The 57,671-nt window shown below is 68.3% G+C and carries 42 protein-coding genes, 1 tRNA gene and 1 other RNA gene (1 of these 44 running past the window's edge); 24 read left to right on the forward strand and 20 right to left on the reverse strand.

Going from position 1 to position 57,671, the window contains the following annotated elements; translation table 11 throughout:
- Both ABZ004_RS01615 and ABZ004_RS01620 read left to right on the forward strand, forming a co-directional pair.
- Positions 1–311, forward strand: the 3' portion of a protein-coding gene (locus tag ABZ004_RS01615) for an SgcJ/EcaC family oxidoreductase (RefSeq protein ID WP_355677821.1). It extends 100 nt beyond the left edge of the window; 311 of the gene's 411 nt are visible here — the last part of the coding sequence; the start codon falls outside the window, past its left edge; it ends in the stop codon at positions 309–311.
- A 965-nt stretch (positions 312–1,276) separates the two neighbouring features.
- Complete coding sequence (locus ABZ004_RS01620) at positions 1,277–1,774, forward strand: DUF3145 domain-containing protein (protein ID WP_185444256.1); 498 nt, start codon at positions 1,277–1,279, stop codon at positions 1,772–1,774.
- A 225-nt stretch (positions 1,775–1,999) separates the two neighbouring features.
- Here ABZ004_RS01620 and ABZ004_RS01625 read toward each other — a convergent pair whose 3' ends face one another.
- The 6 genes from ABZ004_RS01625 to ABZ004_RS01650 form a co-directional block, all read right to left on the reverse strand.
- Entirely contained in the window at positions 2,000–3,424 is a 1,425-nt protein-coding gene (locus tag ABZ004_RS01625; RefSeq protein ID WP_355677822.1) for a carboxyl transferase domain-containing protein, read from the reverse strand.
- Positions 3,425–3,545: 121 nt separating this feature from the next.
- On the reverse strand, positions 3,546–4,781 hold the full coding sequence (locus ABZ004_RS01630; protein WP_355677823.1) for a beta-ketoacyl-[acyl-carrier-protein] synthase II: 1,236 nt from the start codon (positions 4,779–4,781) through the stop codon (positions 3,546–3,548).
- Between the two features lie 156 nt (positions 4,782–4,937).
- Complete coding sequence (locus tag ABZ004_RS01635) at positions 4,938–5,186, reverse strand: acyl carrier protein (protein ID WP_077017127.1); 249 nt, start codon at positions 5,184–5,186, stop codon at positions 4,938–4,940.
- Positions 5,187–5,271: 85 nt separating this feature from the next.
- Entirely contained in the window at positions 5,272–6,270 is a 999-nt protein-coding gene (locus tag ABZ004_RS01640; protein WP_355677824.1) for a beta-ketoacyl-ACP synthase III, read from the reverse strand.
- A 1-nt stretch (position 6,271) separates the two neighbouring features.
- Positions 6,272–7,462, reverse strand: a complete 1,191-nt coding sequence (locus ABZ004_RS01645) for an acyltransferase domain-containing protein (RefSeq protein ID WP_355677825.1) — start codon at positions 7,460–7,462, stop codon at positions 6,272–6,274.
- Positions 7,463–7,540: 78 nt separating this feature from the next.
- Complete coding sequence (locus tag ABZ004_RS01650) at positions 7,541–8,767, reverse strand: helix-turn-helix domain-containing protein (protein WP_355677826.1); 1,227 nt, start codon at positions 8,765–8,767, stop codon at positions 7,541–7,543.
- Positions 8,768–8,871: 104 nt separating this feature from the next.
- Here ABZ004_RS01650 and ABZ004_RS01655 point away from each other — a divergent pair, with 104 nt between their 5' ends.
- The 5 genes from ABZ004_RS01655 to ABZ004_RS01675 all read left to right on the forward strand — a co-directional run bounded on the left by ABZ004_RS01655 (position 8,872) and on the right by ABZ004_RS01675 (position 12,648).
- Positions 8,872–9,912, forward strand: a complete 1,041-nt coding sequence (locus tag ABZ004_RS01655; protein ID WP_355677827.1) for a PHP domain-containing protein — start codon at positions 8,872–8,874, stop codon at positions 9,910–9,912.
- Between the two features lie 69 nt (positions 9,913–9,981).
- The gene (locus ABZ004_RS01660) at positions 9,982–10,320 is read left to right on the forward strand and encodes a metalloregulator ArsR/SmtB family transcription factor (RefSeq protein WP_355677828.1); all 339 of its coding nucleotides are present in this window, start codon (positions 9,982–9,984) and stop codon (positions 10,318–10,320) included.
- Complete coding sequence (locus tag ABZ004_RS01665; RefSeq protein WP_355677829.1) at positions 10,317–11,117, forward strand: VOC family protein; 801 nt, start codon at positions 10,317–10,319, stop codon at positions 11,115–11,117. Before ABZ004_RS01660 ends, ABZ004_RS01665 begins: the two co-directional genes overlap by 4 nt.
- A gap of 65 nt (positions 11,118–11,182) precedes the next feature.
- Positions 11,183–11,644, forward strand: coding sequence for a nuclear transport factor 2 family protein (locus ABZ004_RS01670; RefSeq protein ID WP_355677830.1), 462 nt, complete (start codon positions 11,183–11,185; stop codon positions 11,642–11,644).
- Positions 11,641–12,648, forward strand: coding sequence for a pirin family protein (locus ABZ004_RS01675; protein ID WP_355677831.1), 1,008 nt, complete (start codon positions 11,641–11,643; stop codon positions 12,646–12,648). Before ABZ004_RS01670 ends, ABZ004_RS01675 begins: the two co-directional genes overlap by 4 nt.
- A gap of 5 nt (positions 12,649–12,653) precedes the next feature.
- Here the strand turns inward: ABZ004_RS01675 and ABZ004_RS01680 are convergent, their stop codons facing one another.
- Both ABZ004_RS01680 and ABZ004_RS01685 read right to left on the reverse strand, forming a co-directional pair.
- The gene (locus tag ABZ004_RS01680; protein ID WP_355677832.1) at positions 12,654–13,205 is read right to left on the reverse strand and encodes a hypothetical protein; all 552 of its coding nucleotides are present in this window, start codon (positions 13,203–13,205) and stop codon (positions 12,654–12,656) included.
- 70 nt (positions 13,206–13,275) lie between these two features.
- Positions 13,276–14,745 carry an oligopeptide:H+ symporter gene (locus tag ABZ004_RS01685; protein ID WP_355677833.1) on the reverse strand — a complete coding sequence of 490 codons (1,470 nt, stop codon included), beginning with the start codon at positions 14,743–14,745 and terminating at the stop codon, positions 13,276–13,278.
- Between the two features lie 303 nt (positions 14,746–15,048).
- On the opposite strand from ABZ004_RS01685, the gene ABZ004_RS01690 reads away from it, so the two are divergent.
- Positions 15,049–16,266 carry an acyl-CoA dehydrogenase family protein gene (locus ABZ004_RS01690; RefSeq protein WP_355677834.1) on the forward strand — a complete coding sequence of 406 codons (1,218 nt, stop codon included), beginning with the start codon at positions 15,049–15,051 and terminating at the stop codon, positions 16,264–16,266.
- 1 nt (position 16,267) lies between these two features.
- Entirely contained in the window at positions 16,268–17,371 is a 1,104-nt protein-coding gene (gene sfnG / locus ABZ004_RS01695; RefSeq protein WP_355677835.1) for a dimethylsulfone monooxygenase SfnG, read from the forward strand.
- 21 nt (positions 17,372–17,392) lie between these two features.
- Here the strand turns inward: sfnG and ABZ004_RS01700 are convergent, their stop codons facing one another.
- From ABZ004_RS01700 to aceE, 4 genes are all read right to left on the reverse strand, one after another.
- Positions 17,393–17,647, reverse strand: coding sequence for a hypothetical protein (locus ABZ004_RS01700; RefSeq protein ID WP_355677836.1), 255 nt, complete (start codon positions 17,645–17,647; stop codon positions 17,393–17,395).
- Between the two features lie 223 nt (positions 17,648–17,870).
- A complete protein-coding gene (locus ABZ004_RS01705) occupies positions 17,871–18,392 on the reverse strand; it encodes a GNAT family N-acetyltransferase (RefSeq protein WP_355677837.1) in 522 nt (173 codons plus the stop codon).
- A 51-nt stretch (positions 18,393–18,443) separates the two neighbouring features.
- Entirely contained in the window at positions 18,444–18,974 is a 531-nt protein-coding gene (locus tag ABZ004_RS01710) for a hypothetical protein (protein WP_355677838.1), read from the reverse strand.
- A 77-nt stretch (positions 18,975–19,051) separates the two neighbouring features.
- A complete protein-coding gene (gene aceE / locus ABZ004_RS01715) occupies positions 19,052–21,781 on the reverse strand; it encodes a pyruvate dehydrogenase (acetyl-transferring), homodimeric type (RefSeq protein WP_355677920.1) in 2,730 nt (909 codons plus the stop codon).
- Between the two features lie 296 nt (positions 21,782–22,077).
- On the opposite strand from aceE, the gene ABZ004_RS01720 reads away from it, so the two are divergent.
- From ABZ004_RS01720 to ABZ004_RS01735, 4 genes are all read left to right on the forward strand, one after another.
- On the forward strand, positions 22,078–22,524 hold the full coding sequence (locus ABZ004_RS01720) for a DUF3052 domain-containing protein (protein ID WP_355677839.1): 447 nt from the start codon (positions 22,078–22,080) through the stop codon (positions 22,522–22,524).
- Positions 22,525–22,531: 7 nt separating this feature from the next.
- Positions 22,532–23,035 carry a peroxiredoxin gene (locus ABZ004_RS01725; RefSeq protein WP_355677840.1) on the forward strand — a complete coding sequence of 168 codons (504 nt, stop codon included), beginning with the start codon at positions 22,532–22,534 and terminating at the stop codon, positions 23,033–23,035.
- 8 nt (positions 23,036–23,043) lie between these two features.
- A complete protein-coding gene (locus tag ABZ004_RS01730) occupies positions 23,044–25,389 on the forward strand; it encodes a hypothetical protein (protein WP_355677841.1) in 2,346 nt (781 codons plus the stop codon).
- Positions 25,390–25,452: 63 nt separating this feature from the next.
- Positions 25,453–26,067, forward strand: coding sequence for a class I SAM-dependent methyltransferase (locus ABZ004_RS01735; protein WP_355677842.1), 615 nt, complete (start codon positions 25,453–25,455; stop codon positions 26,065–26,067).
- A gap of 104 nt (positions 26,068–26,171) precedes the next feature.
- Here ABZ004_RS01735 and ABZ004_RS01740 read toward each other — a convergent pair.
- A tRNA-Val gene (locus ABZ004_RS01740) sits at positions 26,172–26,245 on the reverse strand.
- Positions 26,246–26,693: 448 nt separating this feature from the next.
- On the opposite strand from ABZ004_RS01740, the gene ABZ004_RS01745 reads away from it, so the two are divergent.
- Together ABZ004_RS01745 and ABZ004_RS01750 are read left to right on the forward strand one after the other, a co-directional pair.
- Entirely contained in the window at positions 26,694–26,885 is a 192-nt protein-coding gene (locus tag ABZ004_RS01745) for a hypothetical protein (RefSeq protein ID WP_355677843.1), read from the forward strand.
- On the forward strand, positions 26,879–37,855 hold the full coding sequence (locus ABZ004_RS01750) for an amino acid adenylation domain-containing protein (protein WP_355677844.1): 10,977 nt from the start codon (positions 26,879–26,881) through the stop codon (positions 37,853–37,855). The genes ABZ004_RS01745 and ABZ004_RS01750 overlap by 7 nt, the downstream gene beginning before the upstream one ends.
- A 267-nt stretch (positions 37,856–38,122) precedes the next feature.
- Here ABZ004_RS01750 and ABZ004_RS01755 read toward each other — a convergent pair whose 3' ends face one another.
- Together ABZ004_RS01755 and ABZ004_RS01760 are read right to left on the reverse strand one after the other, a co-directional pair.
- Positions 38,123–38,668 (reverse strand): hypothetical protein, encoded by a 546-nt coding sequence (locus ABZ004_RS01755; RefSeq protein ID WP_355677845.1) that lies wholly within the window; start codon positions 38,666–38,668, stop codon positions 38,123–38,125.
- A 344-nt stretch (positions 38,669–39,012) separates the two neighbouring features.
- The gene (locus ABZ004_RS01760; RefSeq protein WP_355677846.1) at positions 39,013–40,053 is read right to left on the reverse strand and encodes an ROK family protein; all 1,041 of its coding nucleotides are present in this window, start codon (positions 40,051–40,053) and stop codon (positions 39,013–39,015) included.
- 349 nt (positions 40,054–40,402) lie between these two features.
- On the opposite strand from ABZ004_RS01760, the gene nagZ reads away from it, so the two are divergent.
- Positions 40,403–41,893, forward strand: a complete 1,491-nt coding sequence (gene nagZ, locus ABZ004_RS01765) for a beta-N-acetylhexosaminidase (protein ID WP_355677847.1) — start codon at positions 40,403–40,405, stop codon at positions 41,891–41,893.
- 86 nt (positions 41,894–41,979) lie between these two features.
- Here the strand turns inward: nagZ and ABZ004_RS01770 are convergent, their stop codons facing one another.
- Positions 41,980–43,170 carry an ROK family transcriptional regulator gene (locus ABZ004_RS01770; protein WP_355677848.1) on the reverse strand — a complete coding sequence of 397 codons (1,191 nt, stop codon included), beginning with the start codon at positions 43,168–43,170 and terminating at the stop codon, positions 41,980–41,982.
- Between the two features lie 182 nt (positions 43,171–43,352).
- Between ABZ004_RS01770 and ABZ004_RS01775 the strand changes: the two genes are divergently transcribed.
- The 6 genes from ABZ004_RS01775 (at position 43,353) to ABZ004_RS01800 (ending at position 51,295) form a co-directional block, all read left to right on the forward strand.
- Positions 43,353–45,002 (forward strand): glycoside hydrolase family 13 protein, encoded by a 1,650-nt coding sequence (locus ABZ004_RS01775; protein ID WP_355677849.1) that lies wholly within the window; start codon positions 43,353–43,355, stop codon positions 45,000–45,002.
- Between the two features lie 128 nt (positions 45,003–45,130).
- Positions 45,131–46,264, forward strand: coding sequence for a Nif3-like dinuclear metal center hexameric protein (locus ABZ004_RS01780; RefSeq protein ID WP_355677850.1), 1,134 nt, complete (start codon positions 45,131–45,133; stop codon positions 46,262–46,264).
- Between the two features lie 58 nt (positions 46,265–46,322).
- Entirely contained in the window at positions 46,323–47,792 is a 1,470-nt protein-coding gene (locus ABZ004_RS01785) for a hypothetical protein (protein WP_355677851.1), read from the forward strand.
- 176 nt (positions 47,793–47,968) lie between these two features.
- The gene (locus tag ABZ004_RS01790; protein ID WP_355677852.1) at positions 47,969–48,682 is read left to right on the forward strand and encodes a C4-type zinc ribbon domain-containing protein; all 714 of its coding nucleotides are present in this window, start codon (positions 47,969–47,971) and stop codon (positions 48,680–48,682) included.
- Complete coding sequence (locus ABZ004_RS01795; protein WP_355677853.1) at positions 48,679–49,806, forward strand: bifunctional RNase H/acid phosphatase; 1,128 nt, start codon at positions 48,679–48,681, stop codon at positions 49,804–49,806. The genes ABZ004_RS01790 and ABZ004_RS01795 overlap by 4 nt, the downstream gene beginning before the upstream one ends.
- A 52-nt stretch (positions 49,807–49,858) precedes the next feature.
- Entirely contained in the window at positions 49,859–51,295 is a 1,437-nt protein-coding gene (locus ABZ004_RS01800) for an RNB domain-containing ribonuclease (RefSeq protein WP_355677854.1), read from the forward strand.
- Here the strand turns inward: ABZ004_RS01800 and ABZ004_RS01805 are convergent.
- The gene (locus tag ABZ004_RS01805; protein WP_355677855.1) at positions 51,284–51,856 is read right to left on the reverse strand and encodes a TetR/AcrR family transcriptional regulator; all 573 of its coding nucleotides are present in this window, start codon (positions 51,854–51,856) and stop codon (positions 51,284–51,286) included. The two genes, ABZ004_RS01800 and ABZ004_RS01805, sit on opposite strands and share 12 nt — an antisense overlap.
- A gap of 52 nt (positions 51,857–51,908) precedes the next feature.
- On the opposite strand from ABZ004_RS01805, the gene ABZ004_RS01810 reads away from it, so the two are divergent.
- Positions 51,909–52,394, forward strand: coding sequence for a GNAT family N-acetyltransferase (locus tag ABZ004_RS01810; RefSeq protein ID WP_355677856.1), 486 nt, complete (start codon positions 51,909–51,911; stop codon positions 52,392–52,394).
- A 13-nt stretch (positions 52,395–52,407) separates the two neighbouring features.
- On the opposite strand, the gene ABZ004_RS01815 is transcribed toward ABZ004_RS01810, so the two are convergent.
- Complete coding sequence (locus ABZ004_RS01815; RefSeq protein WP_355677857.1) at positions 52,408–54,015, reverse strand: TROVE domain-containing protein; 1,608 nt, start codon at positions 54,013–54,015, stop codon at positions 52,408–52,410.
- A gap of 215 nt (positions 54,016–54,230) precedes the next feature.
- Positions 54,231–55,091: a pyridoxal-phosphate dependent enzyme gene (locus ABZ004_RS01820; RefSeq protein ID WP_355677858.1), complete on the reverse strand. Its 861-nt coding sequence runs from the start codon at positions 55,089–55,091 to the stop codon at positions 54,231–54,233.
- Positions 55,092–55,325: 234 nt separating this feature from the next.
- Between ABZ004_RS01820 and ABZ004_RS01825 the strand changes: the two genes are divergently transcribed.
- On the forward strand, positions 55,326–57,230 hold the full coding sequence (locus tag ABZ004_RS01825) for a DUF222 domain-containing protein (protein ID WP_355677859.1): 1,905 nt from the start codon (positions 55,326–55,328) through the stop codon (positions 57,228–57,230).
- Here ABZ004_RS01825 and rnpB read toward each other — a convergent pair.
- Positions 57,231–57,656: RNase P RNA component class A (rnpB, locus tag ABZ004_RS01830), an RNA gene on the reverse strand.
- Positions 57,657–57,671: the final 15 nt, after the last annotated feature.

A 57,671-nucleotide genomic window follows, 5' to 3' on the forward strand; every position in this document is an offset into this window, starting at 1 on the left:
ACTACACCGAGGACGCGACCGCGATCCTGCCCGGCTCGCTCCGAGACAGCCGCGACGTGATCCGCGAGAGCATGGCAGCGGCGTTCGCAGGGCCACTCAAGGGCAGCTCGACGGTGAACAAGCAGCTCAGCATGCGCTTCGTCGGAACGGACGCCGCGATCGTCATCAGCGAATCCGGCATCCTGTTCGCCGGCCAGAGCGAGGTTCCGGACAGCGCCAAGGTGAACGCCACCTGGGTCTTCGAGAAGCGCGACGGCCGCTGGCTGATCGCCGCCTACCACAGCAGCCCGAAACTGCCGCCAACCCAGTGAACCGACAAGCCGCCGCCGTACCGTTCCGCAGAGCCCGTACGGCGGCACCTCGGGCGACCCGGGGTGCGGGCCGGTGGGTGAGGGAGCCCGGTGTTGGAGACCCTTGAAACCCACCGCATCGACCAGGGATAGATGCAGCTACGCGAATCCCGCCAGACGTGTGAGCCCAGGGCGTGTTGATCGCCAAGGTGGGGTCGGGTGGTGGTGGGAGCCCAGGGATCCTGATCGTCGGGGTTGGTCGGGCTCGGGGGTGCTGGTCGTCGAGGTGCGGCCGGGTCGGGGGCGGTTGAAGGGTGGGAAGCCGGTTGGAGTGGAGGGAGCTGTACCGACGGACATGAGGTGTCGGTGTCGGGCGGGTGGGGTGACGCTCAAGTGGGGCTGGGCGGGGCTGGTTTAGGGGGATACCTCATGTCGGTCGGTACGTCGACGTCGTCGGTTGTGCGCGAATCCGCCCCGTTCGCTGCGTCCCGGGCCGTCCTGGGCAGTCCGCAGGCAGTCTCGCCGCCGACTCGTCCGTCGGGGTTCAGGCCGGAGCTTGGGCTTACCGCCCCTGGCAGGGTTCCCCCATTGTTAGAGCAGTGGGGGGAGCACAACAGGAGGAGGTAAGCACGCTCTTGGTGCCTGAGCGACTCGAACGGACCCGCTTGTAGGCGCTCGGGCATACCTGCTGGGTAGGGGTCAGGCTGGCTTGACTGCTTTTGTGGCGAATTTTGTGGCGAAGCAGTGGGAGAGGTAGTCGGCGGAGGCGTTGGACTGGTGCGGTGCTTCTGTGAAGCGGCGGGCCGAGGAGGCCGGGGTTGCGGAGCGGGGGTTTCTGGGTTGCGACACGATGGTGATGTGGTTGACACGGCGAGGTTGCTGGTGTTGGAGGGGTCGGTGGTGCAAGATGTACCTGCTGTCGCCGGACTTTCGAGTCCGTGTTCGAGAACGCTGGGGAAGGCGCCCCTCGAACACAGGAGGTCCCGGTGGCGACAACTCGTGGCGTGCTTTACGTCCACACGGTGCCGTCAGCGTTGTGCCCACATGTCGAGTGGGCGGCGGGCGGCATCCTCGGTGTGCCCGTGAAACTTGACTGGACACCGCAGCCCGCGGCTCAGGGGAGCTACCGGGCCGAGCTGTCGTGGCAAGCCGAGGCCGGCACCGCGGCGAAGCTGGCGTCCGCGCTGCGCGGCTGGCAGAAGCTCCGGTTCGAGGTGACGGAGGAGCCGAGCAACGGTGTCGAGGGCGAGCGGTACTCGTTCACCCCGACCCTCGGTGTCTTCCACGCGACGACCGGCGTGCACGGCGACATCATGGTGCCCGAGGAGCGGCTGAAGGCAGCGATGCTGAAGGCCGCGAGTGGCGAGGCCGATCTGACCGAGGAGGTCGAGCGTTTGCTCGGCCGGCCGTGGGACGACGAGCTCGAACCTTTCCGGTACGCCGGTGACGGTGCACCCGTGCGCTGGCTCCATCAGGTCGTCTGAGCGTTTCCTGAGAACTTCAGAAGAAAGCCCGGGAAGGGAAGATTTCTTCGCACAAATCGACGATGCTAACTGTCAGACGGTGAGCCAAGGTAGGGGAATCAAGACCGTGGCCGCTGGGGCCACCGGGTGTCGGGACACCCCCGGTTGTCGATCAACAGCGGCCGCACCACGTGGAAAGGGCACGGACCTAGGGTCCGTGCCCTTTCTCTTTGTCTGTAAGGGGTTTTACAGCGGGATGTTCCCGTGCTGCCCACGCACCCGGCCGCCGGATTCTGCGGTGGCGATGGCGGCGGCGAGAGCTGAGCGGGTGACCGACGGTTCGACGACCTCGTCGACGACGCCGATCTGGCGGGCGCGTTCGATCCCGCCGGCGATCTTCTCGTGCTCGGCGGCCAGCTCGGCCTCGACCTGCGCACGAAGCTCGATCGGTACGTCGGCCAGCTTGCGCCGATGCAGGATCCGGATCGCCGCGATCGCACCCATCACCGCCACCTCGGCCCGCGGCCACGCGAACACCCGGGTGGCACCCAGCGACCGCGCGTTCATCGCGATGTACGCGCCGCCGTACGTCTTCCGGGTCACCAGCGTCACCCGCGGCACCACCGACTCGGCAAAAGCATGGAGCAGCTTGGCGCCGCGTCGTACGACGCCGTCCCACTCCTGCCCGACGCCTGGCAGATAGCCCGGTACGTCGACCAGCACGATCATCGGTACGCCGAACGCGTCACACATCCGCACGAAGCGGGACGCCTTCTCCGCCGACAGTGCGTCGAGACAGCCACCGAGCCGCAGCGGGTTGTTCGCGATCACCCCGACGGTCCGGCCACCGAGCCGGCCGAGCGTGGTGACGATGTTCGGCGCCCACCGCTGGTGCAGTTCGACGCCGGACTCCTCGTCGAGCACCCCGCCGACCAGCGGGTGGACGTCGTACGCGCGCTTGGCCGACTCCGGCAGCAACCCGGAAAGATCCGTGTCCGGTACGTCGGACGCCACCGAACCCTGGTTCGCGAACAGGTCGGCCAGCGCGCGGGCCTTGGCGATCGCCGCCGCCTCGGAATCTGTGGTGATGTGCACGACCCCGGACCGCCGTCCGTGCGGCTCGGGACCGCCGAGCCGCAGCATGTCGACGTCCTCGCCGGTCACCGAGCGGACCACGTCCGGCCCGGTGACGAAGATGCGGCCCTCCGGCCCGAGAACGACGATGTCGGTCAGCGCCGGACCGTACGCCGCGCCGCCGGCCGCCGGACCGAGGACGACCGAGATCTGCGGGATCTTGCCCGAGGCCTGGGTCATCTCGAAGAAGATCTTGCCGACCGCGTGCAGCGACAGCACGCCCTCGGCCAGCCGGGCGCCGCCGGAGTGCCACAGACCGATGATCGGCAGCTCCTCGGAGCGGGCGACCTGGTACGCCTTGACCACGACCTCGCAGCCCTGGTCGCCCATCGCCCCACCCATCACGGTGGCGTCCGAGCAGAACGCCACCACCGGCGCCCCACTGATCGTCCCCCGAACCGCCAGCATCCCGGACAGATCATCCGGCGTGATCAACTCGAGCGTGTCCGGATCAAGCAACGCGGTCAGCCGAGCGACCGGATTACGCGGATCCTGCTCACGAGGCAACTTCGCGGGCTTGACGGGTGCGGTGGTCATTTGGCCTCCCGGTCTGGGCTGTCGAGCGGAGCGACTGGAGAAGGCCGGGAGTTTCGAGGCTCGGGGCCGTGGAGGGACGGTCTGGGCCTGGGAGGGCCTCACGCACTCCCAGGCCGTAGTACTAGACCGACTTGAAGGCCAAAGCGACGTTGTGGCCGCCGAAGCCGAAGGAGTTGTTCAGGGCCGCGATGTCGCCGTCGGGGAGCTTGCGCTGCTCGGTCGCGACATCGAGCTGCACGCCGTCGTCGAGCTTGTCGAGGTTGATCGTCGGCGGCACCACCCTGTGGTGCAGCGCGAGCACCGTGGCGATCGACTCGACCGCGCCGGCCGCGCCGAGCAGGTGACCGATCATCGACTTCGGCGCGGTCGCGATCGCATGGTCGGTGGCGCTGCCGAGGGCCTTCCGGATCGCCACCGCCTCGGCGACGTCACCGGCCGGCGTGGAGGTCGCGTGCGCGTTGATGTGCACGATGTCGCCGGCCGCCAGGTCGCCTTCGCGCAGCGCCAGCTTCATCGCGCGCTCGGCGCCGGAGCCGGTCGGGTCGGGCTGGACGATGTCGTGACCGTCGGCGGTGATGCCGGAGCCGCCGAACTCGGCGTAGATCTTGGCGCCACGGGCGACCGCGTGCTCGTAGCTCTCCAGCACCAGGACGCCGGCGCCCTCACCGAGCAGGAAGCCGTCGCGATCGACGTCCCACGGACGCGAGGCGCGCTCGGGCTCGTCGTTGCGCTTGCTGAGCGCCATCATCTGGCCGAACGCGGCCAGCGGCAGCGCGGTGATCGAACCCTCGGCGCCGCCGGCGACGACGATGTCGGCGCGGCCGAGCCGGATCTGGTCCGCGGCCAGCGAGATGGCCTCGTTGCTGGAGGCGCAGGCGGAGACGGGCGTCTGGACGCCGGCCAGCGCGCCGAGCTCCAGGCCGACGTTCGCGGCGGCCGAGTTCGGCATCAGCATCGGGATCGCCAGCGGCGAGACGCGCCGGGCACCCTTCTGCAGCAGGTCGTAGTTGTTCAGGGTGGTGAGCAGGCCACCGATGCCGGTGGCGATGGCGACACCCAGCCGGGTCTTGTCCAGCTCCACGTCGGCCAGGCCGGAGTCGGCCCAGGCCTCGCGGGCGGCGACCACGGCGAACTGGGCGTTGCGGTCCAGCCGGCGGGCCTTGACCCGCTCGATCACGTCGGTCGGCTCGACGGCGGCCGGTGCGGCGATCTTCACCGGCAGCTCCTCGACCCAGTCCTCGGTCAGCAGCTTCGCGCCGGACCGGCCGGCCAGCAGCGCGTCCCAGGTGCTCGCGACGTCGCCCCCGACCGGGGTGGACGCTCCGAGCCCGGTGATGACGACTCGGGTCTTCGACATGGTTACCTCATCCTTCGGCGTGAGAGCTGGTGGGTCGGGCCCGGGCGTACGGAGCGGTGTGTGCCCGTACTACGGGGTGGTGGCCGGCGCTAGCGCCCACCCACCGGACCCACGCGGGGTCCGGTGAGCAAGCAGTGCCAGCACGAGGGAACTGAATCAGCCGTTCTGGGCGCGCTCGATGAACGCGACGGCGTCACCGACGGTCTTCAGGTTCTTGACCTCGTCGTCGGGGATCTTCACGCTGAACTTCTCCTCGGCGGCCACGACGACCTCGACCATGGAGAGCGAGTCGACGTCGAGGTCGTCGGTGAAGGACTTGTCCAGCTGGACGTCCTCGACCGGGATGCCCGCGATCTCGTTGACGATCTCGGCGAGGTTGGAGCGGATCTCTTCGGTGCTGGCCATCTGTGTGTTTCCCTTTCGGAATCTGTCTCTGACAATCGCCGGGCCGGCCACCTGAGCCGTCCCGGACATCTCTTTGGGTCCCTGGTTAAGGGAGCCGGACCACCTGCGCGGCGTAGACCAGGCCCGCGCCGAAGCCGATGATCAAGGCGAGGTCGCCGCTCTTGGCTTCGCCGTCCTCGCGCATGGCCGCGATCGCCAGCGGGATCGACGCGGCCGACGAGTTGCCCTGCCGCTGGATGTCCCGGGCGACCTTGACGGTCTCGGGCAGCTTCAGCGTCCGGCGCATCGCGTCGGTGATCCGCATGTTGGCCTGGTGCGGGATGAACAGGTCGAGGTCCTCGGCCTTCACCCCGGCGACGTCGAGCGCCTGCTGGGCGGCCTTGGCCATCTCGAACGAGGCCCACCGGAAGACCGGGTTGCCGTCCATCGTCAGGTGCGGCCACTGGTAGCTGCCGGCCGCCTCCGCCCAGGACTCCTTCTGGCTGATCACCTGGTGCTGGGTGCCGTCGGAACCCCACACCACCGGGCCGATACCCGGCTCGTCGGCGGGACCCACGATGGCCGCACCGGCGCCGTCGGCGAAGATGAACGCGGTGCCGCGGTCGGTCCGGTCAGTGATGTCGCTGAGCCGCTCGACCCCGATCACCAGCACGTACTTCGCGCTGCCGCCGCGGACGATGTCGCTGGCCATCGCGACGCCATAGCAGAACCCGGCGCAGGCGGCCGAGACGTCGAACGCGGCGGCCGTCGGCGCACCGACGGCGACCGCGAGCTGGGTCGCGATCGCGGGCGTCTGGTAGAGGTGGGTCACCGTCGCGACGATCACGCAGCCGATCTGGGCCGGGTCGATGCCCGACTCGGCCAGCGCGTCCTTCGCGGCGTTGGACGACATCATCAGGATCGTCTCGTCCGGGTCCGCCCAGCGGCGTTCCTTGATCCCGGACCGGGTCTGGATCCACTCGTCGCTGGAGTCGATCTGCTCGAGGATCTCCGCGTTCGGCACGATCCGGCGGGGCCGGTAGGCGCCGAGGCCGAGGATCGCGGCGTGGTCGGCGCCGGCGGACTGGTTGATCTGGCCGCCCATGTCAGTTCCCCGCGCTCGGGTGCAGCCGGACCAGCGGCTGGCCAGGGGCGACCGGGTCGCCCTCTTCCACCAGCCACTCGACCACGATGCCGCCGTGCGGGGAGCGGACCTCCAGCTCGTCACGCAGGCTCTTCACCGTTGCCACCACCTCTCCGGCCGCGACGGCGTCGCCCGGCTCGCGTTGCGTCTGACCCTCGCGGGTGAACGTGCCCTTCATCGGAGCCACCAGCAGCCGCCAGGTCGGCGACGCGTCGATCTCGGAAGGGCTGCCGTGCTTCTCGACGAACGCGCGGGCGTCGTCGAGCTGGTCCGGGGTCTTCAGGGCGAACGTCTCGACACCCTTCAGCGCGCGCTTGGCGATCCCGGTCAGGGTGCCGGCCGGCGGCATCTCCAGGATGCCGGTGACCTGCAGGTCGGCCATCGTCTGCATGCACAGGTCCCAGCGGACCGGCGCGTTGACCTGCTGCACGAGCCGGCGCAGGACCTCCTGGCCGTCGTGCACGATCTGGCCGTCGCGGTTCGAGATCAGCCGCGACCGCGGGTCGTGGGTGGTGATCGAGCGCGCGTACCCGGCCAGCGTGTCGACCGCCGAGGCCATGTGCTTGGTGTGGAAGGCACCGGCCACCGACAGCGGGATCAGCCGGCTCTTGGCCGGCGGGTCGGCCTGGAAGGCGGCCAGCTCCTCGACGGTGCCGGCGGCAACGATCTGGCCGGGGCCGTTGTCGTTGGCCGCGGTCAGGCCGTGCTCGGCGATCTTGGCGAGCACCTCGTCACGGTCGCCACCGAGCACCGCGGTCATCGAGGTGGCGGTCTGCGCGGCGGCCGCGGCCATCGCCTTGCCGCGCTCGCGGACCAGCACCATCGCCTGCTCGGCACTGATCACGCCGGCGCCGACCGCGGCCGCGATCTCACCGACGCTGTGGCCGGAGACCGCGCCCATCTGGGCGAACGCGTCGGACGGGTGCGGGAAGACCGCCAGCGCCGCCAGCATGCCGGACGCGACCAGCAGCGGCTGGGCGATCGCGGTGTCACGGATGGTGTCCGCATCGGCCTTGGTGCCGTAGTGGGCGAGGTCGAGCCCGGCGACCGCGGACAGCCAGTGCAGCCGGTTCTCGAAGGCGGGGTCCTCGAGCCAGGGCTCGAGGAAACCTGGGGTCTGGGCGCCCTGCCCGGGCGCGACGATGACGAGCACGTGACAACTCTCCCTGAGCCGAGGTGATTCCGGGCCGCAATGTGGCACGAATTCTACCGGGCCGACTTTGTAGGAATCCTATAAAACGGACGCACCGGGGTCCGGGTTGAGCAGGCGACCGAGGGTCAGTGCGACACGCAACGTGAAACTGTCGCGGGGATTGCCGGGGGAGTACCCGGTGATCTCGCCCACACGTTTCAGTCTGTACCGGACGGTATTGGGGTGGATGAACATCGCCCGGGCCGTCGCCTCGATCGAGCCACCCGAATCCAGGTACGTCGAAACGGTGTCCAGCAGGACTCCGTCGCCGATCGTGAGCGGGCCGTAGACGTCGGTGGCGAGTTGCCGGCGGGCATGACCGTCGCCGGACAGGGACCTTTCGGGCAGCAGTTCGTCGGCAAGGACCGGCCGGGGCGCGGCCGGCCAGGCGGGGGCCGCGCGGAGTCCGGCGACCGCCGCGCGGGCGGAGGTGACGGCGGCCATCAGGTCCGGGACCAGTGGTCCGACCACGATCGGACCGGGTCCGAAGAACTCGGCGAGCCTTTGTACAGTCTCGACAGGTTTGCTCGTACCACCGAGTACTATCACCAGCCGGTCGCCCTGCATCGCGCACAGAGCGTCGGCGCCGGCTTCCCGGGCAGCATGCCGTACGGCGTCCGCCACGTTCGTGCTACCCGGCTCGGTCGAGGGCGCCCGGCCGACGACCACGCAGACCTCGGCCGAACCCGGAGTACCGGCGTTCGGCGTACCGGCTGCTGTTCTCGCGGAGCCGGTCCAGCCGAGCGCGGAGGCGCGGGAGCGGACCGACTCGTCGGCCTCGCCGCGGATCACCGAGTCGACGACCAGGGCCTCGAGCCGGGCGTCCCAGGCGCCGCGCATCTCGGCGGCCTGCGCGTAGACGGTCGCGGCGGCGAAGGCGACCTCGCGGGCGTACCGGTTCATCGCCTCGTGGACGAACGGGATGTCGTCGGCGGGCAGCAGGTCGCCGATCGTGTTCTCGATCATCTCGATCGTGGTCCGGACCAGGTCGACCGTCTGGTGCAGCGAGATCACCCGGGTGAACTCGCGCGGCGCCGACCCGAACATCCTGGTCGGCATCGACGAGTGCGCCTCGGGATCGCGGAACCAGTCGACGAACGCGGTGATCCCGGACTGTGCGACCAGCCCGATCCAGGACCGGTCCTGCGCCGACAGCTTGCCGAACCACGGCAGCTTCTCCTCCATCGCCGCCATGGCAGCCGTCGCCAGAGCGCCGGTCGCGTTCTGCAACCTCTCCGCCCTCGCCTTGTGCCCCTTGGCCACCATCCCCCGACCCTAGTCCCCACCTTCTATACGGAAGCTCACAACTTGTCCCCGCGAGGCGTTACGGAAGCTCACAACTTGTCCCCGCGAGGCGCGATGATGGGGGAATGAGTGACAAGGCGGGTGTGGCGGAGGCGGTCGAGGCGTTGCGGGCGATCGGGTATTACCTGGAGCGCGACCGGCAGCCGACGCACCGGGTGAAGGCGTACCGGAAGGCGGCCGACACGATCGAAGGGTTGCCGGCGGCCGAAGTACGGGCTCGGAAGCGGGCCGGGACGCTGACCGAGTTGCCGGGGATCGGGCCGAAGACCGAGGCCGTGATCCTGGAGGCGATGGACGGCGCCACCCCGTCGTACCTGGTGAAGCTGGAACAGGCCGCGGGGGCGCTGACCGAAGCCGGTACGGCGATGCGCGCTGCCCTGCAGGCCGATCTGCACCTGCATTCGGAGTGGTCCGACGGGGGGAGCCCGATCGAGGAGATGGCCCGGACGGCGGCCCGGTTGGGGCACAAGTACATGGCGCTGACCGATCACTCGCCCAGGCTGACGGTGGCGAACGGGTTGTCGCGGGAGCGCCGGCTGCAGCAGATCGAGGTGGTCGCCGAGCTGAACAAGAAGCTGTCCGCGGAGCTCGACGGGTTCACCATCCTGAACGGGATCGAGGTCGACATCCTCGACGACGGGTCGCTCGACTGCGACACCGAGATCCTGGCGCGGCTCGACATCGTGGTCGCCAGCGTGCACTCCAAGCTGCGGATGGCGGCCGAGCCGATGACCGAGCGGATGGTGCGCGCGATCGCCAACCCGCACGTCGACGTCCTCGGTCACTGCACCGGCCGGCTGATCACCGGCGGTCGCGGCACCCGGCCGGAGTCGCAGTTCGACGCCGAGGTGGTCTTCGAGGCCTGCCGGCAGTTCGGTACTGCGGTCGAGATCAACTCCCGCCCGGAACGCCTCGACCCGCCGAAACGCCTGCTGTCGATGGCCGTCGAGATGGACTGCGTCTTCTCGATCGACACCGACGCGCACGCGCCAGGTCAACTCGACTGGCAGGTCTACGGCTGCGAGCGAGCCGAAGAATGCGGCGTCACCCCCGACCGGGTCATCAACACCTGGGACGCCACCAAGCTCCTGGAATGGACCGCCTGAACCCGCCCCTCGCGTAACAGCAACGTTCACCGCTTGCTAATAGTTAACGAAGAATGTAACTATTGCAGCATGGTGAACGACCAAGTTGATCGGTTCTTCGAGGTGCTGGCTGATCCGACCCGGCGGCAGGTGGTGCAGTTGCTGGGCGAAGGGCCGCAGCGAGCGGGGCAGCTCGCGGCCGCGACCAGTACGTCGTCGCCGGCGATGAGCCGGCATCTGCGGATTCTGTTGTCGGCCGGCGTGGTGACCGATGAGCGGGTGGCCGAGGACGCGCGCGTGCGGGTGTTCCGGCTGCGGCAGGAGCCCGTCGTCGCCGTACAGGCCTGGCTCGATCAGGTGCAGGCGCACTGGCAGGAGCGACTCGGGGCATTCAAGAGGCACGTCGAGAAGACCGGGGAGACATCGTGACGAAGCAGTCCGCATCCGCGTCCGTCGAGGTCGCGACCGATCCGCAGACCGCGTTCCGGATCTTCACCGACGACATCGACCTGTGGTGGGTCCGCGGCCCGATCAACTTCTTCGACTCCGCGCGGGCGGTCGGGATGAAGATCGAGCCCGGCCTGGGCGGCCGGATCCTCGAGGTCTACCAGCGTGACCCCGAGGACGTGCTGGTGCTCGGCCGGATCACCGTCTGGGAGCCCGGCACGCGCTTCGCCTACAGCAGCGAGGTCGACGACACCGAGACCCGGATCGACTTCGAGCCGGCCGGTGGCGGGACGCGAGTCACCGTCGAACAGACCTTGAACCAAGGTGGCGAGAACGCCTTCTACTTCTGGCCGAACGTCATCCACTGGTTCCCGAACTGGATCGCCCGCCGCGACTCGGCGCCCGGCGATCCGCGTGAGCTCGACCGGCTGAGTATCGCCCTGTACTACGAGGATCCCGCGGCCGCCGCACGGTGGCTGCACACCGTCTTCGGGCTGGACTCCTGGGACAAGATCCCGGACGAGGGCGAGCAACCGGACTGGCTCGAACTCCACGTCGGCCGGCGGGCGATCCTGCTCTTCAAGGGCGAGGTGGCCGAGAAGCAGGACCACGGGATCTGGGTGTACGTCGACGATCTCGATGCGCACTTCGCCCGGAGTTCGGCGTACGGGGCGAAGGTCGTTTCGGAGATTCATCAGCACGGCTATCGCAAGTACGAGGTGGAAGATCTCGAGGGGCATCGGTGGACGTTCGCCCAGGCCCGGCCGACGATGATCTGACATTTCGGCGGACTGTCTCGTCGGATGCTCGAAGAAGACCCTCTTCTTCGAGTGAGGAGACAGTGATGACCGACCTGCGGGCAATTGCCGACCGGATCGAGATCGAGGCGTTGCGCGGCGAATTCAGCGACGCGCGGATGATGGAGGACTACGAGCGGCTGCTCGCGTTGTTCACCGCCGACGGTGGGCTGCGGATCCCGGAGGCAGGGGTGCGGTACGACAGCCGGGAGGAGATCCGGACCGGGATCGCGCGGCTGAGCCAGTTGTGGGAGTTCTTCGTCCAGACGACGCACCCCGGGGTGATCGAGCTCAACGGTGATACGGCGGTCGGGCGGTGCTATCTGCACGAACTCGGCCGGTTCCGGGACGGGACTTCGCACTCGAACTACGGCGTCTACCACGACACCTACCGGCGTACGGAGGACGGCTGGAAGTTCACCTTGCGGGTCTACGAGATCCGCTACCACGACGAGGTCGCGCTCCCGGGCTCGGCGAGTTACGAACCACTGGCCATACTCGATGTATGAGTGACCTGGAGAAGGATCCGGCCGAGCTCGTCTGCCCTGCGGGGACGGCCGACGGACCGGTGGCGGAACTGCTGGAGGCCCGGCAGGTGGTGCTGGGCCGCACGACGAAGGTCCGCCGGTTGCTACCGAACAAGAACCGGCGGATGGTCGGCGCGTGGTGCTTCGTCGACCACTACGGACCCGACGACCTGACCGAGCGGGTCGACTCGTACGACGTACCGGGTGAGCGCGGGATGCTCGTGCCGCCGCATCCGCACACCAGCCTGCAGACGGTCAGCTGGCTGTTCGAGGGCGAGATCGAGCACCGCGACAGCGTCGGGTCGCACGCGATGGTCCGGCCGGGCGAACTCAACATCATGACCGCCGGCAACGGGATCGCCCACTCCGAGATCTCGTTGCCGACGGCACCACCGATGCTGCACGGCGCCCAGCTCTGGGTCGCGCTACCCGACTCGGTGCGAACGACCACAGCTCCCGCCTTCAACGCGTACGCCGACCTGCCTGTGCTGGTCCTCGACGGCGCCGAAGCGACCGTGATGATCGGGACGGTCGGGGGAGTCACCTCGCCCGCACCGGCGTACACGCCTCTCGTCGGCGCCGACCTCCGCCTCGAACCAGGCCGCACCGTGACCCTCCCACTGACGACAGACTTCGAGTACGCCGTACTGGTGGTCGACGGATCTCTACAAATCGAGGAGCACACCCCCGGCTTCGGTGAGATGGTCTACCTCGGCACAGGCCGCTCCCAAATCGACCTGACAGCCCCCGACGGTGCCCGCTGCCTCCTACTAGGCGGTGAACCCTTCGAAGAAGAACTCGTCATGTGGTGGAACTTCATCGGCCGCACCCACGAAGAAGTAGTTGCCGCGCGCAACGACTGGATGGCCTCGATCGAGGCCGGCGGCAACGATCGCTTCCCGGTGGTGCCCGGCTACGACGGCGAACCACTCCCGGCCCCCGGCCTCCCCGGCACCAGATTGAAGCCCCGCCCACGGTCCCGCTGAACCCGCTACCGAGGCGTCAAGCCAGCCGTTGGGTTGGCGCCTCGATCAACGTGTGCTGTCCTGCGGCGGTAGTAGGCCCACGTGAGCACGAGAAGCGCCGGTCCCCAGAGGTTGAGCGGGGCATAGCAGCTGATCATCAGGACCGCCGAGGCGTCGTTGGCGAACGAGATGAAAGCCAGGTTTCCGGTGAAGGCATCGCGGAAGCCGTAGCTCCAGATGGCGATCAGGGCGAGGCTGCCCAGCGTCGCCGGGATGATGGCGGCGTACGGCGCGACGCGGCGCCCGCCGATCCGCGGGATCCATCGGGGGACCACCTCGCCCCAGCGGCGCACCATGCCGAAGGCGGTCAGCGCGACAGCCTCGGAGAACAGGCTCAGGCCGAGGACGTAAGCGTGTTCGCCGAGACCGTGCAGATGGGCCGGTCGCCCGGCGTCGTCGAGCATCCCCATCGACGAGCCGGCCACGAGCCCGAGTCGCCAGAGGCCCGACGGCAGGACCAGGAACGGGATCGCGTGGGCGAGGCGATCGGCCCAGCGTGGTACAGGATGTTCTGTCATGCCTTCGAGGATTCCGTGCCGACCCACCGCTGGGCCTCACCCGTGGGGGTGAACGAGCTCCCTCAAAAGGTCAGTCGCGGGTGTCGGCGTGTTGGCGGATCCAGGGGGCCAGGAAGTAGAGGATGACGGCGAAGGCGATGGTGACGACGGCGAGCCAGCCGAAGTACGCGGTGTCCGATGCGCCCGAGGTCGCCTGCACGAGTTGGGCGGTGATCGCCTGGCCGGCGGACGGGGCGAGGAACCAGAGCGCCATCATCTGGCTGGTGAACGCCTTCGGGGCAAGCATCGTGGTCGCCGCCAGGCCGACGGGGGAGAGGAACAGCTCGCCGAGGGTCTGGATGACGTAGACGAGGACGAGCCAGAACGGCGAGGCGAGGTTCTTCCCGGCGACCGACGACGCCAGCGACATCACCGCGAACGAGATGCCGGCCAGCAGCAGCCCGGTGGCGAACTTCTGGCCGATGCTCGGGGCGCGGTCGCCGAGCTTGATCCAGATCACCGCGAAAACCGGCGCCAGCACGATGATGCTGAACGGGTTGACCGACTGGAAGAACTCCGGCGAGATCTCGATGCCGATCAGGTGCAGGTCGGTCCGTTCGGCCGCGAACGTGGTCAGCGTGGTGGCGGCCTGCTCGAAGAGCATGAAGAAGAGCATCGCGGCGATGAAGAGCGGGATGTAGGCCCGGACCCGGCGGCGCTCGATCGGGGTGACCAGCGGGCTGCGGAGCAGCATCGTGAAGTACGCGATCGGCGCCAGGAAGCACAGATAGGAGATCGCGTCGACCACCGGCTTCGGGCCGACACCGCCGGACTTCCAGGCGGAGATCGCGAACACGACGAGCAGCAGCGCGGCGACCGCGGCGGTGATCTTCAGCATCGTCGGCCGGTCCGCGGCCGTCAGTGGGTTCGGCGGGGTGTCGCCGCGGCCGTGCAGGGTCTTCCGGCCGAGCAGGTACGCGACCAGCGCCAGCGTCATCCCGACCGCGGCCGCCGCGAAGGCGACATGGAAGCCGAACTCGCGGCGCAGGAACCCGACCACGAACGGCGCCGAGAACGACCCGATGTTGATCCCCATGTAGAAGATCGAGAACGCCGAGTCGCGCCGGGTGTCGTCCTTCTCGTACAGGTTGCCGACCATCGTCGACACGTTCGGCTTCAGCAGACCGGTGCCGAGGGCAACCAGTGCGATCCCGGCGTACGCCATCCCCTCGACCGGCAGGGCCAGGCAGAGGTGACCGGTGACGATTACGCTCCCGCCGTACAGGACCGTACGCCGGGCGCCGACGACCCGGTCCGCCAGCCAGCCGCCGAGCACCGAGAGCAGGTAGACCGAAGCGCCGTAGATGGAGACGACCGCCTGGCCGAGGGACTCGCCCAGGCCGAGGCCGTGCGCCTTGTCGGTCAGGTACAACAGCAGGATCGCGCGCATCCCGTAGTAGCTGAACCGTTCCCACAACTCGGTGGTGAACAGCGTCATCAACCCGCGCGGATGCCCGAAGAACGTCTTCTCCTCGGCTGCTTCCTGTTGCGTTCCGGACACGCCCGACTACTCCCTGTCGATCGAGGACAACCTCAACGACCGTAGTTGGTTGAAAAGCCCCACCACCACTCGGGGGGTGTCGGATGCTGAGACGGGTTGACGAATGTCTACCAAGGCGGTTGACTTTGAATATGACCGGTGAATTGATCTTGGTGTCCAGGCGCCACATCGATTTGCTGCGTGTCAATTCCCAGGCGTGTTGATCGCCTCGTTCCCCTGCTGCGATGCGCCCGGCCGAGTGTGGCCGCAGCGCTGATCCCTGTGCGTCCAGTTCTGAACCCATTCCCGGAACGAGGAATTCCCATGACTGTTGTTTCGCAACGCCCTGCATTGTCCGAAGTGACTCCGAAAACCCCCGAAGAGTGGATCCAGCGCGCCGCCGAGGTGGCCGCGATCCTCGCCGTCGACGCGGTCGAGCGCGATCGGACCGCCGCGACGCCGTTCGAGGAGGTGCGGCTGCTCAAGGAGTCCGGCCTGGTCACGTTGCTCGGTCCGGCCGAGCACGGGGGAGGTGGGCAGACCTGGCCCACGGCGTACCAAGTGATCCGGACGGTCGCCGCCGCCGACGGTTCGATCGGGCAACTGCTCGGGTACCACCTGCTCTGGTTCTGGGCGGCCCGCTTGGTCGGTACGCCGGAGCAGATCGCGCACGTCGAGGCGGAAGCGACCAAGAACAAGTGGTTCTTCGGCGGCGCGGTCAATCCGCGGGACGCCGACGTGGTCGTCACGGACGAGGGCGACACCATCGTGTTCAACGGCCGCAAGAGCTTCTCGACCGGCAGCAAGGTCTCCGATGTCACCGTGCTGGAGGGGACGCTGCTCGGGAGCGACACGCACGTGTTCGCGATCGTGCCGTCGGACATCGAGGGGCTGACGTTCCACGACGACTGGGACAATCTGGGGCAGCGGCTGACCGAGAGCGGCAGCGTGAGTCTGAACCATGTCCGGGTCGGCTGGGACCAGGCGGCCGGCTTCGTCGGCAAGGTCTTCCAGCCGCGGGTCTACAACACACTGAACGTCCCGACGATTCAGCTGGTCTTCGTGAATTTCTATCTCGGAATTGCCCGAGGAGCTCTCGAAACCGCACTCACCTATACCACCGAAAAGAGCCGGTCGTGGCTGCACGGCGGGTATCAGAAAGCGGTCGACGAGCCTTACGTGGTCGACGTCTACGGCGATTTCCAGTCGAAATTGTGGGCTGTCGAGGCGCTGGCCGACGCGGTCGCCTCGGAGGGGCAGCGGATCCACGAGAACGCCTGGGAAGTGACCGCCGAGCAACGCGGTGAGCACGAGGTGCGGGTGGCGGCGGTGAAGGCGCGGGCGACGGAGGTGGCGCTCGAGGTGACGAGCGGGATCTTCGAGGTCACCGGAGCCCGGTCGACCGCGAGCAAGGAGGGGCTGGACCGGTTCTGGCGGAACGTCCGGACCCACACCTTGCACGACCCGGTTGCCTACAAACGGCGCGAGGTCGGGCGGCACCTGCTCACGGGCGAGCTGCCCGAGCCGACCTGGTACAGCTGACATGACGACTGAGAAGGTCTCCGACGAGATCAAGTTCGCCTACTGGGTTCCGAACGTCAGTGGTGGCCTGGTCACCAGCGACATCGAGCAGCGGACCGGCTGGGACTACGAGTACAACAAGAAGCTTGCACAGACGGCGGAACGGGTCGGGTTCGAGTACGCGCTGAGCCAGGTCCGGTACACGGCGAGCTACGGCGCCGAGTTCCAGCACGAGTCGACGAGCTTCAGCCTGGCGCTGCTGCTGGCGACGGAGCGGCTCAAGGTGATCGCCGCGGTGCATCCGGGGCTGTGGCAACCCGGCGTACTGGCGAAGCTTGGGGCGACGGCGGATCACCTGTCCAACGGCAGGTTCGCGGTCAATGTCGTCAGCGGGTGGTTCAAGGGCGAGTTCACGTCTCTGGGGGAGCCGTGGCTGGAGCACGACGAGCGTTATCGGCGCTCGGCGGAGTTCCTGCAGGTACTACGGAAGCTCTGGACCGAGGACTCTGTGGAGTTCGCCGGTGACTTCTACCGGATCCGCGATTTCACCCTGAAACCGAAGCCGGGTGTGGTCCCCGAACTCTTCCAGGGCGGCAATTCGACGGCTGCCCGCGACAACGCCGGCCGGTACTCCGACTGGTACTTCTCGAACGGCAAGGACTTCGACGGAGTCACCGAGCAGCTTCTCGACGTACGGCGAAGTGCGCGCCTCGCCGGTCGGGAGGTCAAGTTCGGTCTGAACGGGTTCATCATCGCCCGGGACAGCGAGCGGGAAGCCCGCGAGGTGCTTCGCGAGATCGTTGCCAAGGCCAACAAACCCGCCGTCGAGGGTTTCCGTGACGCAGTCACCCAGGCGGGCCGGTCCGCTCCCGACGGGCAGGGGATGTGGGCCGACTCGTCCTTCGAAGACCTTGTCCAGTACAACGACGGTTTCCGGACCCAGCTGATCGGTACGCCGGAGCAGATCGCCGAACGCATCGTTGCCTACCGCAAGCGCGGAGTCGACCTGATTCTGGGCGGCTTCCTGCACTTCCAGGAGGAGATCGAGTACTTCGGCGCGAAGGTCCTGCCACTGGTCCGTGAACTCGAGGCTGCCGCCACCGACGCGGAACTCATCACGGTCTGACCCGAACTGGCCCGGCCGGGTTCACCAGGCCCGACCGAGCCTCTGCAAGGGGCCACCCCGACGCCGGCCGGGGTGGCCCTTGCTAGAGCAGGTCGTGTTCGCGTTGTTCCTGTTGCCGGCGGCAACCAGTGGCAACACTTCAAGCTCGCGCTGGGTGAGCCCGCCCGGCGCGTCCCGGCCGACCCCGGGCAGCACAGCGCTCCGCAGGTGATAGCCGGTCGACAAGCCCGCCTGCCCGGCTCCGACGATGACGGTTTCAATGCTTTCGGTGATCATCCGAGTCTCCGCTCGGGGAGCAGGGTGTCGCGCGGCGGGGCGTGCCGGTAGCGCAAGCACCACAGCAGCATCAGCCCGGACGTCACGACGTAGAAGCCGTGCAGGGCCTGCCACGCCTGCGCCAGTCATGACACCGACGGTAGGAATCGGGTGGCATCGTCCGCGTCGGACGGAATACCCAACTAGCTCCGGTCCACGGGTGGGTGATTTGTCGTAGTGGCGCTCAGAGCTCGATCCAGTACCGCCGGGCCAGGCCCAGCCAGGTCTCGCGGACGTCCTCGAGGACTCCGCCGTTGCGCTCGATCGTCCGCGCCGAGGCGAGGTTCTCGGCGGCGCAGCTCACCAGCACCCGCTCGAGCCCGCGCTCCCGGGCTCTGGTCAGCACCTCACCCAGCGCCCACGAAGCCAGTCCGCGCCTCCGGTACGACGGCCGTACGCCGTACCCGATGTGCCCGCCGGCATCGAGCAGCTGGTCGTTCAACCGGTGCCGCAAGGAGATCGCCCCGGCGTACTCGCCGTCCTCGACGATCCACCAGTACGACGCGTGCACCCGATCGGGGCCAACAGCAACCGATTCGTCACTCTGCTCCCGCAACCGGCTGATCCAGGCACCGAACCCCTCGACCGTCCCGAGCTCGTCGCCCTCGTGGATTCCAGCGCCGTCCTGGTGGGTGTCCCCCCACTCCGCCGCAGCCTCCAACCACGACTCCCGCAACTCCACAGTCGGCTCGATCAACTCAGGCATACGCCCAGGCTAGAACCCACAACCCTGGGGTTCACCTTGTTTTGCGGGCGCTCAGCACCAGAACCAGTCGTCGGGCAGTGGTTTGCAGTCTTCGAGATCGCGCAGGTCGCCGGCCATGTCGACGCGCTTCGTGCTGGAGCCCGGTTTGCGGTGGACGTAGCCAACGGAGCCGTCCAGGATCGTGAAGTACTGGCTGAGGACCAGAACTTCACTGCCCTGGGAATCGCCTCTCCCGGTGGTCGAGAGGTCGCTGGTCCACCAAGGCAGTCGGGGGTCGTCGTCGTACTGCTCGGCGTCGTCGGCAGGAACCGGGTGGTGGTTGCCGAGGTAGCTGAACTGGGCACGGTGGATCGCGAAGTAGCTGGCCGGGTGGTACATCGACCAGTTGGTGAACCAGACCGCGACCAGAACGAGCACGGCTGCCGTGGCCCGGCGCCGCCAGCCGGCCGAGAACCGGCGGGCCGTCGCCACGATCGCCCAGAGCCAGAAGATCGCTTCGACCGGCTGGACGACGAGGCTGAGCACGAATTCGTTCGGCAGTGAGATGACCTCGGTCAGGACGACGAGGATCCAGGGAATCAAGAGACCCCAGGGAATGCGTACTGAAGAGCCGCCCACCTCAGCGGTGGGCGGCTCTTCGGAGTGCGGCGGGACCGTGGTCAGGCGCCGGCGCCTTCCTGCTTGACTCCGGCGACCGCGGTGGGGTCGTCGATGCGGTACTTGCGGGCGGCCTCGGCGGCTACCTCGCGCTTGACGTCGCCGCGCTTGGCCAGGATTTCCAGGGTGGCGACGACGATGGACTCGGCGTCGACGTGGAAGTGGCGGCGGGCGGCGGCGCGGGTGTCGGCCAGGCCCCAGCCGTCGGTTCCGAGCGACGTGTAGTCGTTCGGCACCCAGCGGGAGATCTGGTCCTGCACCGCGCGCATGAAGTCGCTGACCGCGACCACCGGGCCCTTGGTGTCCTTCAGCTGCTGGGTGATGAACGGCACCCGCTCGTCCTCGTCCGGGTGGAGCAGGTTGTGCTCCTCCGCGGCGATCGCGTCGCGGCGCAGCTCGTTCCAGGACGTGACCGACCAGATGTCGGCGGCCACCGAGTACTCCTCGGCGAGGATCTGCTGCGCCTTGCGGATCCACGGCAGCGCGACACCGGACGCGAGCAACTGCACCCGCGGTACGTCGTCGCCCTCGGCCGTCTCGTACTGGTTGAACCGGTACATGCCCTTGAGCAGCGCCGAGACGTCGAGGTCTTCCGGCTCGGCAGGCTGCGCGACCGGCTCGTTGTAGACGGTCAGGTAGTAGAAGACGTCCTCACCGAACGGCTTGGCATCGTCCAGCCCGTAGCCGTACATCCGGCGTAGGCCGTCCTTGACGATGTGCGCCACCTCGTAGGCGAAGCCGGGGTCGTAGTGCACCGCGGCCGGGTTCGACGAGGCGAGCAGCGGCGAGTGCCCGTCGGCGTGCTGGAGCCCTTCACCGGTCAGCGTCGTACGGCCCGCGGTGGCGCCGATCACGAAGCCGCGGCCGAGCTGGTCGCCGAGCGCCCAGAGCTGGTCGCCGGTGCGCTGGAACCCGAACATCGAGTAGAAGATGTAGAACGGGATCATCGGCTCGCCGTGCGTCGCGTACGCCGTACCGGCAGCGATCATCGAGCCCATCGCACCGGCCTCGCTGATCCCCTCGTGCAGCAGCTGGCCCTTCTCGGACTCCTTGTACGACAGCAGCAGGTTGCGGTCGACCGCCTCGTACTGCTGCCCGTGCGGCGAGTAGATCTTCGCCGTCGGGAACATCGAGTCCATCCCGAAGGTGCGGTACTCGTCGGGGGCGATCGGCACGATCCGGTGCCCGATCTCGGGGTCCTTCATCAGGTCGCGGAAGAGCCGGACGAGCGCCATCGTGGTGGCGACCGGGGTCTTCTCGCTACCCTTGCTGAGCGGCTTGTAGACGGCGTCGCCGGGAAGCTTCAGCGTCTTCGGCCGGACCCGGCGCTCGGGCAGGAAACCGCCGAGCTGCTTGCGCCGCTCCATCATGTACTGGTGCTCCGGCGAGTCGACGCCGGGGTGGTAGTACGGCGGGTTGTAGGCGTCCTCGAGATCCTTGTCCTCGATCGGCAGGTAGAGCCGGTCGCGGAAGGCCTTCAGGTCGTCGGAGGTGAGCTTCTTCATCTGGTGGGTCGCGTTGCGACCCTCCAGCGCCTCGATCGTCCAGCCCTTGATCGTCTGGGCCAGGATCACGGTCGGCTGACCGACGTGCTCGGTCGCGTTCTTGAACGCGGCGTACACCTTGCGGTAGTCGTGCCCACCGCGGGGCAGCTTGCGCAGGTCCTCGTCGGACAGGTTCCGGACCATCGCCCGCAGCCGCTGGTCGCCGCCGAAGAAGTTGTTCCGGATGTAGTCGCCGGACTCCACGGAGTAGGTCTGGAACTGGCCGTCGGGCGTGGTGTTCATCTTGTTCACCAGCGCGCCGTCGTGGTCCTGGGCCAGCAGCGAGTCCCACTCGCGGCCCCAGATCACCTTGATGACGTTCCAGCCCGCACCGCGGAAGAACGCCTCCAGCTCCTGGATCACCTTGCCGTTGCCGCGGACCGGGCCGTCCAGCTGCTGCAGGTTGCAGTTGATCACGAAGGTGAGGTTGTCGAGCTCCTCGCGGGCGGCCAGGCCGATCGCGCCGAGCGACTCCGGCTCACCCATCTCGCCGTCACCCAGGAACGCCCAGACGTGCTGCTGACTGGTGTCCTTGATCTCCCGGTGGTGCAGGTACCGGTTGAAGCGCGCCTGGTAGATCGAGTCCAGCGCGGCGAGCCCCATCGAGACCGTCGGGTACTCCCAGAAGTCCGGCATCAGCCGGGGGTGCGGGTACGACGACAGGCCCTGGTGCGGGCCGCGGGAGACCTCCTGGCGGAACCCGTCCAGCTGGTCGGCGCTCAGCCGGCCCTCGAGGAAGGCACGCGCGTACATCCCGGGGGAGGCGTGCCCCTGGATGAAGATCTGGTCGCCGCCGCCGGGGTGGTCCTTGCCGCGGAAGAAGTGGTTGAAACCGACCTCGTACAGGCTGGCCGCGGACTGGTAGGTGGCGATGTGACCGCCGACCTCGAGCCCCTTGCGGTTGGCCTTGGAGACCATCACCGCCGCGTTCCACCGGATGAAAGCCCGGATCCGCCGCTCGATGTGCTCGTCACCGGGGAACCAGGGCTCGCGCTCGGGCGGGATCGAGTTGATGTAGTCGGTACTGCGCAGGGCCGGTACGCCGACCTGCCGCGCCCGGGCCCGCTCGATCAGCTTGAGCATCAGGTAGCGCGCCCGCGCCTTGCCGCGTTCGTCCAGCACGGCGTCGAGCGACTCGACCCATTCACGAGTTTCGTCGGGGTCGATGTCGGGGAGCTGGGTCGGCATCCCCTCGGTGATGATGGCTGGTGGTTCGTGTCCGGAAGCCACGGTGTCCTGCCGTTCTCTAGATCGGTCCTCGCTGCAATCCTGTCACCTGTTCGGAATGCGTTCTACTTTGCCTCCACAACGATGCACTTTCCGGCCGCCCGAGGGTGGTCGGAGCGGACACGGACCGTCCACGGCACGCGGATACCGGACACGTCACGGAACCCTCGTGCATACTTGCGCGACGCGGTAGGCCACGATGGACTACTGCTACTAACGCCTACCCCCGGGCCTGCGGGGACGACGGAGGAGGACACGTGAGCGCGACCGCGGACCACGCGGACGGCAAGAGCGGCGAGCCGAACATGGCCGCCCGGCTCGGCTTGGAAAGCGGCTGGGTCGTGCAGGAACTCGGCTACGACGACGACTGCGACGACGATTTCCGGGACGCCATCCAGGAACTGACCGGCGAGCAGTTCGTCGGCGAGGAGACGGACGAGGTCGTCGACGCCGTGCTGCTCTGGTTCCGGGAGGACGACGGCGACCTGGTGGACGCCTTTTTCGACGTGCTGACCGACCTGAAGGCCGGTGGCGTCGTCTGGCTGATGACCCCCAAGGTCGGACGCGAGGGCTACGTCGATGCCAGCGAGATCGCCGAAGCCGCCCCGACCGCCGGCCTGTCCACGACCAGCAGCCTGACCCCGACCGAGGACTGGTCGGCCACGAAGCTGATGATGCCGAAGTCGCCACGGGTCAAGAAGTGATCCGCCGGTGACCGCTGCCGTCCCCCGGGTCGGCAGCCAGGCACCGGACTTCGTCGCCCGCAACCAGCACGGCGAGACCGTCGGCCTCCCGGATTTCCGGGGCCGGCGGGACGTCGTGCTGGTCTTCTATCCCTATGCCTTCAGCGGGGTGTGCACGAGTGAGCTGACGGCACTCCGCGACCGGCCGGACCTGGCGGCCGCCGCGGAGATCCTGGCCGTGTCCTGCGACCCGATGTTCACCCTGCGCGCGTACGCCGACTCGGCCGGCCTGGAGTTCTCGCTACTGACCGACTTCTGGCCGCACGGGTCGATCGCCTCGCAGTACGGGGTGTTCGACGCCGACCGGGGGTGCGCCGGGCGCGGGACCTTCGTCATCGACCGGGCCGGGGTGATCCGCTGGTCGGTGGTGTCGGGGTTCACCCAGGCCCGCGATCCGGACGACTACCTCAGGGCCCTGCGGAACCTCCGGCCGGGCTCGGCGTCCCTGGAGAGCCACCCCCGAACGCTATAGTCCGGCAGATGACTGACGTCGAAGGCCACGACTCCGACGTCACGACGGACGACTCTCGCGGCTCCAGCCGGCCGCAGATCGTCAGTTCGCTCGTCTGGCTGCTGCCCGCAGCGACCCTGTACTTGGTCCTGGAGGGCACCGGAGTAGGAAACGGCGACATCCTTCGCTATACCGCCTATTTCGCGGGCTGTGTGACGCTGCCCGGAGTTCTGCTGCTGCGGGCTTTCGCGCCGGGCCGACGGACCTGGCCGGAAGACATCGGCATCGGCATCGTCGTGGGCCTGTCGTTCGAGCTCCTGGGGTGGGCCCTGTTCACGGCCGCCGGAATCCAGCAGTGGCTGGCGGTATGGCCTGCGGTGGTGCTGGTCGTCTTCGCCGCCGTCCCTCGGCTGTGGCCCTGCTGGCGGGCGCAGAACGCGCCTCGGCTACCGCTCGCCTGGGCGGTCACGCTGGCACTCCTCCTGTCGGCGACATTTCTGCTGTACTACGGGGGTTCGGTCAGCACATCGGCGGTTCCGAAGTACGGCGGCAACTACTACCAGGATCTGCTCTGGCACCTGGGAATCGTGCACGAGCTGGGCCGCTCCGTCCCGCCCCAGATCCCGCAGGTGGCGGGCGAGACGATGCAGTACCACTGGTTCGCCGACGCCCACCTCGCCTCGGCCGTACAAATCACCGGTATCGACGCCCGCCTCGTGCTGTTCAGGCTCTGGTTCGCCCCGATCATCATCGGGCTCGTCCTGGCGGTGGCTGCCCTCGCGCGCCAGGTCAGCGGCGCCTGGTGGACCGCCCCGTTCGCGGTCATGCTGACGACCATCGTCCAGCGGCTCGCGATCTGGAAGTTCGCCGGTGGCATCGGAGGCTCACCACTGGTCTTCCTGAGCCCCTCGCAGTCCTTCGGCGCAACGATCAGCGTCGGCGCCGCGGCGCTGGTGATCGGCGTCCTTTACCGCAGTGCCCCGCGGCGGTCCTGGGTGCTCGTCCTCCTGGTCGTCTGCGCCTGCGCCGGCTCGAAGCCCACCACTGTGCCGCTGCTGCTCGGCGGGACCGGTCTGGCGGCCCTGTTCCTGCTGCTCCGTAACCGGCGCATCCCCTGGCCAACCGCCGGCTTGGGCGTCGCACTGGCCCTGGTGACGCTGGCGGCGACCGCGACGGTGTCGGGCAGCACCGCCGGTACTCCGTTCCGCTTGTTCGGATTCTTGAGGGTCTTCCCCGGATACACCGCTCTGAGCGGTGCCCCGGCCGTTGCGCCGCCTGGTGGATGGATCATCCAAGGGCTCAGCCATCCGAGCCGGCAGATCTTGACCTGGGCGATCGCGATGGTGGTTTCCGTCGTGGTGAGCAACATGGTGGCGGTGGTGGCGTTCGCCGGGCCGGCCCAGCGCCGGACCCGTACCGACCCGGCGCAGTGGTGGCTGGTGGGCACGCTGCTCGCCGCCATGCTCGGATTCGTGGCCGTCGACCATCCGAGCCTCGGTCAGTTCTATTTCCTCGGCAGTGCGCTGCCGTTCGCGGCTGTTGCCGCGGGCTCTGTGGTCCACGGCGCGGTCGCCGGACGCCCCCGCCCGGCGCGCCGGGTGATCGTCGCCGGTGGCCTGCTGGCCGGCGCGGTACTCGCGGTGGTGATCCGGCTCGCCGGCAACGGCGAAGCCAGGCCGGTCGCCCCGGCCGAGGTCACCTGGGCCGTCACCGAACCGATGCTGTGGCTGGCCGGGACAGTCGCCGTCGGGCTGCTCGGCTGGCTCGTCCTTCGGACCGTCCGCCCGCAGATTCGTGGCCTCGGCCTGGCGCTGCTGATGTGCGTAGCGGTCGGTCTCACGCTGCCGAGCCGGGGGTGGGCGGAGTGGCGCAACGCGGCGGACGCCGTCACCGGGGAGTCCCGGCAGATCCCGGTGCCGGCGAAACCCTGGTTCACCACGGCCGAGATCCAGGCCGCCTTGTGGCTGGACCGCAACGCGGGACGCGACGACGTGATCGTGACGAACACCAGCTGCCTGACACAAGGACGTGGTGGCCCGGTCTGTGACGCGCGTGGCTATCTGGTCAGCGGTATCGGCGGCCGCCGAACGCTGATCGAGGGCTGGGCGTACACGCAGCAGTCACTGGCCCACCAAGGCCAGGAGAACGTCACCTACAACCACCTGCCGTCGCCCTGGCCGGACCGGGTCGAACTGACTGCGAAGGCACTCACTGCGCCGACCTCCGAGCTGCTCGCGACGCTGCACCGCGATCACGGCGTCCGTTGGATCTTTGCGGACAAGCGGGTGGGCGGTGTCGCCGAGCGTACCCTCGACCGGCTCGCCGACCGCAGGTACACCCGAGGACCAGTCATCGTCTACGAGCTGAAGAACTGAGTGACTTTGACTTAGCTGTCGAGACGCTGGAGCATAATCAATTCCCCGAGCGAGGAGATACCCATGGAGGGTCTGAAAGGCCTTCTCAGGCATGTGCCTGCGTACGTCCTGCTGCAGCGCGTCGTCGGCGCCGACCGCCTGCGGTACCGCTGCATCGAGGAAGTCAAGCCAGGTGAAACCGTCCTGGACATCGGCTGCGGCCCCGCGTACTACTTCCCGCGGCTGGCCCAGCCGCTGAAATACCACGGCTTCGACACAGACGCGCCGTACATCGACTGGGCCAACGAGCACTTCGGCGGTGAGAACGCCGGCTTCCACTGCGGCATCTTCGACGAAGCCGCGGCCGGGTCGCTGCCACCGATCGACGTCGTGCTGCTGCTCGGCCTGCTGCACCACCTGTCGGACGAGCAGTGCACAGATCTGCTCAACCTGGCGGCGAGCGTGCTGAGGCCCGGCGGCCGGGTGGTCAGCGTCGACACCTGCTTCGAGCCGACCCAGGGCCGGATTTCACGGTGGATGTCGGCGAACGACCGCGGCGAGTACGTCCGGGAGCCGCCGGCGTTCGAGAAGCTCGCACTGCAATCCTTCGACCAGGTCGACGGCGAGGTCATCAACGATCTCACCAACATTCCGTCGAGCCACTGGATGATGAGGATGACAGCGCCGAGCAGCCTCTGAACCAATGAAAGGCTCGGCCCGGTCGCGCAGCCGCGTGGCCGGCGTCGGGGCCGCCACCGACAGTTCTTCGGCTCCACCACGTGGTCGGTAGGGCAAGAAGTGGGTGGGCTGTGAGGGACTCGAACCCCCGACCCCCTCGGTGTAAACGAGGTGCTCTAACCAACTGAGCTAACAGCCCGTGTCCGCGGCAAACGAAGCCCCGGACCGTGATGGGCCGGGGTTTGCGCTCCTACGGAGCAAGCGACCTGACCGTATCATCTCAGCCGGGGCGAGGGCGGGTGCCATCCCGGCCCAGTGCAGGAACCCGTCGTGCAAGCCACCCTTCAGGTCGATCTGACCGCAGTGCGGACGTTCCCTTCGATCACGTATCGCAAGCCTTCGACGCTCGTTGACACCGTTAGTAGTCGACGGGTGGATTCTTAACCTTCGGCTGCTGGAACTGACTCCTCCAGGCGCGTTGTCGGCTGGTAGGGTTCACGGCTGTCGGTCGGACGATGACGCACCGGGTGTGCCCGGTCACGGACTCGCTTCGGCCGGCGGTTTTACGGGGCCTGTTCTGTCGGTGAGAGCGAGCGAGACGGGTATGCCCTGAGCCCGGCTCCGTCCAGTTGGGGAGGCGCGTGTCCGTGGGTCGCCGACTGGCTGGCGCCTCCGCTGAACCTGCGGAGCCCGCCGCGCTCTCACGACCTGCCCTCGGACCGGCTCGCCTGCTCGCCCTCGCGTCCGCGATGGCCCTGCCGCTGGTCGCCTCGACCCTCGCGACGGTCGTCGTCCTGGCGCTGGTCGCCTCGACGCCCTCTGCGGTGGTCGCATGGTGAGGAACGGGGCCGATCGGCCGGCGATCAGTACCGGCCCGGCGTTGATGATCCCGGCCGGCTACCCGCGCGATCTGCCGAGCGCGCTGCTGCGCGCCGCCCGCGACTTCGGTACGTCGGGCGTCGTCGAGATCGGCCCGGACGGCCGCGAGACCCGGCTCGACTTCCCGACGTTGCTCGAGCTCGCCGCACGGATCCTGGCCGGCCTCCGGGCGAACGGCGTACGGGCTGGTGATCCCGCCGTCGTGCACTGCACCGAGCCGGTCGGATTCTTCGCCGCGTTCTGGGCCTGCACGCTCGGCGGCATCCGGCCGTTGCTGATGGCACCGGCCGCCGAGGGCGACCGGACCGAGGAGGGCCGCGAGCGGCTCCGCAAGGTCACCGACCTGCTCGGCTGGACCGTGCTGATCGGGCGGCCCTCGGATCTCCCCGACGACCTCGGCCTGCCCGTGCTCGACCCGGACGCATTGGCCGGGCACGAGCCGACCTCGGAGTTCCATCGGCCGGCCGCGGACGACGTCGCAGTACTGATGATGTCGTCCGGGAGCAGTACCGGTACGCCGAAGATCATCCAGCTGACGCATCGCGGACTGGTCGAGTTCGCCGCCGGTACGCCGGCGATGCTCCCGGTTCGCCCCGGGCAGACCACCCTGAACTGGTTGCCGCTCGACCACAGCGGCGCGTTCCTGCTCTACCACCTGCTGCCGGTCTTCGCGGGCTGCACGAATATCCACGTCGCGACCGACTGGGTGCTCGCGAACCCGCTGCGTTGGCTCGACCTGATGGACGCGCATCGGGTCAACCACTCGTGGGCGCCGAACTTCGGGTACCGGCTGGCCACCGCGGCGATCGCGGGCGAGCCGGACCGGCACTGGGACCTGTCGGCGCTGCGCAGTCTGGTGAGTGGCGGCGAGCAGATCACCGTGCCGGTGGTGAGCGAGTTCCTGCGGCTGACGAACCGCTTCGGCGTCGTCCCGGAGACCTTCGTCGCGGCCTGGGGGATGACCGAGACGGTCACCGGGATCACCTTCGCGCGCCCCGGGCTGACGCCGAACGTGCACCGCGTCCGGATCCCACCGACCGGCGTCGTCGAGTGGGTGGACCAGCGGTCGACGGCCGGCAAGGTCGCGGTGGCTCGTCCGGGCAAGTCGCGGGTCGAAGCTCCCGGCGTACTGTCGCTGGTTTCCGTCGGTACGCCGGCGCCCGGAGCGACCGTCCGCATCGTCGGGCCGAACGGCGCCGTACTGCCCGAGGGCCGGATCGGCCAGCTCCAGATCGCGTCCGCGCGGGTCACCCCGGGCTATCTCGGCAACCCCGACGCCGATCGCGCGGCCTTCCCGGCGGGCAACTGGCCGGCCCGCAAGTGGCTGGCGACCGGCGACCAGGCGTTCATCACCGGCGGCCAGGTCGTCATCACCGGCCGGGACTCCGAACGCATCATCCTGAACGGCCAGAACTACTACGCCCACGACATCGAGACGGTCGCCGCCTCGGTCCCCGGCGCCGAACTCGGCCTGGTCGCCGCCTGCGGCCTCGCCGACGCCGCCACCGGCACCGAGCGCCTGCTGATCTTCTTCGCCGTCCCCGAGACGGCAGACCCCACGTCAGGCGTCGCCGACAGCATCCGCGCGGTCCTGCACGACCGCCTCGGCCTCGCCGCCCAGGTCGTCGGCGTCCCCCGCCGCCACTTCCCGACCACCCCCGGCGGCAAGATCCTCCGCCCCCTGCTCAAGCAACGCTTCGTGGACGGCAGTCTCAACGCCCCCACGTCCCCGTACGGCGAACCGCTCCGCGCCAACACCCCGTACGCCGCCCCCGCCGCCCGCACCGGCTCCTTCGACGACGACGCCGAACAAACCACCGAACTGCCAGTAGTCCGCCTAGCCTGGCGCCGCTCCCTGGCCGACTCCATCCCCACCCCACCCCAACGCCCCACCCTAGGCGCCCCCCGCCCCCCAGCCGACCTCCCAGAGTCACCCGCCGACTCCGCGACGGAGCCACCTCTCGACACCGCGACGCCCGAGCCACCTCTCGACACCGCGACGCCCGAGTCACCTTTCGACGCCGGGACCACCGAGTCACCCGCGCTGCCTTCCGACGCCGCGACGACGGAGTCACCGGAGCCGCCCTCCGACGTGTTCACCACCGAGGCCGCCGAGTCGCCTACCGACGCGCTGACCGCCGACGCCTCCAGGCCGACCCAAGCCGACCTCGCCGAGCCGACCGCAGCCGACGATGCGCGTCTAGCCGAGGCGACTCCCGCGCACGAGTCGACAGCCGAGACACCTTCCACCGACCCGGCACCCACCAACTCACCATCCGCCCAACCACTAGCCGACGCCGACCCAGTAAGTGCGCTCGCGGAAGCGGCCGGCGTACCAACCACCGACCTGCCCACCGCCGAACCCGTCGAGAGCCTCGCGACGGACTTTCTCGACCAGGCCAAAGCAGCCGACCACCCGATCAAGGCGATCGCCCCCGAAACCCCCGAAGAGGCCGGTCACCCAACAGACCCCGACCAGCCCTCCGCTCCCGAGCCCACCACCTCGGACCCAGACCAGCACCGCCCCGCCCCACCCGCCCCCGACGCACCAGCAGCCTCCACCGACCTCCGCACCCCCGAGGCCGCCGAGCCGACTGCAGCAGACAACCGCGAGACAGCCGCCGCCGCATCAACCGAGGCAACCAACACCCCCGAGCCAACCACCCCGCCAGTACCTGCTGAACCCGTCGAGTCCACCGAAGGTGCTGAGGATGCCAAGTCTTCGGACGACGACGCCGATGACACCACACCTGTCGAAGGCGGCGAGCCAAGCGGTGTAGCAGAAGCCGACGTAGCCCACCCCGAGCTGACGGCCGAGTCCGCGGAGACGGCCACGTCCGCGGACGCGACTGGGTCCACCGAGATGGCTGAGTCCACGGAGACGCTCGAGCCCGCAAGGACGGCTAAGTCCGCGGACGTGCCTGAGCCCGCAGAGATGCCTGAGTCGGCGCAGACAGCCGATCCTGCGGAGGCTGCTGAACCCAGCGAGCCCGTCGGCACCGCGAGCCTCGCCGTCGAGAACCCTGCTGATGTTGCGGAAGCGACCGGGGTCTCTAGCGGGTCTGAAGCACCGGCCGACGAGGGTCGCGAGTCGCCCGGTGCCGACGAGCCTGCGGGTGGCGCCGAGCCCGGTGAACCCGCCGAGCCGGCGGCAACTGCTGACGAGAGTGGCAGGGCCGACGCCGTCGAGCCTGAGGGTGGCGCCGAGCGCGTCGAACCCGCCGAGTCGGCTGCTGCTGAGACGGCGCGGTCGGCGGCAGTCGCCGACACCACCGAGTCTGAGGGCGCCGAGGTCTCCGAGCGGTCGGAGTCTGAATCAGGCGCTGGGTCTCCAGGATTGGTAGACGTCGAGGCGGTGGAGGGCACCGATGACGGAGTACGGGATGAGTCGGCGGCCGTTGCTGAGGTTGGCGGATCGGCGGAGGTTGCTGACGCCGTAGAGCCTGCTGAACATGACGCTGCCGGGGAGCCGGGCGAGCTGGTTGCGGCTGCGGAGGCCGCCGAGCCAGAAGGCGCCGAGAGTGTCGCGTCCGAAGAAGCCGACGAGAGTGTCGCGTCCGAAGTAGGCGCCGAGAGTGTCGCTTCAGAGGGAAGCGCCGAGCCTGTCGCGGTCGCGGAAAGTACTGCGGGCGTCGAGCCGACTGAAGCCTCCGAGGACGAGCAGGCTCAGTCCACTGACGCCGACCAACCAGCCGCTGCCTTCCAGCTGACAGACGCTGCCGAATCCACCGACGTCACCGGCCCAGCAGACGTTGCCGAATCGACCGACGCAGGCGAGTTCACCCACGCAGCCGCGTCCACCGACAGCGACGAAGCCGAATACGCTGACTCCGGCGAAGAGACAGATCCTGCCGAGTCCGCCGATGCTGGTGAGTCCACCGATGTAGCCGAGTCCACCGACACCGACGAAGCTGCAGATGCTGCCCAGTTCTCCGATACTGGCGAGTCCGTAGACGCAAGCGAGACCGCCGACGTAGCTGATTCCACCGACGCCGACGTAGCCGGGTTCATCGACAACGGGGTGACCGAGTCCGTTGATGCGAGCGAAGAGGCAGATGCTGCCGAGTCCGTTGATGCGAGCGAAGAGGCAGATGCTGCCGAGTCCGCCGATGCTGGTGAGTCCACCGATGTAGCCGAGTCCACCGACACCGGCGAAGAGGCAGATGCTGCCGAATCCACCGACGCTGGCGAAGAGGCGGCTGCCGGCGAGTCCGCAGATGCGACCGAGTCCGCCGGCGTGGCCGAGTCTGTTGGTGCTGGCGACGAGGCAGATGCTGACGAATCCGCGGATGCCGGCGAGTCCACCGATGAAACCGAGTCCACTGACGCTGGTGGATCGGGCAATGGCGTTGAGCTCGAGTCGGCTGAGCAGACAGCGATGGCGAGGGCTGGCGTCCATGGCACCGACCGACCTCCGGTGGGCGACTTTGTGCCTGGCTTGACCAAATCCGGCGCGGAAAATGGTCAACTCGGGCACAAAGTCGCCCCGGCGCCGGCGCCGGCGGCGGGTGCGGGGTCTGCTGGTGGGACGGACGGTGCGGAGTCGGTGTTCGGTGAGCGTGTGCCGGTTGTGGCGTCACCGGGTGCGGATGGTGGGGCTTCGCCTGCCGAGTCTGTGGCCGTCGGGTCTGCGACTGCTGAGGGTGCAGCAGTTGCGCCTGTCGAGGTTGCGGCACTGGCAGCGGATGGTGAGGTTGCTGAGGCTGCTTCCGGTGAAGGTGTGGGGGAGTGGGTTGGAAGGGTAGTCGGTGTCTTCCGGGGGGTGTTGGGGGACGAGGTTGATGAGCGGACCGGGTTGTATGAGCTCGGCGTCGACTCGGTGGCTATGGTTCGGGTGCATACCGGGTTGCAGGAAGTGCTCGGGTTGGAGTTTCCGCGGTCGGTGATGTTCGAGCATGAGTCGATTCTTGCTTTGAGCAACTATCTGGAAGAGCGCGCCGGTGAGTTCCGTAGTACGGCGGCCGCGCATTCCAGCGAACAAGCCGCGCCTCCGCGCACCAAGACGGCGAAGAAGCAAGCAGTAGAGCCGATCGCGATCATCGGGCTCGCCGCGCGGTTCCCCGGTGCCGACACGCTCGAGCAGTTCTGGGACAACCTGGCGGCCGGTGTCGAGAGCATCCGGAGGTTCACCCCGGACGAGGTCACGACGAAGGATGCCTTCGGCAACGATGAGCTCGTTGCGGTGAGCGGCGCGCTGGAAGACGTGGAGTCGTTCGACGCCGAGTTCTTCGGGCTGAGCGATCGCGAGGCCGAGCTGACCGATCCGGCGCAGCGGATCTTCCTCGAGGTCTGCCAGCACGCCCTGGAACACGGCGGTCACGCCGGAGCAGCCGGCCGGATCGGCATCTTCGCCGGTTCCGGCATGAACCTCTACACCCAGCAGAACCAGCCTCCGGACTTCCTCGCGACCCGGGTCGCATACCGCCTCGGTCTCACCGGCCCGGCGATCGGCGTACAGGCTGCTTGGTCGTCCTCGCTGGTCGCGGTTCACCTTGCCTGCCAGGCGTTGCGGTCCGGCGACGCCGACCTCGCGCTTGCCGGCGCGGCCGCAGTACATGTGCCGCAGGCAACGGGTTATCACGCCAGCCCCGAGTCGATCCTGTCGCCGACCGGGCACATCCGCGTGTTCGACGCGGCCGCCGACGGCACGGTCGGTGGCAACGGGGTCGCGGCGGTGCTCCTGAAGCGGCTCGACCAGGCGGTGACCGACGGCGACACCGTCTATGCGGTGATCCGCGGATCCGCGGTCAGCAACGAGAATGACCAGGCCGACCTCGTCGAACGTGCGCTCGAGAAGGCCGGCGTACCGGCCGAATCCCTCAGCTACATCGAGGCCAACGCGACCGGCACCGCCGCAGCCGACGCCAGCGAATTCAAGGCATTGGCCTCCGTACTGCGGAAGCACACCGACGCGACCGGTTTCTGCACGATCGGATCGGTGAAGCCCAACATCGGCCACCTCGACAGCGCCGCGGGCATGGCCGGCCTGATCAAGACCGTGCTGATGTTGCAGCACCGCACGCTCGTCCCGACCATCAACCAGACCAAGGTCGACCCCGACCTCCAGGTCGAGAACAGCCCGTTCGTCATCGGCACCACGACGCGCGACTGGGAAGCCGGTGCGCCGTTGCGCGCCGGCGTCAGCGCGCTCGATGTCGGCGGCACCAGCGCGCACGTGATCCTCGAAGAAGCGCCGAGGCAGGTACGCCGCGGCGACGACGGCCCCGTCGTACTCCCACTCTCAGCTCCCGATGCCGATGCACTCACCGAACTCGTCGAGCTGTTCCGCGCCGACCTCGAACACGGCACCGGACATCGCCTCATCGACCTGGCCAGTACGGCGGCGCTCGGCCGCCCAGCACACCGCCAACGCCTCGCAGTAGCCGGCTCGTCAGAGGAAGAGCTGGCCGAAGCACTCGGTACTGCGCAAGCCGTCGCCGTGCCACGCGGTGGACCCGGCCCACTCGGATTCGCCTTCACCGGCCAGGGCGCCGCGCGTCGCGGAATGGCAGCAGGACTTGCTGCGAGGTTCCCGGTCTTCCGCTCGGTGCTGGACGAGTGCGACAAGGTGTACGCCGAGGAGTTCGGCGGCAGCCTCCTGGAGCTCCTACTCACAACTGCCAGTACTGCGGAAGGCATCTGGCCGACCGAGACCGCGCAACCAGCTCTCTTCGCCTTCGAGGTCGCGCTGGCGAGGCTCTGGCAGTCCTTCGGTGTGCAACCGGCATTGGTGGTCGGGCACAGCGTCGGCGAGTACGCCGCGTTGTGCGTGGCCGGTGCGTTGTCGCTCGCGGACGGCGTACGGCTGACCGCCAAGCGCGGCGAACTCATGCAGCGCGGGACCGTGCCGGGTGCGATGGTGGCGGTCCGGGCCGATGCCGATCGGGTGCGCGAACTGGCGCAGACGTCTGGTGTGGAGATTGCCGCAGGCAACGGTCCGCAGTCGTTCGTGCTCACCGGTACCGAGGTGATCGTCGGGCAGCTGGCCGAGCAGCTCGACCGGCTCGAGGTGTCGTGGCAGCGGCTGGATGTCGATCGGGCGTTCCACAGTTCGCTGGTCGATCCGATCCTGGCCGACTTCGCGAAGGTCGTCGCGGAGATCAAGCTGCGCCCGTTGCGGATGCCGATGGTGTCGAGCTGGTCCGGCGAACTGTTGGAGAGCGGGACTGCGCTCGACAGCGACTACCTGGTCGGTCAGCTGCGCCAGCCGGTGTTGTTCGGCGATGCCGTCGAGGCGTTGACCGCAGCCGGATGCCGTCGATTCCTGGAGCTCGGGCCGGACGCCGTACTGAGCCCGGCCGGTCGCCGGATCGCGCCGAACAGCACCTGGATCCCGGCGCAGCGCCTCGGCCAGGACCCGGTGCTCGCGACGATGAACGGCCTCGCCGAGCTCTACGAGCAGGGCACCGAGATCACTTGGTCGAAGGTCTACCCCAACGCCGGCCGCGTCCCGCTGCCGCTCTACCCGTTCCGCCGCGTCCACCACCCGGTCGACACCACAGCCGCACCGGCCGCTCTCCTCGCGCCGGCCGAAACAACTGCCACACCAGCAGACGCCGGGACTACGGCGCGCCCGGTCATGCGCGCGGAGGGTGGCGACGCGCGCGTCCGCCCGGCACTCAAGAAGATCCCGCTCGACCCGCCAAGCCCCGAGAACACCACCGAACCACCCCACGAGGACCCCGAAGAACACTCTCCCTTCGCCCTCCCTGCCGAAAACACCAACCCGATAGAACTCACCGTCACAGAGCTCGCAACAGCCGCCCAGGCTGAGGCGTCGCCCGCAAACCACGGAGCCGACGCGGATGCGCTCGCCGCGGCGAGCAGCTCGCGCGAGGGCCGCGAGGGCCGCGAGGCCCCGAACGACGCCGAGTCGCCCGCGGCGACCGGCGAGAGGCCGGGAGCGAGCTCCGATCGTGCGGTAGGCGAGCCGGCGAGTGTGGCGGAGCGGTATCGGGAGTCGTTGGAGGTCGTGCTGGATCTGACCGGGGAGCAGTTGGGGCTGGATCCGTACGACGTGACGGTGGATCACACGTTTGCCGAGCTGGGCGCGGATTCGCTGTCGATGCTGCGGGTCGTCGAAGAGGTCGGGCAGCGGTTCGAGGTCGAGCTTGCGGTGAGTGAGCTGTTCGACGAACTCGATACGCCGCACAAGCTCGCCTCGGCTGTTGCCTCGCGCAACGTTCCTGGTGGCGAGGTCGATCCGTTCGATCTGCTCGGACCGGCCGAGCCCGAGCCGTCGGATCCCGTTGAGGTGAAGGATTCCCGGACCGCGCTCGCCGTACTGGGCTCAGGTCTGGCAGAACTGGCCGCGAAGGTTGACGCGGCGGCCGCGGCAACCAGTGAAGCGGATCTGCCTGGTTCCGGCATGGCCGCGTTGATGTCGCAGCAGCTGAGGGTTGCGGGTCAGTTGGTCGACGGCGTCACCAAGCTGATGCACGAACAGCTTGCCCTCCTCAACGAAACGACGGCCCGGCAGACCACGGAACCACAAGCGAAGGCGGACGCAGTACCGGCAGAGCAGGCAGCGCAGAACAAGCAGCCCGCGGACCAAGCGGCAAAGAAGCAGGCAGACGAAGCCCGAGCGGCGACGAAGAAGCAGGCAGACGACGCCCAAGCGGCGAAGAAGCAGGCAGACGACGCCCAAGCAGCGAAGAAGCAGGCGGCGGACGAAGCTCAGGTGGCGAAGGAGAAGTACGTCGCCGACCTGGAGTTCTGGCACGGAGTACTGGCCGGTGCCCAACCTCTGGTGCTGCCCAGCGACCAGCCCCGCCCCGCCGCGCGCCCCGAGGTCGCTTCGGTCGAACTCAACCTCGACGCCTCCCTCGGCGACGCCGTCTTCGCCTTCAGCCGCGACCGCAAGGTCAGCCCGCTAATGACGATGCTCGCCGCCGTTGGCACCGTTCTCGGCCGGTTCGCCGCCCAGGACGACATCACCATTGGTACGGCGGCCCTCCGCGGCGCCGGCGCGCAGAACGCCCGCGCCCTCCCGCTCCGTATCGACCTGTCCGGCGAACCCGACCTCGGCGACCTGGCCCAGCGCGTCCGCGAACTCACCATCGCCGCGTTCGACCACGCCGCCGTCGACCTCGCCGTACTCGAGCAGGACCCGCTCTTCCAGGTCCTCGTCGAGTTCGAGCCCGGCGACGAGGAGCTGGCCCCCGAGCTGGACCTGCGTCTCCGTCTCGCGCACCACTCCGACGGCATCCGCTGCACCGCCGACTACCGCGCCGGCCTGTTCGACAAGGCCACCATCGAGCGCCTGCTGCAGTACCTGGAGGCCGTACTCCGGCGCGCGATCACCGAACCTCGCCTGAGCCTCCCCGAGTTGATGCTCCCGACCGAGCCCGACCGCAAGCTCCTCGCCGAATTCGAAGGCGAGCCGCCCGCAGCAGGACCGATCGGCCGCGTACGCCGGAACGCCGTCGTCGCCGGCGAGCTGAGCGGCCTGCACACCCTGTTCGAGCAGCAGGTCGCCCGTACGCCGGACGCGACCGCAGTGATCCAGGGCGACCGGGAGCTCACGTACGCCGAGCTGAACCGGCGCTCGAACGCAGTCGCTTGGCAACTGGTCGACCTTGGCGTCAAGCCGGGCCAGTTGGTCGCCGTACGAGTGGCTCGTGGTGCCGAGCTTGTTGTCGCCGTACTGGCTGTGCTGAAGTCAGGTGCGGCGTACCTTCCGCTGGACCCCGGCGTACCGGAGTCGCGGTGGGCGTTCATGATCGGCGACTCGGGTGCGGTCGCGCTGGTCGGTGACGATGCGGCGCTCGCTGACCGGCTCGGGCTGCGGCTCGTTCCGGTGGCTGCGGCGGATGGGGATCTGCGGGCGAAGCAGGCGCCGCCGGTGCGGGCCGCGGCTGATGATGTTGCCTACTGCATCTATACGTCGGGATCGACCGGGAATCCCAAGGGTGTGGCGGTTCCGCATCGTGGGCCGGTCAACCTGGTTCGGCACTACTTACGTACGCGGCGGTCGTTGCGAACGTTGCAGTGGACGTCGTTCGGGTTCGACGTACATGTGCAGGAGTTGTTCACCGCGTTGGCGTCCGGGGCGGCGCTCGTGGTGATCGGCGAGGACGACCGGTACGACCCGGACGAAGTGGTTGCCGCGCTCACGAAGTACGAGGTCGAACGGTTGTTCATGACGTTCACCCCGTTGACCGCGTTGCTCGCGACCATGCCGGAGATGCCGAAGTTGCCGGCGCTGCGGGAGATCGTCGCGGGTGGCGAGGCGATGGTGCTGACGCATGGGATCAAGGAGTTCCTGGCGGCGCATCCGGAATGCCTGCTGTTCAACGAATACGGGCCGACCGAGGCTTCGGTGGTGACGACGATCCATCAGGTCGACCCGGCCGAGGACCGGCCGTCGATCGGGCGGCCGATCGACGGTGTGGTGGTTCGGCTGCTGGACGAGGCGCTGCGACCGGTGCCGGTGGGTGCGGTGGGGGAGATCCATCTGGGTGGCGCGGCCGTTGCCCAGGGCTACCTCGGCCGGCCGGACGAGACCGAGGCGGCGTTCGTCAACGACCCGGCGCATCCGGGCGGACGGCTCTACCGCAGCCGCGACCTCGGCCGCTGGCGCGCCGACGGCACCCTCGACTACCTGGGCAGGGTCGACGACCAGGTGAAGATCCGCGGTCACCGGGTCGAGCCGGGCGAGACCGAATACGTGCTCGCCGACCTACCGGGCGTGATCGACGCGGTCGTGGTCGCCAACACCGACCCGGCCGGCGACACCTGCCTGATCGGCTACGTGGTCCTGGAGGACGACGACCCCGCAGTACTGGCCCGCCTCCTCCTCCAACTCACCAAGGAACTCCCGATCTACCTGGTCCCCGCAGACCTCATCCCCATCGACGAGCTCCCCCTGGACGCCAGCGGCAAACTAGACCGCCCCCGCCTCCCAGACCCCGAATGGCTCAAGAACTAACCGCCCCACCCCGCCCATCCCGCACCTCGCGCCGTCAGCGCCCCGCACCCGCGCCGCACCAGTGCCCCGCCCGACGGCGGGAAATCAGTAAACTTTGCAAGGAAGGGCAGGGGGGCAGCACCCAGGCGCCTCGCTCAAGGTCTGAGACCCGGGGTAGGCGTATACCCCAGGACGTCGGTTCTGCACCGTGGACGGGGGTGTTTGTCCGGTGGCTGCCCTCCCGCAGCTACCGGCCCACCGTCCGCGGTGCAGAACCCGCGTCGATCCTCATCCCTCCCGAGGATCGATCGCACTCCCGGCCCGCCGGCGGAGCAGCGCGAAGGCGCTGATCACGCAGATGAGCAGGGAATAACAGGCCCAGACGGGTCCGACGTTGCCGAGCTCCGGACCGTTCCCCAACGATCCGAGCGCAACGACGACGGTGACCACGCCCAGCGCGATCAGTGGGCCCGTCCAGCCCAGCACGCCCATCCGCAGTGGTTCCTCGATCTCGGAGTCGTCCGAGGCCGCGGCAGCGGAGATGGCACGGCCCCGGAGGGCCTCGTGCAGGGCTGCGACGCCGCAGGACGCGGCGACGTTCAGCAGCAGCAGGCGGCCCGCAACGTCCTCGATCGCCGCTCCGCCCGGTCCGACGGTGCCGTAGATGACGGCGTACACGTCGACGGGAACGGTAGCGACGGCCGCGACGGCGACCACCAGCTGGAAGAAACGCGGCCGGCGCACAGCGGCGCGCAAACGGCCGTTACCGGTCGTGGTCAAGACGACCAGACCGGTGAAGAAAAGGGCGAAGATCAGAAGTACAACGACGTCCATCTGGACCTGTCCCTACGGTCGTGCGTTGCCCGCGACAACGCTGGTGGACGTGCGGTAGTTCGATTCGGTTGTCCGCGTGGGCGGCGGAGAGTCACCTCTCCGCCACCCACGCGCACGGTCAATCCCTGGCATGCAGGCCCCCCTGATTGCCCTCTGGATGACGTGCCCCCACCCCATCCATCCGTTGCATCGCGTGGGCAGGGCCGTTCGTTACAAGGTTTTCGGCAATTGAGTAAAAACTGCACAAAATTGCTCGGGAGACCCCTTTCCGCACGGATCGAATGTGTGCGAGAGGTCGCTCACCGTGTCATCACGGTGACGATGGCGCCAACTGCCGCTGAACGCTAGCCGGGCGCATCCACCGTGGTTGGTTGCCCCAACCTGGGATCGTTGCCGGATTCCGGTCCTGAGGAGGTCCGTATGTCGGATTGTCCGGCAGAAGACGACGACTGCCCGCCGGCGGCCATCGGACCGAGCGCGTCCCAGCCGAGCCGTGCGGCGCCGATCAAGCCGGCGTTGTCGAGCTGGGCCGGTTCGACCCGCAGCTCGGCGACGAACGGCAGCTGGGCCAGCCGCTTCACCCAGCGCTGAACCGGGTCGAACAACACCGGCCCGGCCTTCGCGACCCCGCCACCGATCACCACCGTGGTCAGGTCGACGATGACCGCCGTCGCGACGATGCCCGCGGCAAGCGCCTGCCCGCCGTCGTCGAAGATCCGCAGCGCGATCTCGTCCCCGGCGGCGGCGTCGGCGGACAGCACGGCCGCGTCGACGTCCTCGTCCACCCGCCAGCCGCGCCGCTTCGCCCGGGCCACCATTCGCGGCCCGCTCGCGTACGTCTCCACGCACCCATAAGAGCCACACGCACACGCTTCGCCGTCGAGGTCCACCACCATGTGACCGAGGTGTGCCGCGTTGCCGGACTGGCCGAGCAGCGGCTTCCCGTCGAGCACCAGCCCGGCCCCGACGCCGGTCGAGACGACGATCCCGAGCATGCTGTCGGCGTTCCGCCCGGCCCCGGTCCAGAATTCACCGAGCGCGAAGCAGTGTCCGTCGACCCCGAGCTTGACCGGTACGCCGCCCGCCAGCTCCCGGACGCGGTCGACGAGCGGGAAGTTGCGCCAGCCGGCGATGTTCACCGGCGAGACCAGACCGTGCTGCTGATCCAACGGCCCCGCCGACCCGATCCCCACGGCCGCCGGGGTGGCGTCGGCGCGGACCCGGGCGATCAGCTCGCCGAGCGCAGCGAACACCTGGTCGGCATCACCGGACGGCGTCGCGATCCGGTCCTTGCGGAGGATCCGGCCGTCGGCGGAGACGAGCGCGGCGGCCATCTTGGTGCCGCCGATGTCGATGCCGAGCACGGTCACTGCCTCGTCGCTCATGGTCCCCCCGTCAGTACCGGAACTGGAAATGGTCGGGCCCCATCCGCGCGCTGTCGGCCGCCGGGTCGGGTGCGGGCACGCGGGCGATCTGCACAGTCACGGTGATGGAGCTCCGTCGAGAGCGGCGGTCAGGTCGGGAGACAACGTTATCCGTAACCGGGTCATTCGGCGAGAGGTAACCTCGGCCAATCACCGATAAAGCCGCAGGTGAGCGCCTCGGTTTTGCCTTGACAAACCCTGACAACGATAGCCTCGGAGCCAGCTTCGAGGGCGCCCTTCTAGCTGTCCGTGACCGCTCGGCAGCTGGACCCGGCTGGCGGCGGCGGGGTGGGCAGGAGAGGGTGTGGGAATGAGCGAACAGTTGAGGACCTCGCCCGCCCAGTCGTCCGAGGCACTGGCGCGCGATGCCGCCGGCGCGCTGATCGTCGGGTTCAACGGCACGACCGCCCCGGACCAGCTTCTCCGGGCCGTCGCGGACGGGCTCGGCGCCGTGATCTTGTTCACCCGCAACGTCGTCGACGCCGAGCAGGTCTCCGCCCTGACCGCTTCACTGCGCGCCGAGCGCCCCGACGTACTGATTGCCATCGATCACGAAGGCGGCGAGTTCAGCCACCTCGCTCCGGCGAATCCGTGGCCGCTCGCGTCGCCGCGTTCGCTCGGCGAACTCGACGACCTCGACCTGACCCGTGCTTCGGCCCGTGACGCGGCAGCCACGCTGGCTTCCCTCGGCATCGACCTGATGCTCGCTCCGTCCGTCGACGTGAACAGCAACCCGGCCAACCCGGTGATCTCGACCCGTTCCTTCGGTACGACGGCAGCGGTCGTCGCCCGGCACGGTGTCGCCTTCCTCGAGGGTGTCCGCGAGGCCGGGATCGCCGGCTGCCCGAAGCACTTCCCGGGTCACGGCGACGTCGCCATCGACTCGCATCTCGCGCTGCCCCGGGTGGACCGCTCGATCGACGAGGTGACCGCGGTCGAACTGGCCCCGTTCAAGGCGACCATCGACGCCGGCGCCGACGTGATCATGAGCGCGCACATCGTCTTCTCGGCGTACGACGACCAGCCGGCCACCCTGTCCCGCCGGATCCTGCACGGGCTGCTTCGCGAGGAGCTCGGCTTCACCGGCGTGATCACCACCGATGCGCTGGAGATGCAGGCGATCACCGCGACCCGGTCGATCGAGGATGCCGCTGTCGCCTCGATCCGGGCCGGTGCCGACCTCGCGATGATCGCGATCGGCGAGGCGGATCCGCAAGCCCTGACCGCGCGCCTGATCGATGCCGTCGGCAACGGAACCCTCGACCCGGCGCGGCTCGCCGAGGCCGCCGGACGAGTGCGCTCCCTCGCCGCATCGCTTGCCACCCGCGACCGGGGTGCCGGACTCGATGGAGCCCCGGTGCGCGAGGTGGCGGCGCGGATCGTTGCCCGCCAGGAGTTCCCGGCGCTCGGCGGTTCGCCGTACGTCGTCGATCTCACCCAGGGACTGCATCCCGCCTGGAACCCCTACTTCAGCGGCCTCCCCGAGGTCTTCATCCGAATCGCTCCCGACTCCGACGGCGTCGTCCTCCGCGGCGAAGACACCGCCGCCCTCGCCGAAGCCCAGAACGCCGCCATCGGCCGCCCCCTGGTCGTCGCCCTCCAAGACGCAGTCCGTACGCCGTGGATGCGCGCCGCCCTCGACCACCTTCTCCAAAGCCACGAAGGCGACGTCTTCGTCCTCTGCACCGGCATCCCCGAAGACCGCGCCCTGGTCCCCGCCGCAGTCCCCACCGCCGTCACCTACGGCCGCAACCTCGTAGTCCTCGAACAAGTAGCCAAGTCCCTAACCCGCCACCCCTGACTGGAAACAAGCTGCTCGCAGACGCAAACCTCTTTCCACCAACGCGTCGAAGCGAGCAGCCTGTCGATCTGGGCGCCCGCGTGCGCTCAGGGGTGGGGTTTGAGGTCTAGGTCCAGGGCGTGGGTTTCTACGTAGTTGAGGGCGTGGCGGACTGCGCCTACGCCGACGATCGCGTCGCCGAGGGATGAGGTGGTGACGCGGGGTGGGGTGGGGGTGAAGGTGGCCAGGTCTTGTTCGATCTGGGGGAGGAGGGAGTGGGCAGCGGAGGCGACGGCGCCGCCGATGACTACCAGGGCCGGGTTGAAGATGATGCCGAGGGTGGCGACCACGCGGGCGGTACGGGTGGCGACCTGGTCAAGGATGCCTTGGGCAACTTTGTCGCCGGAGGCCGCGGCGGTGAAGACGTGTTCGGCGGTGATCGGGCCGGGGAGGTCGCGCAGGCAGGTCGTGGCCGATGAGGCGACGGCGGAAATGCCTTGTTCGCGGGCGATCCGGGCGATGCCATGGGTGTCGCCGACGCCTTCGACGAGTTTGAGGTAGACCATCTCGCCGGCGCCACCGCGGCTGCCGTGCAACAACCGGCCGGAGTCCATCAAGCCGGAACCGAAACGCTCACCGGCCAGCAGTACGACGAGGTCGTCGACCCCGCGTGCCTCGCCTCGCCAGTGTTCACCGAGCGCCGCGAGGTTCGCATCGTTCTCCAGCAGCACCGGCCAGCCGTGCAGCGACGTCAACCGGGTGGTCAGCCCGCTGTCGAACTGCCGCCAGAACTCGTCGTCGACCAGGATGTTCCCGTCGCGATCCACCGGTGCCGCGACCCCGACGCCCGCCGCCAGCACCGACGAGTCCGTGATGCCCGCGGCGTCCAGAGCCTCGACCACTGCCTCGTGCACATGGGCCGTCCGCTCGGCGGGGGAGGTCGACGACTGGAACGACCGCCCGGCCTTCGCCACCGTGTCGCCGCGCAGGTCCGCGAGCAAGACCGTCGTCTTCGACGCGCCCACGTCGATGCCGAGCACATAGCCCGCCTGGCTGTTGAACTCGAACCGCCGCGACGGTCGCCCCACCAGGCTGTCGTCGCGGCCGGGGTCGAGTTCGACCACCCAGCCCATCGCGATCAGGTCGTTGCAGACGGCATGCACCGTCGCGCGGGTCAGGCCGGTCGCCTCGATCAGGCCGGTTCCTGTCATCACGCCCGCGCTGGACAGGACGCCGAGTAGTTTCCCCGCATTGACCCTGCGTAACAGCGGCGGAGTGGCCGCCGGCGTCGTCGTCATGTTCCCCCTTGACCTCCTCACAACAGCACGCGCACAATACTGCAGACTCTAAATTTAGAGTCTATATAAATCAACCGGCAAACCGCCCGCAACGTGCCGGACACACGAAGTCCCGGAAACACCAACCCCGGAACCCGACCTCCGGGAACCCGACCCCGGAACCCGAATCGAGTGAGGCGCTCTTGACCAGCACAGATCAGGTGATCCCTGCCCGCGACTCGTCGGACCCCGACTGGTGGCGGCAGGCCGTCGTCTACCAGATCTATCCGCGCAGCTTCGCCGACTCCAACGCTGACGGCGTGGGAGACCTGCAGGGCATCATCAGCCGCGTCCCGTACCTGACGGAGCTCGGCATCGACGCCGTCTGGCTGAGCCCGTTCTACCCCTCGGCACTGGCCGACGGTGGGTACGACGTGGACGACTACCGCAACGTGGATCCGCGGCTCGGCACCCTCGACGACTTCGACGAACTGGTCCGGGCGTTGCACGGCAGCGGGATCAAGCTGATCGTCGACATCGTCCCCAACCACACCTCGAACCAGCACGAATGGTTCCAGGAAGCACTCGCCGCCCCCAAGAACTCACCCGCCCGGGACCGCTACATCTTCCGTGACGGTGAAGTGGACGGGCCGCCGTCGGATTGGGATTCGGTGTTCGGGGGGTCGGCTTGGGCTGAGGTGGGGGACGGGCAGTGGTATCTGCACCTGTTCGCCGCCGAGCAGCCGGATCTCAACTGGAACAACGCCGAGGTCCGCGAGGACTTCCTCACGACGCTCAGGTTCTGGTCGGACCGCGGGGTCGACGGGTTCCGGGTCGACGTCGCACACGCGCTCATCAAGGACCTCACCGAGCCGCTGCCGTCCAAGACCACCCTGCCGCGCCAGTCGGAGTCCAACGGCCGGCACCCGCTCTGGGACCGCGAAGAGGTCCACGACATCTACACCGAATGGCGCAAGGTCCTCAACGAATACGACCCGCCCCGGTCAGCAGTCGCCGAAGCATTCGTCCCAGCCGCCCGCCGCGCAAAGTACGCGAGTGCCGACGGCCTGGGCCAGGCGTTCAACTTCGACCTCCTGCAAGCGGACTGGGACTACGCCAAGTTCCGCAAGGTGATCGAGGAGAACCTCGCCCTCGCCGAGCAGAACGGATCCTCCAGCACTTGGGTCTTCTCCAACCACGACGTCGTCCGCCACGCGACGCGGTACGGGCTGCCCAAGGATCCCGAAGGCGCTTGGCAGGACGGCAAGGCGTGGCTGCTCAGCAACGGCACCGAGCCCACAGTCGACGTAGTACAAGGGCTGCGGCGCGCGCGAGCCGCCGTGCTCCTGATGCTCGCCCTTCCCGGCTCGGCGTACTTGTACCAAGGTGAAGAGCTCGGTCTGCAAGAGGTCGGCGAGCTTCCCGCAGCCAGCCTCCAGGACCCCGCGTACTTCCGTTCGAAGGGTGCCGAGAAGGGCCGCGACGGCTGCCGCGTACCGCTGCCGTGGACGATCGGCGGCCTGTCCTTCGGCTTCGGCGCCGGCGGATCGCATCTTCTCCAGCCGACCTGGTTCGGTCAGTACTCCGTCGAGGCGCAGGCCGGCGACCCGGGCTCGACGCTCAGCCTCTACCGCAAGGCCCTCGCCGTACGCCGTGGCCTGCAGACCAGCGAGGGCCTCGAATGGGTCGACGGCGTCGAGTGGGGCCTGCATTTCAAGCGCCCCGGCGGCTGGCAATCGGTCACCAACTTCGGCGCCGCCCCGATCGAGCTCCCCGACGGCGCGGTCGTCCTGTCCAGCGGCCCCCTGGAAGGAGCAAAGCTCCCCACCGACACCACTGCTTGGCTGATCTAGCCCGTACTGCGGTACGCCAGGTTGGGCGCCTGGGTAGGGCCGTCGCGCGGCTCTACCCAGGCGGAACGGCCGGTACGCCGTGAGCCGGTCACCCAGCAACTGTGCTGCCCTGCTGGCAGGATGGCGGTGTGGAACCGACGCTTGCTGATGTGCTGGCTGTGCTCGACGAGCTGTACAACCCTGCCTGGGCAGAGAGTTGGGACGCGGTCGGCCTGGTGACCGGCGATCCGAGCCAGCCGGTCAAGAAAGTCCTCTTCGCCGTCGACCCGATGCGGGTCGTGGTCGACGAGTCGATCGAGGGCGGCTTCGACCTGCTGGTCACCCACCACCCGCTGCTGCTCAAAGGCGTGAACAGCGTCGCGGCGACCACACCCAAGGGCAAGGTCGTCCACGACCTCATCAAGAGCAGCACCGCGCTCCACGTCTGTCACACCAACGCCGACAACGCGAGCCCCGGCGTGAGCGACGCCCTAGCGAGGAAGCTCAACCTCCAGGACACCCGCCCCTTGAAGGCCCTCCCGCAGGACCCCATGGACAAGGTCGTCGTCTATATCCCGATCGACGACACCCAGAAGCTCATCGACGCCCTCGCAGCAGCCGGCGCAGGCCAGGTAGCCGGCTACGACCGTGCCGCGTGGACCTCAACAGGAGAGGGCACATTCCGTCCGCTCGACGGCGCGAAGCCCACGGTCGGCACAATCGGTGAGATCGAGATCGTCCCCGAATCCCGTGTCGAGATGGTTCTGCCGCGCCACCGCCGTCGCGCGATCGTCGAAGCACTCAAGTCCGTCCATCCTTACGAAGAGCCCGCCTTCGACATCTTCGAGATGGCCTCGCTTCCCAGCAGCCTCGGTGGCGGCCGGATCGGCGTACTGAAGCAACCGCTGACCCTCGAAGAGTTCGCCGCAACAGTCGCCACCAACCTCCCGCGGACGCACCACGGCGTACGGGTCTCCGGCGATCCCACCAGGCGGATCGAGAGCGTCGCGGTGGTCGGGGGAGCGGGCGACACCGAGTTCGAGCGGGTCCGCGCGGCACGCGTTGACGCCTATGTCACCGCTGACCTGCGGCACCATCCGGCGACCGAGGCTCGCGCGTACGACGAGGGCCCGGCGCTGGTCGACGTCGCCCACTGGGCCAGCGAATGGCCGTGGCTGGAGGACGCCGAACGACTCGTCGCCGCGGGCCTCGCGGAGCGAGGCTTCACCATCGACACCACTGTCTCGACGATCTGCACCGACGCCTGGACCGCCCACTACTGAGAAGACCACGCAGGCAGAGCCGGCTGGACTAGACCCGAACGGCTCTAGGGTGGCGCCCATGAATCTGCGCCTGGGGCCCGTCGCGCTCGTGCTGGCCGGTCTGCTGCTGTCGGCCTGCGGACCCGCCAAGGAGCCGAAGGCGAGCCCACAGCCGACCGGTACGCCGAGCAGCCTGCCGTCAGTTGCGCACCCGAAAGCTGCGGTTCCGAAGGACCGCGACCTCGCCAGGGTCGTCTCGACGCTGACCGGGATCGACGCGTGCAGGCTGCTCGATCCCGCCAAGGCGCCGACCCTCGGCAAGGCGCAGGGCCGCAACCAGGCGATCCTTCGCAGAGCCAGTCCGCACGAGTGCCAGATCGAGGGCCGGAACGCCTTCGTCCGGGCCCAGCTCGGCGACTGGAGCGACTGGAGCAGACGGTTCGAGTTGGAGATCGGCGAGATCCGCGGCGTCAGGATCTACCGCCAGCGCTTCGACAACGAGTGCACGGTCTGGATGCCGGTGTCCTTCGTCTATTCGATCCGCTTCTTCAGCTCCACGAGGTTCAAGATGCCCGGCACCGTGTGCCAGGAGCCCGATGCCTTCGCGGCCGCGGCCGTCCAGGTGCTGACCAAGGCGGGAGCTCCGGCCCGCGTGCCGCTGGCGGGCTGGAGCGGTTGCGCCGTACTGAGCGCGATCGTCGGTCAGCCGATCGAATCGCTGGAACTCGGCGGCGCTTCATCGGACTTCGTCGACGGCTGCACCGGCAAGACGGCGAGCCTCGGCATCTGGTACGGCACCGGGCTGAAGTCGGCCAAGAAAACGGTGCGGATCGGCGGCCGGACGGTCGCCGTCGACGAGTACAAGCAGTGCAACCTGACGTGGGATCAAGGCCCCTCCGGACAGCCGGCTCCCTACGACCGGATCCGGGTCGATCTCAACGCCCAGACCTGCGCCGCGGGACAGCAGTTGGTCAAGAAGGCCCAGACACTGCTCGCCGGTCCGGCGCCGAAGCGGGCTTCAGCGCAGTACCCGCTGTACCTGCGCGCGGACGAGCCCGACTCCCATCGGCCGGGCGCCTGCGTGGACCTGGACCACGACGACCGGACTCTATGTCAGCCGTACGTGCCGGTGGATGCGCCGAAGGGGGCGGCGGAGGTCCTCCGCCGAGTGCAGGCCGATCCCAATGTGGTCTGCGCGATCAGCACGGCCGCTGTCGGGAAACTCCTCGGAGCCGGCCTACGGCCGGTGACCACAGAGGGCCAGAGCTGCTCCTACGTAGAACAGTCACATCGCCTCAAGGTCGTCCTGGGCGTCAGTAACCAGTCCTCGCTGGCCTACCAGTCGGACGTCCAGTCCCGGAAGATCGCCGGTCGCGAGGCGAAGTTCGCGGACCGCGGGACGGAGAAGGTGCTCGTGGTGGACTGTGGGCAGGCCGTCTTTCTCGAGCTGGTCTTCGCCTTCTCGAAAGGTCGCGGCGGTCAGCTCGACACGGCGCGGCCGAAGGATCCCGAGCCGCTGGCCACGGAGATCGTGAACCAGTTCTTCTGACTACAGGCAGGCGGCCTGCTGCCTTGCTAAGGCGGGGCAGTACCGTAGACACTCACATCTCTACGCTCTGCACAGACGCCCTGGAAGCTGCGGCTCTGACTGTGCGGCAGTCAAAAACACAACTGAACTGATCTAAGGAGCCGACCCTGAACGCCGAGCCCGCCGTCCAACGCCGGTTGCTGGACCTGCAGGATCTCGATCTGCAGCTGGATCAGGTCGCGCACAAGCGCAAGTCACTGCCCGAGCACCAGGCACTGACCGAGCTCCAGGCCGAGAAGTCCGTGGTCGACCGCGAGCTGGTCACCGCCGACACCGAGGTCAGTGACCTGCAGCGCGAGCAGAAGAAGGCCGACAGCGATGTCGACCAGGTCCGCCAGCGCAAGGCCCGCAACCAGCAGCGCCTCGACTCCGGTCAGGTCACCTCGCCGCGCGACCTGGAGAACCTGCAGCACGAGATCGGTTCGCTCGACCGCCGGATCTCCGACCTCGAGGACGCCGAGCTCGAGGTGATGGAGAAGCTGGAGGCCGCCGAGGCGGTCCAGGCCGACCTGCAGGCCCGGGCCGACGCGTTCGCGGGCCGGCAGACCGAGCTGGAGGGCACCCGCGACGCGGCGACCAAGGAGCTCGACGAGCAGCGCGCCGTCGTTGCCGAGAAGCGGGCCGCCATCGCAGCAGAGCTGCCCGGCGACCTGCTCACGACGTACCAGAAGTTGCGGGAACGCAACGGCGGGATCGGTGCCGCCCCGCTGGTCGGCAAGCGCTGCATGGGTTGCCGGATGGAGCTCGCGCCCTCCGATCTGAGCGCGATCAAGGCCGCCGCGCCCGACGCCGTGGTGCGCTGTGAGGAGTGCGGCCGGATCCTGGTCCGTACTTCGGAGAGCGCGGTATGACCTATACGCACGTCATCGTCGAAGCCGACGGTGGATCACGGGGCAACCCCGGCCCGGCCTCGTACGGCGCGTTGGTGCGTGACCCGGTCACCGGTCAGGTGATCGCCCAGGCCGGGGTGACGATCGGGATCGCGACCAACAACGTCGCGGAGTACAGCGGCCTGATCGCCGGGCTGGAACTGGCCGCCGAGTACGCGCCGAACGCCTCGATCGAGGTGCGGATGGACTCCAAGCTGGTGATCGAGCAGATGGCCGGCCGGTGGAAGATCAAGCACCCGGACATGAAGCCGCTGGCGATGAAGGCGCAGTCGCTCGCGCCGTTCGGCACCGAGTGGACCTGGGTGCCGCGGGCGCAGAACGCGGCCGCCGATGCGCTGGCGAACATGGCGCTGGACGGAAAGCCGGTGCCGCTCCACCCGACTGAAGCGGCTCCTGCGACGGCCGCCGTACCGGTTGAAGCGACCGACCAGCAGAAGGCGATGCGGGGTTGGGGTGCGCAGACCGAGCCGCCGACGCAGCTGATCTTCCTGCGGCACGGCGAGACGCCGCACACCGTGGACAAGCGGTTCTCGGGTTCCGGCGGAGCCGATCCGGCGCTGAGCGCGACCGGGGTGGCGCAGGCAGCGGCTGCCGCGCAGTACCTGTCGAGGATCGGTGGGGTCGACGCGGTGATCTCGTCGCCGATGCTGCGGGCGCGGCAGACCGCCGATGCGGTGGCCGGGGCGCTCGGGCTCGACGTGGTCGTGAACGACGCGTGGATCGAGTGCTCGTTCGGTGAATGGGACGGGTTCACGTTCGCCGAGGTGCAGGAGAAGTGGCCCGAGCAGCTCAACGCCTGGATGGAGTCGACCTCGGTCGCACCGCCCGGTGGCGAGTCGTTCGACGCGTGTGCCCGGCGGGCCAGGTCCGCGCGCGACTCGGTGCTGGCGGCGTATCCGGGCAAGACGGTCGTCGTCGTCACCCACGTGACGCCGATCAAGCTGATGGTCCGCGGCGTCCTGCAGGCCCCGATGACCTCGCTCTTCCGGATGGAACTCCGGCCGGCCACCATCACCGAAATCCACTGGTACGCCGACGGTCTGGCGTCCTTGAAGTCCTTCAACATCCAGCCCGCACTAGTCTGACCCCTACAACCCGCTACAACGGGGTGGCGGGCTGAGTGGACGGAGTAGTCGGGTGCCGTTGCAAAGGGTGCATTTCGCCGAGGAAGTTCCGGAGGTGTTCCGGGCGGCGCTGTCGAACATTCGGCGCGAGCTCGACGTACCGGCGGAGTTTCCGGCCGAGGTGGTTCAGGCTGCGCTGACGGCGGCCGCGAACCCCCGGCTGCCCGAGCTCGACCGGACCGAGATCGAGTTCGTCACGATCGATCCGCCGGACTCGATGGACCTCGACCAGGCGCTGCACATCGAGCGCAACGGCGACGGCTACACCGTGCACTACGCGATCGCCGATGTCGCGGCGTTCGTGCAGCCCGGCGACCCGATCGACGTCGAGGCACGCAAGCGCGGCGAGACCCTGTACGCGCCGGACAAGCGGACACCTTTGCATCCGCCGGAGCTCTCCGAGGGTGCTGCGTCGTTGTTGCCCGACCAGGTGCGGCCCGCGCTGCTCTGGACGATCCAGGTCGACGCTTCCGGTGAAGGCACCGACGTCACGTGCGAGCGCGCGCTGGTGAAGTCGCGCGCCAAGCTGAACTACGCCGGCGTACAGAAGGACCTCGATGCCGGTACGGCGTCGGAGTCGCTCCAGCTGCTGCGCGAGGTCGGCAAGTTGCGCGAGCAGCGCGAACTCGAACGAGGCGGCGTCAACCTGCCAATCCCGGACCAGGAAGTTGTCACCGGCAACGGTGAATGGAGTCTCGAGTTCCGCGCGCCGCTGCCGGTCGAAGGCTGGAACGCGCAGATCTCGCTGCTCACCGGGATGGGCGCCGCGCATCTGATGATGTACGGCGAGATCGGCATCCTGCGCACGCTGCCGGAGTCCCACGACGACCTTCGCCGCAAGCTGGAGAACACGGCGAAGGCACTGGGCATCCCGTGGCCCGTCGGTACGTCGTACGCGCAGTTCATCCACGGCCTCGACCCGAAGGTGCCCGCCCATGCGGCGATGCTCGCGGCGTGCACGGTGTTGTTCCGCGGCGCCGGTTACACGTCGTTCTCGGGCGGTGTGCCCGAGCAGCCGGAGCACGCGGCGATGAAGTCGGAGTACGCACATGTGACCGCGCCGCTGCGCCGGCTGGTGGATCGCTGGACCGGCGAGATCTGCGTGGCGTTGTGCGCGGACCAGCCGGTGCCGGACTGGGTCCGCGAGTCGATGGACGAGATCCCGAAGATCATGGACGAGAGCGATCGCAAGGCGCACGCGTACGAGCGGGCGATCGTGTCGATGGTCGAGGCCGGGCTGGTCGCCGAGCAGGTCGGGTCGGAGTTCGACGGCGTGATCACCGACGTCGATGACCGCGAGCAGACCCGCGGCATCGTCGCCCTCTCGACGATCGCGATCGAGGGCCGGGTGACCGGATCCAGTGTTCTGCCGCTCGGCCAGCCGGTCCGCGTAAAACTCACCCAGGCCGACATCGCCGCCGGGACAGTGGCGTTTGAGCTAGTCAGCTAGGTACTTCTCGACGGCCGCGGTGGTGCGGTCGGTGTCGCCGGTGGCGAGGAGATCCAGCAGCGCTCCTCGCAACATCGCCAGTACGCCGGTACGCCGTGCTTCGCCGCGGCCGGTCGATCGCTCGCGCTTGGGCTGAGCCGATGCGAGCAGTTCGAGCCAGTCCTCCACCGTCGAACGGGCATAGTCGCCCCACGGCCCATCCGGAGCGACGAGAGATCGCCCGTACGCCTCCACCCAGAGCTTCAGCAGCGGCCGGCGCTCCTTCGCGGCCAGCCAGGTCCACAATTCCCTGGCGATCACCTCGAGCCCGGGCGCCTCGTCGTACCGGTCCTCGATCTGCTTGAGGAGTTCGAGCTCGTCGCTGCGACTGCGGGCGAGCAACGCGCGGATCAATCCGTCCTTGCTGCCGAACAGGAAGAGCAGGACCCGGGGGCTCGATCCGATCGCGGTCGCGAGTGGTCGCAGCGACAGATCCGCCAGCCCGTGGGTGAGCGAGTACTGGTAGGCGCGCTCCAGCAGCTCGGTCTCCCGGGCAGAGGGGGCTGGTTTCGTCGTGGACACCCGACTAGTATCACTCACTGAAACACTCGTGTCAGTAGATTGGGTGGTGTTGGTGGAGATCAGGAAACTTGACCGGCCCGGCGACCTCGGCTGGGTGCTGCAGGCACATGGTGAGCTCTACGCCGCGGAGTACGGGTGGGGGCTGGATTACGAGGGGTTGGTGGCGCGGATCGTGGCCGACTTCGCGGAGAACTTCGACCCTTCGCTCGAGGCCGGGTGGATCGCGGAGCAGGACGGCGTACGGGTCGGGTCGGTGTTCTGTGTCCGCGGACCGGATGCGGCGACGGCGAAACTGCGGTTGCTGCTGGTGGATCCGGCGGCGCGTGGGCGAGGGCTTGGCGGGAAGCTGGTGGACACCTGCCTCGACTTCGCGCGGGCGGCCGGCTACAAGCGGATGGTGCTTTGGACCAACGATCCGTTGGTTGCCGCGCGCAACATTTATCTGAAGCGTGGCTTCGTACTGACGTCCGAGGAGCCGCACACGCTCTTCGGCGAAGGCCTACTGAGCCAGACCTACGAACTGGATCTGGCTGAGTAGGCGTCGCCGGGCGTCAGAGACCGCGGGCGAAGTCCCCGATCAGGCCCGGGACCGCACTGTCGAACCCGGACACGTCGAGCATGCCCGGATCGTCCGGATGCGCGATCGTGCTGCCGGTCGCCGTCATCGCGACGACGACCAGCCGGGCATCGATCCCGGTCTCCCGCCGGTACTGCGCGAGCGCCTGGTGCGGATGAATCTCGCCGTACCAGGTCTCGTTGTCGGTGTAAATTGCGAACATGTCGACCTCGAGCTTGTGCCGTAGTGCGTGCTGCATCGGCAGCGAACAGTCGGTACCACCGAACGGCAGGTCCGACACCGCCCGGATCGCATCGTCGAGCCGCTGCCGCGGACTGATCGCCAGCGACGTCAGCCCCGTCTGCCGGTAGCTCGAACCGCTGGTGAAACCGACCAGCTCGTACGCCGGTTCGGTCGCCGCTGTCACCAGTGCCAACGCGGCCGACGCCTCCCGGCACGTCAACGGCAACCCCGACACCGGGAACGTCATCGAACCGGACACGTCCAGCGCGAGCATCATCCGCCGCCCGGCCGGCTCCACCGCCCCGAAGGCCGTGTAGAACGCCGCGTCGAGCGCATCCACGATCGGCTGCGAGGGAGCCCATTCGCCTGTACTGCGGGCGCCCTTGCCCGAGGAATAGGTGCGCTGGGCAACCAACACGTTGATCGGATGAACCCGTGCCTTCCGCAACCGCTCCGGATCCTGCAACTGGGCGGCGACCTTCGCCGTCCAGTCACCGAGCGGCGACAGCAGCCCCAGCCGGGTCAGGCGGGGGAGCTGGCGCATCAGCGCGGTCTGCGGCATCCCGTTCGCGAGCAGCGCCTCCCAGACCGCGGGCTCGTTGACGAACCGATCCGGGATCATCTCCCAGGACAGCCCTCGGTTCAGCGTGACGAGGTCAGCGGCCTCGGTGACCGACGTCGCCGCCTGCAGCCGTTCGAACGCGACGATCAGCGGTACGCCGGTCAGCTCGGCACCTCGACCGTGGATCCAGTCGAAGAGCTCGCGCCGTGCCGGTTCGGTCGTCTTCGGGTGCGACAGCCGCAACAGGTCCGCATGCGTCCAGCCGTCCCGCTGCCGGTACTTGAGTGCCTGGTAGGCCACGTCGTCGACGGTGCGCCGCGGATCAACGTACCAGTTGCCGATTGCCCGCCGCGTGCCCCGACCCCAACCGCCGAACTGCTGCAGGTAACCCGCGAACTGGAACAGGTGCGTTCCGGTCCGGGCCACCAACGGAACCGCGGCGAGGGCAGCCTTGCGGCCGTCGTCGTCGCCGAGCTTCGCCGCCGCTGCCAACGTGAACAGAGCCGGGTTCTGCTTCGGCGCACGACCCGCCGTCGAGATCGCGAGCACCTCGGCGACCACCTCGGTGGTGCGCGTCCGGGCCAGCTCGAGAACGAGTCCCGCGTTCTTCCGGGTCAGTTCGCGTTCGCCGGTGTAGTAGGTGCCGCCGGTCGACCCGAGGGTGAGGAAGCGTCGGAGCCGGGCGAGATCGTCCGGTACGAAGGTGTAGCCGCCCGCGTCGTTCTGCTGCTGACGAGGGTCGGCGGGCTCGGTCTGCGGTGTCTGCCGGGTGCTGATGAGGGCTAGTGGATCGGACATTCCTTGTCTCCCGTGGTCATGCCGACGGCCCGGGTGGACGTGTTGTGCCGACCGGAAGCGGCTCTAACCAGCTGAGCTACACCGGACCGAGGTCCGATGGCGGGACTCGAACCCGCAACCTGCCCATTAAGAGTGGTAACCGATCAACTCCGGCCCACCCGGGCCGTCGTTCTGAGCAAGACTGTAAGCCGTTACAGCTCGCGCGGTCCAAGCATTTACGTTCCGGTGACGACGGCAACTATCGTTGTATTGCAGGGAAATGCACCTTGCTCCACTTGGTCGAAGATCGCGTACATCATCTTGGCGACGTAGACCCACTCCGGACGGAAGCCATGGCGGGCTTCGAGGTCGTCGGTGAAGTGATCGAGCTTCGGGGTGCGCTTCGCGTATCCACCGAAGTGGTAATCGAGTTCGAGCTTCCAGTTGCTGGTGGCCCGGCCGAAAGCCTGGATCTGAAGCTCGGCGATCTCCTTTTCGAGATAGCCGGCACCTTTGAGCACCGGCACACCGATGGCTTGCTGGTTCTCTGCGAGACCACTCGCAATCCCCGCCATGGTGCCGCCGGTGCCAACCGCGCAGAAGATCACATCGAAGGGCTCCTGCAACTCCGCGACCAACTCCGAACAGCCGCGCACAGCCTCAGCATTGCTACCTCCTTCCGGAAGGAGGTAGAAGTCGCCGAATTCCTCGCGGAGCCGAGCTTCCTGGGAAGCCTTGGCGCGGTAGGTGGTCCGGTCCAGGTAGCTGAGGTGCATTCCGCGGCTGACGGCGTACGCGAGTGAAGGGTTGAGGGGGAGGTGCTCCTCGCCGCGGATGACGCCGATGGTGTGGAAGCCCGCGTAGTACCCGGCGGCCGCGGTCGCACGAATGTGATTCGAGTAGGCCCCGCCGAAGGTCAGCAGGGTGTCGTGGCCCTGATCCCCAGCCGCAGCGAGGTTGTACTTGAGCTTCCGCCACTTGTTGCCCGGCAGCTCCGGATGAATCAGATCGTCGCGCTTCAGGAAGACCCGTACGCCGGACAGCCGGTCATCCTCGAGCTCCACCAACGGCGACGGCAGGAGGAGCCCAGGGATCATGCTCGACAGAATAGTGAAGGTGCCTGACGTGTTCGCCCGCCCCAACTGTCCGGTCGACGTGCGCACCTGTGGGCACGCCTCCGGCCAGGTCATCAGCCAACGAGCTGGCCAGCCAAGCGCGTCAGCTCGGTCAGCAACGGGCATCCGCCGCAGCCGGTCCAGCAAGAACCGATGTCCAGAGACATCACAGAGAACCGATTTGAAACTGAGAGTATTCGAACATAGTATCGATTCATGAGCAGCTTTCCGGGTGGTGAACCAGCAGACGGGCCGCGCCGTGCGGTGCCGCTTGGTCGCGCGCCGCTGGGTTCGGCATGGAAGTCTGCTGGGCGGCCGCGCCGGGAGAGTCTGCTGCGTCATGACATCGCCGACGATCCCGACCAGGGAATCGCGCTGTACGACGCGCTCGCCTCCCAGAAGACCACCGGTTTGTCTGCTGATGAATGGGCCGATCGGCTCGAAGCGATCGAACGGACCAAGGCGCGGCTGGCCGCCTGGGAAGCCGAAGGGATCGCCGGTTTCGACGACGCCCTGCATGGGGTGTCGGCCGATCTCGGGCACCGTCACCCCGAGCCGGGCGACCGCCCCGCAATCCCAGGCGAACGCCGCTGGGTCGCCGGGGACCTGCGCTCGGTCTCTGATGAGATCGCGTTGATCCTCAACCTGCCCAAGCCACATGCCACGGCCCGGATCCACACCGCGTGCGAACTCGTCCACAACTTCGCCGCCACCCTGCACGCATTGCACCAAGGCTGGTTGACCGAGCGGGCCGCCCTCACCATCGTCCGAGAACTATCGGTCCTGGATGACCTCAATGATCTCCGCGCTGCCGAGGCTAAGGTCTTGGCCTGGGCCCGCACGCATGTGTTGACCGAGATCAAAAAAGAGTGTCAACGCGAAGCCGCCCGCCGGTCCCAAGCTGCCAGCGACAAGCGTCACCAACGCGCCCATGATGAACGTTCTGTGCGGATGATCCCCGACGGCGACGGCCGCGCCTTGCTGATCCTTGACCAGGACGCTGTCGACGCGGCCGCAGTGAAAACCAGTCTGTCGCGTGCGGCGACCCGCGCCCGCCGCAACGGCGATCCGCGCAGCACCGACCAGCTCTGCGCCGACATCGCCCTGAGCCGTCTTCTCCGACGCGCCAAGAGCGCGACCCCAGCCTCTGTCGCCGACGAACCGGTCGACAACACCAGCTCCCCAACGTTCGGTGACCCCTATGGCGACGAACCACCGGTCGCCGACGAACCATCCAACGAGTGTGATTCCGAACCGGTTGACGACAGCTCGATGATCGACCGCTCGGATGACGGCCACGCGGACGGCTTCCGCAGCGATCACCGTGAAGATCTCCGCATTGATCACGGTGGTGACCTCGGTGCGGCCCCTGCTGAGCATGATCCTGAGCGCGTGGACGAGGCGTCGATAGGGGCCGAGGCTCTCGTGGTGATTCACGCGACCGGTGCCGAGCTGGACGCTTTGATCAACGGGGAAGAGGCAACCGGCGGAGAAGCCGACCACCACGGCCCCATCCCGCAAAGCTCCCTCCGCAAGCACCTCATCAAAGCCCTCGCCCAAGACCTCCAGCCGAACCTCCCCACCACACCCAACAGGCCCCACCCCGGCGCAACCGCCCGCCGCCCTCGCACCAACACCCCGGCGCAGGACCCCCACCCCACCAATGCCCGCGCCAGCCTCGGCACTGGCACTGGCATCGGCATCGGCACAACCCACCAGGCCACTGGCGGGTGCGCCGGCGATGGCGCATCCTCCGGTGGACGGGTATCGATCGAGGTTCAGATCACCGATCGGCCACCACCCAGCGATCCCGACCGATATACGCCGTCAGCTGCATTGGACAGGTATGTCCGGTGGCGGGATCGCACCTGCCAGTTCCCCGGCTGCAGGCAGCCGGCAGAATTCGCCGACCTCGACCACCGGATCCCGTTCGCCGCCGGTGGGCCTACGACCGCAGCCAACCTGTGGTGCCTGTGCCGTCACCACCACCGCCTCAAGCACGAAGGCGGCTGGCAGATCCACCCCAATCCAGACGGCAGCTGGACCTGGACCAGCCCCACCGGCCGCCACTACCGCAACAACCCCACCATCTACCACCCACCATCGAGCCCAACCGGGTAGTGAACGGGCCGGTCGTGTAAGCCGGATTCTGTAGTCGGCGATCATCTATCTACGGTGACCGTTGCCGGGCACCTCTAGCGGCCTACCCGCGAGCTCGGGCGGGCAGCCCTCGAACGCTCGCGCAGACGGCGGTTGCCCGTCGCCCTTCTTGGCCTTGCTCCACGTGGGGTTTACCGAGCCTCCCCAGTCACCTGGGGAGCTGGTGGTCTCTTACACCACCGTTTCACCCTCACCCGCACTCCGATGAACCACGGGGTCCATCGAAGCCGCTGGCGGTCTGTTCTCTGTGGCACTGTCCCGCGGGTTGCCCCGGGTGGGCGTTACCCACCACGCTGCCCTGTGGAGTCCGGACTTTCCTCGGCGATCATCGGGCCACCGCGCAACCGCGGCACTACCGACAACCGACGCGATCGCCCGACCGACCCGTTCACGACCCAGGAT

It is taken from the genome of Kribbella sp. NPDC006257 (genome assembly GCF_040613535.1).
In the GTDB taxonomy this organism is placed as follows: Bacteria; Actinomycetota; Actinomycetes; order Propionibacteriales; family Kribbellaceae; genus Kribbella.

Excerpts from the sequence above, each read along its gene's own strand:
- nagZ (WP_355677847.1), top strand. The coding sequence starts at position 40,403 with ATGAGCGAACAGTTGAGGACCTCGCCCGCCCAGTCGTCCGAGGCACTG.
- ABZ004_RS01750 (WP_355677844.1), top strand. The coding sequence starts at position 26,879 with ATGGTGAGGAACGGGGCCGATCGGCCGGCGATCAGTACCGGCCCGGCG.
- ABZ004_RS01660 (WP_355677828.1), top strand. The coding sequence starts at position 9,982 with ATGGTGAACGACCAAGTTGATCGGTTCTTCGAGGTGCTGGCTGATCCG.
- ABZ004_RS01760 (WP_355677846.1), bottom strand. The coding sequence starts at position 40,053 with ATGAGCGACGAGGCAGTGACCGTGCTCGGCATCGACATCGGCGGCACC.
- ABZ004_RS01670 (WP_355677830.1), top strand. The coding sequence starts at position 11,183 with ATGACCGACCTGCGGGCAATTGCCGACCGGATCGAGATCGAGGCGTTG.
- ABZ004_RS01640 (WP_355677824.1), bottom strand. The coding sequence starts at position 6,270 with ATGGGCGGCCAGATCAACCAGTCCGCCGGCGCCGACCACGCCGCGATC.
- ABZ004_RS01770 (WP_355677848.1), bottom strand. The coding sequence starts at position 43,170 with ATGACGACGACGCCGGCGGCCACTCCGCCGCTGTTACGCAGGGTCAAT.
- ABZ004_RS01635 (WP_077017127.1), bottom strand. The coding sequence starts at position 5,186 with ATGGCCAGCACCGAAGAGATCCGCTCCAACCTCGCCGAGATCGTCAAC.
- ABZ004_RS01655 (WP_355677827.1), top strand. The coding sequence starts at position 8,872 with ATGAGTGACAAGGCGGGTGTGGCGGAGGCGGTCGAGGCGTTGCGGGCG.
- ABZ004_RS01755 (WP_355677845.1), bottom strand. The coding sequence starts at position 38,668 with ATGGACGTCGTTGTACTTCTGATCTTCGCCCTTTTCTTCACCGGTCTG.
- ABZ004_RS01630 (WP_355677823.1), bottom strand. The coding sequence starts at position 4,781 with ATGTCGAAGACCCGAGTCGTCATCACCGGGCTCGGAGCGTCCACCCCG.
- ABZ004_RS01700 (WP_355677836.1), bottom strand. The coding sequence starts at position 17,647 with ATGATCACCGAAAGCATTGAAACCGTCATCGTCGGAGCCGGGCAGGCG.
- aceE (WP_355677920.1), bottom strand. The coding sequence starts at position 21,781 with ATGCCGACCCAGCTCCCCGACATCGACCCCGACGAAACTCGTGAATGG.
- ABZ004_RS01625 (WP_355677822.1), bottom strand. The coding sequence starts at position 3,424 with ATGACCACCGCACCCGTCAAGCCCGCGAAGTTGCCTCGTGAGCAGGAT.
- ABZ004_RS01675 (WP_355677831.1), top strand. The coding sequence starts at position 11,641 with ATGAGTGACCTGGAGAAGGATCCGGCCGAGCTCGTCTGCCCTGCGGGG.
- ABZ004_RS01680 (WP_355677832.1), bottom strand. The coding sequence starts at position 13,205 with ATGACAGAACATCCTGTACCACGCTGGGCCGATCGCCTCGCCCACGCG.
- ABZ004_RS01825 (WP_355677859.1), top strand. The coding sequence starts at position 55,326 with ATGAGCAGCTTTCCGGGTGGTGAACCAGCAGACGGGCCGCGCCGTGCG.
- ABZ004_RS01650 (WP_355677826.1), bottom strand. The coding sequence starts at position 8,767 with ATGGTGGCCAAGGGGCACAAGGCGAGGGCGGAGAGGTTGCAGAACGCG.
- ABZ004_RS01820 (WP_355677858.1), bottom strand. The coding sequence starts at position 55,091 with ATGATCCCTGGGCTCCTCCTGCCGTCGCCGTTGGTGGAGCTCGAGGAT.
- ABZ004_RS01690 (WP_355677834.1), top strand. The coding sequence starts at position 15,049 with ATGACTGTTGTTTCGCAACGCCCTGCATTGTCCGAAGTGACTCCGAAA.
- ABZ004_RS01705 (WP_355677837.1), bottom strand. The coding sequence starts at position 18,392 with ATGCCTGAGTTGATCGAGCCGACTGTGGAGTTGCGGGAGTCGTGGTTG.
- ABZ004_RS01730 (WP_355677841.1), top strand. The coding sequence starts at position 23,044 with ATGACTGACGTCGAAGGCCACGACTCCGACGTCACGACGGACGACTCT.
- sfnG (WP_355677835.1), top strand. The coding sequence starts at position 16,268 with ATGACGACTGAGAAGGTCTCCGACGAGATCAAGTTCGCCTACTGGGTT.
- ABZ004_RS01815 (WP_355677857.1), bottom strand. The coding sequence starts at position 54,015 with ATGTCCGATCCACTAGCCCTCATCAGCACCCGGCAGACACCGCAGACC.
- ABZ004_RS01795 (WP_355677853.1), top strand. The coding sequence starts at position 48,679 with ATGACCTATACGCACGTCATCGTCGAAGCCGACGGTGGATCACGGGGC.
- ABZ004_RS01785 (WP_355677851.1), top strand. The coding sequence starts at position 46,323 with ATGAATCTGCGCCTGGGGCCCGTCGCGCTCGTGCTGGCCGGTCTGCTG.
- ABZ004_RS01735 (WP_355677842.1), top strand. The coding sequence starts at position 25,453 with ATGGAGGGTCTGAAAGGCCTTCTCAGGCATGTGCCTGCGTACGTCCTG.